At 67.6% G+C, this 55,206-nt stretch carries 59 protein-coding genes (2 of these 59 only partly in view); 30 read left to right on the forward strand and 29 right to left on the reverse strand.

Features of this window, described 5'->3' with window-relative positions; translation table 11 throughout:
- The 3 genes from OG394_RS20775 to OG394_RS20785 form a co-directional block, all read right to left on the reverse strand.
- Window positions 1–150: the 5' end (the start) of a hypothetical protein gene (locus OG394_RS20775; protein WP_328988664.1), read on the reverse strand. 435 nt of this gene lie to the left of the window's left edge; only the first 150 of its 585 coding nucleotides appear in the window; it begins with the start codon at window positions 148–150; the stop codon falls past the left edge of the window.
- Window positions 151–240: 90 nt separating this feature from the next.
- The gene (locus tag OG394_RS20780; RefSeq protein ID WP_328988665.1) at window positions 241–930 is read right to left on the reverse strand and encodes a hypothetical protein; all 690 of its coding nucleotides are present in this window, start codon (window positions 928–930) and stop codon (window positions 241–243) included.
- Window positions 927–1,280, reverse strand: coding sequence for a hypothetical protein (locus OG394_RS20785; protein ID WP_328988666.1), 354 nt, complete (start codon window positions 1,278–1,280; stop codon window positions 927–929). The genes OG394_RS20780 and OG394_RS20785 overlap by 4 nt, the downstream gene beginning before the upstream one ends.
- Before the next feature lie 170 nt (window positions 1,281–1,450).
- Here OG394_RS20785 and OG394_RS20790 point away from each other — a divergent pair, with 170 nt between their 5' ends.
- Genes OG394_RS20790 through OG394_RS20810 form a run of 4 tightly spaced genes read left to right on the forward strand, consistent with a single transcriptional unit; the run spans window position 1,451 to window position 5,734 of the window.
- Window positions 1,451–3,421 (forward strand): sensor histidine kinase, encoded by a 1,971-nt coding sequence (locus OG394_RS20790; protein WP_328988667.1) that lies wholly within the window; start codon window positions 1,451–1,453, stop codon window positions 3,419–3,421.
- A 5-nt stretch (window positions 3,422–3,426) separates the two neighbouring features.
- The gene (locus tag OG394_RS20795) at window positions 3,427–4,092 is read left to right on the forward strand and encodes a response regulator transcription factor (protein ID WP_328996851.1); all 666 of its coding nucleotides are present in this window, start codon (window positions 3,427–3,429) and stop codon (window positions 4,090–4,092) included.
- 47 nt (window positions 4,093–4,139) lie between these two features.
- Complete coding sequence (locus OG394_RS40110) at window positions 4,140–5,270, forward strand: molybdopterin-dependent oxidoreductase (RefSeq protein WP_442914217.1); 1,131 nt, start codon at window positions 4,140–4,142, stop codon at window positions 5,268–5,270.
- Entirely contained in the window at window positions 5,270–5,734 is a 465-nt protein-coding gene (locus OG394_RS20810) for a hypothetical protein (RefSeq protein ID WP_328988668.1), read from the forward strand. Before OG394_RS40110 ends, OG394_RS20810 begins: the two co-directional genes overlap by 1 nt.
- On the opposite strand, the gene OG394_RS20815 is transcribed toward OG394_RS20810, so the two are convergent.
- A complete protein-coding gene (locus OG394_RS20815; protein ID WP_328988669.1) occupies window positions 5,715–6,539 on the reverse strand; it encodes a 3-keto-5-aminohexanoate cleavage protein in 825 nt (274 codons plus the stop codon). The two genes, OG394_RS20810 and OG394_RS20815, sit on opposite strands and share 20 nt — an antisense overlap.
- Before the next feature lie 105 nt (window positions 6,540–6,644).
- Here OG394_RS20815 and dtd point away from each other — a divergent pair, with 105 nt between their 5' ends.
- Entirely contained in the window at window positions 6,645–7,070 is a 426-nt protein-coding gene (gene dtd, locus OG394_RS20820; RefSeq protein ID WP_328988670.1) for a D-aminoacyl-tRNA deacylase, read from the forward strand.
- A gap of 131 nt (window positions 7,071–7,201) precedes the next feature.
- Here the strand turns inward: dtd and OG394_RS20825 are convergent, their stop codons facing one another.
- On the reverse strand, window positions 7,202–8,440 hold the full coding sequence (locus OG394_RS20825) for a choice-of-anchor P family protein (protein ID WP_328988671.1): 1,239 nt from the start codon (window positions 8,438–8,440) through the stop codon (window positions 7,202–7,204).
- A gap of 315 nt (window positions 8,441–8,755) precedes the next feature.
- On the opposite strand from OG394_RS20825, the gene OG394_RS20830 reads away from it, so the two are divergent.
- Window positions 8,756–9,505 (forward strand): LamG-like jellyroll fold domain-containing protein, encoded by a 750-nt coding sequence (locus OG394_RS20830; RefSeq protein WP_328988672.1) that lies wholly within the window; start codon window positions 8,756–8,758, stop codon window positions 9,503–9,505.
- A gap of 52 nt (window positions 9,506–9,557) precedes the next feature.
- Here the strand turns inward: OG394_RS20830 and OG394_RS20835 are convergent, their stop codons facing one another.
- The 5 genes from OG394_RS20835 to OG394_RS20855 all read right to left on the reverse strand — a co-directional run bounded on the left by OG394_RS20835 (window position 9,558) and on the right by OG394_RS20855 (window position 13,025).
- The gene (locus OG394_RS20835) at window positions 9,558–9,854 is read right to left on the reverse strand and encodes a DUF1416 domain-containing protein (RefSeq protein WP_328988673.1); all 297 of its coding nucleotides are present in this window, start codon (window positions 9,852–9,854) and stop codon (window positions 9,558–9,560) included.
- A gap of 1 nt (window position 9,855) precedes the next feature.
- Entirely contained in the window at window positions 9,856–10,704 is an 849-nt protein-coding gene (locus tag OG394_RS20840; RefSeq protein WP_328988674.1) for a sulfurtransferase, read from the reverse strand.
- A gap of 10 nt (window positions 10,705–10,714) precedes the next feature.
- Window positions 10,715–11,200 carry a DUF4395 domain-containing protein gene (locus OG394_RS20845; protein ID WP_328988675.1) on the reverse strand — a complete coding sequence of 162 codons (486 nt, stop codon included), beginning with the start codon at window positions 11,198–11,200 and terminating at the stop codon, window positions 10,715–10,717.
- 291 nt (window positions 11,201–11,491) lie between these two features.
- Window positions 11,492–12,028, reverse strand: a complete 537-nt coding sequence (locus tag OG394_RS20850) for a TlpA family protein disulfide reductase (RefSeq protein WP_328988676.1) — start codon at window positions 12,026–12,028, stop codon at window positions 11,492–11,494.
- A 94-nt stretch (window positions 12,029–12,122) separates the two neighbouring features.
- Window positions 12,123–13,025 (reverse strand): fructosamine kinase family protein, encoded by a 903-nt coding sequence (locus OG394_RS20855; protein ID WP_328988677.1) that lies wholly within the window; start codon window positions 13,023–13,025, stop codon window positions 12,123–12,125.
- A 981-nt stretch (window positions 13,026–14,006) separates the two neighbouring features.
- Here OG394_RS20855 and arfB point away from each other — a divergent pair.
- From arfB to OG394_RS20875, 4 genes are read left to right on the forward strand one after another with little or no spacing between them, the layout of a single operon-like run.
- Window positions 14,007–14,432 (forward strand): alternative ribosome rescue aminoacyl-tRNA hydrolase ArfB, encoded by a 426-nt coding sequence (gene arfB, locus OG394_RS20860; protein WP_328988678.1) that lies wholly within the window; start codon window positions 14,007–14,009, stop codon window positions 14,430–14,432.
- A 57-nt stretch (window positions 14,433–14,489) separates the two neighbouring features.
- A complete protein-coding gene (locus tag OG394_RS20865; RefSeq protein ID WP_328988679.1) occupies window positions 14,490–15,161 on the forward strand; it encodes a hypothetical protein in 672 nt (223 codons plus the stop codon).
- A complete protein-coding gene (locus tag OG394_RS20870) occupies window positions 15,158–15,718 on the forward strand; it encodes a hypothetical protein (protein ID WP_328988680.1) in 561 nt (186 codons plus the stop codon). Before OG394_RS20865 ends, OG394_RS20870 begins: the two co-directional genes overlap by 4 nt.
- On the forward strand, window positions 15,715–16,305 hold the full coding sequence (locus tag OG394_RS20875; RefSeq protein ID WP_328988681.1) for a hypothetical protein: 591 nt from the start codon (window positions 15,715–15,717) through the stop codon (window positions 16,303–16,305). Before OG394_RS20870 ends, OG394_RS20875 begins: the two co-directional genes overlap by 4 nt.
- Before the next feature lie 49 nt (window positions 16,306–16,354).
- Here OG394_RS20875 and OG394_RS20880 read toward each other — a convergent pair whose 3' ends face one another.
- The 3 genes from OG394_RS20880 to OG394_RS20890 all read right to left on the reverse strand — a co-directional run bounded on the left by OG394_RS20880 (window position 16,355) and on the right by OG394_RS20890 (window position 21,102).
- Window positions 16,355–19,306 (reverse strand): S8 family serine peptidase, encoded by a 2,952-nt coding sequence (locus OG394_RS20880; RefSeq protein WP_328988682.1) that lies wholly within the window; start codon window positions 19,304–19,306, stop codon window positions 16,355–16,357.
- A gap of 162 nt (window positions 19,307–19,468) precedes the next feature.
- Window positions 19,469–20,836 carry a hypothetical protein gene (locus OG394_RS20885; protein WP_328988683.1) on the reverse strand — a complete coding sequence of 456 codons (1,368 nt, stop codon included), beginning with the start codon at window positions 20,834–20,836 and terminating at the stop codon, window positions 19,469–19,471.
- A 26-nt stretch (window positions 20,837–20,862) separates the two neighbouring features.
- Window positions 20,863–21,102: a MoaD/ThiS family protein gene (locus OG394_RS20890; protein WP_328988684.1), complete on the reverse strand. Its 240-nt coding sequence runs from the start codon at window positions 21,100–21,102 to the stop codon at window positions 20,863–20,865.
- 163 nt (window positions 21,103–21,265) lie between these two features.
- Here OG394_RS20890 and OG394_RS20895 point away from each other — a divergent pair, with 163 nt between their 5' ends.
- Together OG394_RS20895 and OG394_RS20900 are read left to right on the forward strand one after the other, a co-directional pair.
- On the forward strand, window positions 21,266–21,979 hold the full coding sequence (locus OG394_RS20895; protein ID WP_328988685.1) for a response regulator transcription factor: 714 nt from the start codon (window positions 21,266–21,268) through the stop codon (window positions 21,977–21,979).
- Window positions 21,980–22,097: 118 nt separating this feature from the next.
- Window positions 22,098–22,388 (forward strand): hypothetical protein, encoded by a 291-nt coding sequence (locus OG394_RS20900; RefSeq protein WP_328988686.1) that lies wholly within the window; start codon window positions 22,098–22,100, stop codon window positions 22,386–22,388.
- Between the two features lie 27 nt (window positions 22,389–22,415).
- Here the strand turns inward: OG394_RS20900 and OG394_RS20905 are convergent, their stop codons facing one another.
- Window positions 22,416–23,681: an ATP-binding protein gene (locus tag OG394_RS20905; RefSeq protein WP_328988687.1), complete on the reverse strand. Its 1,266-nt coding sequence runs from the start codon at window positions 23,679–23,681 to the stop codon at window positions 22,416–22,418.
- Window positions 23,682–23,850: 169 nt separating this feature from the next.
- Window positions 23,851–25,635, reverse strand: coding sequence for a bifunctional metallophosphatase/5'-nucleotidase (locus tag OG394_RS20910; RefSeq protein ID WP_328988688.1), 1,785 nt, complete (start codon window positions 25,633–25,635; stop codon window positions 23,851–23,853).
- Between the two features lie 142 nt (window positions 25,636–25,777).
- On the opposite strand from OG394_RS20910, the gene mshD reads away from it, so the two are divergent.
- From mshD to OG394_RS20925, 3 genes are all read left to right on the forward strand, one after another.
- Window positions 25,778–26,653: a mycothiol synthase gene (gene mshD / locus OG394_RS20915; protein ID WP_328988689.1), complete on the forward strand. Its 876-nt coding sequence runs from the start codon at window positions 25,778–25,780 to the stop codon at window positions 26,651–26,653.
- A 527-nt stretch (window positions 26,654–27,180) separates the two neighbouring features.
- On the forward strand, window positions 27,181–28,263 hold the full coding sequence (locus tag OG394_RS20920) for a hypothetical protein (protein ID WP_328988690.1): 1,083 nt from the start codon (window positions 27,181–27,183) through the stop codon (window positions 28,261–28,263).
- Window positions 28,241–29,095 carry a GSU2403 family nucleotidyltransferase fold protein gene (locus OG394_RS20925; protein ID WP_328988691.1) on the forward strand — a complete coding sequence of 285 codons (855 nt, stop codon included), beginning with the start codon at window positions 28,241–28,243 and terminating at the stop codon, window positions 29,093–29,095. Before OG394_RS20920 ends, OG394_RS20925 begins: the two co-directional genes overlap by 23 nt.
- A gap of 75 nt (window positions 29,096–29,170) precedes the next feature.
- On the opposite strand, the gene OG394_RS20930 is transcribed toward OG394_RS20925, so the two are convergent.
- Window positions 29,171–30,250 carry an alpha/beta hydrolase gene (locus OG394_RS20930; protein WP_328988692.1) on the reverse strand — a complete coding sequence of 360 codons (1,080 nt, stop codon included), beginning with the start codon at window positions 30,248–30,250 and terminating at the stop codon, window positions 29,171–29,173.
- A 67-nt stretch (window positions 30,251–30,317) separates the two neighbouring features.
- Here OG394_RS20930 and OG394_RS20935 point away from each other — a divergent pair, with 67 nt between their 5' ends.
- Genes OG394_RS20935 through OG394_RS20945 form a run of 3 tightly spaced genes read left to right on the forward strand, consistent with a single transcriptional unit; the run spans window position 30,318 to window position 33,901 of the window.
- Window positions 30,318–32,477, forward strand: a complete 2,160-nt coding sequence (locus OG394_RS20935; protein ID WP_328988693.1) for an RNA degradosome polyphosphate kinase — start codon at window positions 30,318–30,320, stop codon at window positions 32,475–32,477.
- A 10-nt stretch (window positions 32,478–32,487) separates the two neighbouring features.
- A complete protein-coding gene (locus OG394_RS20940) occupies window positions 32,488–33,360 on the forward strand; it encodes an NUDIX hydrolase (protein ID WP_328988694.1) in 873 nt (290 codons plus the stop codon).
- A 37-nt stretch (window positions 33,361–33,397) separates the two neighbouring features.
- Window positions 33,398–33,901 carry a GNAT family N-acetyltransferase gene (locus OG394_RS20945; RefSeq protein ID WP_328988695.1) on the forward strand — a complete coding sequence of 168 codons (504 nt, stop codon included), beginning with the start codon at window positions 33,398–33,400 and terminating at the stop codon, window positions 33,899–33,901.
- Here OG394_RS20945 and OG394_RS20950 read toward each other — a convergent pair.
- The 3 genes from OG394_RS20950 to OG394_RS20960 form a co-directional block, all read right to left on the reverse strand.
- Window positions 33,855–34,799: a hypothetical protein gene (locus OG394_RS20950; RefSeq protein ID WP_328988696.1), complete on the reverse strand. Its 945-nt coding sequence runs from the start codon at window positions 34,797–34,799 to the stop codon at window positions 33,855–33,857. The genes OG394_RS20945 and OG394_RS20950 overlap by 47 nt on opposite strands.
- 80 nt (window positions 34,800–34,879) lie before the next feature.
- The gene (locus OG394_RS20955) at window positions 34,880–35,281 is read right to left on the reverse strand and encodes a hypothetical protein (protein WP_328988697.1); all 402 of its coding nucleotides are present in this window, start codon (window positions 35,279–35,281) and stop codon (window positions 34,880–34,882) included.
- Between the two features lie 71 nt (window positions 35,282–35,352).
- Window positions 35,353–36,129, reverse strand: a complete 777-nt coding sequence (locus tag OG394_RS20960) for a response regulator transcription factor (protein ID WP_328988698.1) — start codon at window positions 36,127–36,129, stop codon at window positions 35,353–35,355.
- Between the two features lie 211 nt (window positions 36,130–36,340).
- Here OG394_RS20960 and OG394_RS20965 point away from each other — a divergent pair, with 211 nt between their 5' ends.
- The 10 genes from OG394_RS20965 to OG394_RS21010 all read left to right on the forward strand — a co-directional run bounded on the left by OG394_RS20965 (window position 36,341) and on the right by OG394_RS21010 (window position 46,396).
- Window positions 36,341–36,814 carry a bifunctional nuclease family protein gene (locus OG394_RS20965; RefSeq protein ID WP_442914218.1) on the forward strand — a complete coding sequence of 158 codons (474 nt, stop codon included), beginning with the start codon at window positions 36,341–36,343 and terminating at the stop codon, window positions 36,812–36,814.
- Between the two features lie 111 nt (window positions 36,815–36,925).
- Window positions 36,926–38,254: a hypothetical protein gene (locus OG394_RS20970; RefSeq protein ID WP_328988699.1), complete on the forward strand. Its 1,329-nt coding sequence runs from the start codon at window positions 36,926–36,928 to the stop codon at window positions 38,252–38,254.
- A 1-nt stretch (window position 38,255) separates the two neighbouring features.
- Complete coding sequence (locus tag OG394_RS20975) at window positions 38,256–39,566, forward strand: hypothetical protein (protein ID WP_328988700.1); 1,311 nt, start codon at window positions 38,256–38,258, stop codon at window positions 39,564–39,566.
- 20 nt (window positions 39,567–39,586) lie between these two features.
- Window positions 39,587–40,891, forward strand: coding sequence for a hypothetical protein (locus tag OG394_RS20980; protein ID WP_328988701.1), 1,305 nt, complete (start codon window positions 39,587–39,589; stop codon window positions 40,889–40,891).
- A 184-nt stretch (window positions 40,892–41,075) separates the two neighbouring features.
- Window positions 41,076–41,495 carry a hypothetical protein gene (locus tag OG394_RS20985; RefSeq protein ID WP_328988702.1) on the forward strand — a complete coding sequence of 140 codons (420 nt, stop codon included), beginning with the start codon at window positions 41,076–41,078 and terminating at the stop codon, window positions 41,493–41,495.
- Between the two features lie 249 nt (window positions 41,496–41,744).
- Window positions 41,745–42,869 (forward strand): phosphate ABC transporter substrate-binding protein PstS, encoded by a 1,125-nt coding sequence (pstS, locus tag OG394_RS20990; protein WP_328988703.1) that lies wholly within the window; start codon window positions 41,745–41,747, stop codon window positions 42,867–42,869.
- A 120-nt stretch (window positions 42,870–42,989) separates the two neighbouring features.
- A complete protein-coding gene (pstC, locus tag OG394_RS20995) occupies window positions 42,990–44,030 on the forward strand; it encodes a phosphate ABC transporter permease subunit PstC (protein ID WP_328988704.1) in 1,041 nt (346 codons plus the stop codon).
- Window positions 44,027–44,947, forward strand: a complete 921-nt coding sequence (gene pstA, locus OG394_RS21000) for a phosphate ABC transporter permease PstA (protein WP_328988705.1) — start codon at window positions 44,027–44,029, stop codon at window positions 44,945–44,947. Before pstC ends, pstA begins: the two co-directional genes overlap by 4 nt.
- 17 nt (window positions 44,948–44,964) lie before the next feature.
- Window positions 44,965–45,741 (forward strand): phosphate ABC transporter ATP-binding protein PstB, encoded by a 777-nt coding sequence (gene pstB / locus OG394_RS21005; protein WP_328988706.1) that lies wholly within the window; start codon window positions 44,965–44,967, stop codon window positions 45,739–45,741.
- 91 nt (window positions 45,742–45,832) lie between these two features.
- Window positions 45,833–46,396, forward strand: a complete 564-nt coding sequence (locus OG394_RS21010; RefSeq protein ID WP_328988707.1) for a hypothetical protein — start codon at window positions 45,833–45,835, stop codon at window positions 46,394–46,396.
- A gap of 111 nt (window positions 46,397–46,507) precedes the next feature.
- Here OG394_RS21010 and OG394_RS21015 read toward each other — a convergent pair whose 3' ends face one another.
- Window positions 46,508–46,942, reverse strand: a complete 435-nt coding sequence (locus OG394_RS21015) for a DUF2752 domain-containing protein (RefSeq protein ID WP_328988708.1) — start codon at window positions 46,940–46,942, stop codon at window positions 46,508–46,510.
- A gap of 99 nt (window positions 46,943–47,041) precedes the next feature.
- On the opposite strand from OG394_RS21015, the gene OG394_RS21020 reads away from it, so the two are divergent.
- On the forward strand, window positions 47,042–47,851 hold the full coding sequence (locus tag OG394_RS21020; protein WP_328988709.1) for an RDD family protein: 810 nt from the start codon (window positions 47,042–47,044) through the stop codon (window positions 47,849–47,851).
- Window positions 47,852–47,882: 31 nt separating this feature from the next.
- Here OG394_RS21020 and OG394_RS21025 read toward each other — a convergent pair whose 3' ends face one another.
- The 4 genes from OG394_RS21025 to thiC form a co-directional block, all read right to left on the reverse strand.
- Window positions 47,883–48,626, reverse strand: a complete 744-nt coding sequence (locus OG394_RS21025) for a 2-phosphosulfolactate phosphatase (protein WP_328988711.1) — start codon at window positions 48,624–48,626, stop codon at window positions 47,883–47,885.
- Complete coding sequence (locus OG394_RS21030) at window positions 48,623–49,192, reverse strand: hypothetical protein (protein ID WP_328988712.1); 570 nt, start codon at window positions 49,190–49,192, stop codon at window positions 48,623–48,625. The genes OG394_RS21025 and OG394_RS21030 overlap by 4 nt, the downstream gene beginning before the upstream one ends.
- Entirely contained in the window at window positions 49,189–49,818 is a 630-nt protein-coding gene (locus OG394_RS21035) for a transposase (protein ID WP_328988713.1), read from the reverse strand. Before OG394_RS21035 ends, OG394_RS21030 begins: the two co-directional genes overlap by 4 nt.
- A 118-nt stretch (window positions 49,819–49,936) precedes the next feature.
- Window positions 49,937–51,568: a phosphomethylpyrimidine synthase ThiC gene (gene thiC, locus OG394_RS21040; RefSeq protein ID WP_328988714.1), complete on the reverse strand. Its 1,632-nt coding sequence runs from the start codon at window positions 51,566–51,568 to the stop codon at window positions 49,937–49,939.
- 211 nt (window positions 51,569–51,779) lie between these two features.
- Here thiC and OG394_RS21045 point away from each other — a divergent pair, with 211 nt between their 5' ends.
- The gene (locus tag OG394_RS21045) at window positions 51,780–52,526 is read left to right on the forward strand and encodes a lysophospholipid acyltransferase family protein (protein ID WP_328988715.1); all 747 of its coding nucleotides are present in this window, start codon (window positions 51,780–51,782) and stop codon (window positions 52,524–52,526) included.
- 9 nt (window positions 52,527–52,535) lie between these two features.
- On the opposite strand, the gene OG394_RS21050 is transcribed toward OG394_RS21045, so the two are convergent.
- The 5 genes from OG394_RS21050 to OG394_RS21070 all read right to left on the reverse strand — a co-directional run.
- Window positions 52,536–53,534, reverse strand: a complete 999-nt coding sequence (locus OG394_RS21050) for an inorganic phosphate transporter (RefSeq protein ID WP_328988716.1) — start codon at window positions 53,532–53,534, stop codon at window positions 52,536–52,538.
- Between the two features lie 3 nt (window positions 53,535–53,537).
- Entirely contained in the window at window positions 53,538–54,170 is a 633-nt protein-coding gene (locus OG394_RS21055; protein ID WP_328988717.1) for a DUF47 domain-containing protein, read from the reverse strand.
- 138 nt (window positions 54,171–54,308) lie between these two features.
- Complete coding sequence (locus OG394_RS21060; protein ID WP_328988718.1) at window positions 54,309–54,614, reverse strand: DUF202 domain-containing protein; 306 nt, start codon at window positions 54,612–54,614, stop codon at window positions 54,309–54,311.
- Window positions 54,611–54,961, reverse strand: coding sequence for a YidH family protein (locus tag OG394_RS21065; protein ID WP_328988719.1), 351 nt, complete (start codon window positions 54,959–54,961; stop codon window positions 54,611–54,613). The genes OG394_RS21060 and OG394_RS21065 overlap by 4 nt, the downstream gene beginning before the upstream one ends.
- Window positions 54,939–55,206: the 3' end of a glycoside hydrolase family 3 N-terminal domain-containing protein gene (locus OG394_RS21070; RefSeq protein WP_328988720.1), read on the reverse strand. It continues 767 nt past the right edge of the window; only the last 268 of its 1,035 coding nucleotides appear in the window; the start codon falls outside the window, past its right edge — the gene reads right to left on this strand; the stop codon is at window positions 54,939–54,941. Before OG394_RS21070 ends, OG394_RS21065 begins: the two co-directional genes overlap by 23 nt.

Genomic DNA, 55,206 nt, shown 5'->3' on the forward strand with positions numbered 1-55,206 from the left:
CCCCGTGGCCGCCGAAACCCGCTGCGCCAACGCGACGACCCCTGCCCGCCCCACCTCGACCGGCCCCCAGAGCCGGGTCCAATCGGGCACGTCGGCCAGATCCGCCATCGCACGCTCGTCATCGTCCAGCGACCGATCCTGCGTCTTCACCCGCGCTCCTCCACCCGTGGCAACCGATAGCGCCCACCCTAGGACGCCCGAGGCGCACCCCGGGCTCCCAAAGCCCTTCCCTGTGGATAACTAGCGGAGCGGAGGCAGATCCCAGTCGTCGTCGCGGAGCCGGAGAATCGCCCACCCCACCGCGGCGAATCCGACGGCCTGCAATCCCCAGCCGAACAGGTCGAGCGTGTGGCTCGCGACGATCACCGCGGCCAGGTGGATCGGCTGCGACACGATCGTGCAGACCGCCGCCCACCGACCGACCACCCGCGCCCGCCAGAGCGCGACACCAAGCAGCACGGTCCCGAGGACGTGCCCGAGTACGAAGACCACCCCGGCCACGTCGACCGTCGGATGAATCGTCTCGTACATGCGCGTGATCGCGCCGGCGTCGAGCCCCGCCTTGCCACCGGCCCAAACGTAGTAGTCCGACGACGCGAGCCACGGCAGTGCCAGATAGCCCGGCACAAGCAGCACCAGAGCCGCCGCTGTGAGCCGCGGAGCCCGCCGCCGGGTCAGCCGCCCGACGAAGTACACAGCCGGCACCAGCGTCAGGATCGCGACGAACCCCATCCACAGGACGAACGACATCCGGCCCGGCTGAGCCAACATGTCGCCCACGATCGTCGCGGGGGCGTCGGCCGTGTCGTACGGCAGGAAGTACCGCAGCAGCGCCACCGCCGCCGGCCCGATCGGTAGCAGCAATGCCGCGAACCACCGCGTGGCCCGTCGGGTATCAGCGCCGGCGACCTCAACCACCGTGTCAGTCATCGCGCACCCGCAAACTGCCGCGCCGGCACCAGCACAAGCGCCGTACCAACAACAGCCAACGCAATCGCCAGCCCCGCGACGACCATCGCGGCCGCGGGCACCCCACCGGCAAAGAACGCCGGTACGGCGGTCAGCGCGGACAGCAGCCGCAACACGATCAACGGCACCACCGCGCGCCGTACGCCACGCCATGCGAGCACCACCAGCACAAGGCTGATCAGCCCGATGGCCGACGCGATCAGCGCGATCGACATCGGCGGGTGCTCGCCGTCGGTCAGCAGCGGACTGGCCAGATCACCCAACGACAGCAGCCCGAAGACGACGAGCCCGGCCCGAAACTTACGAGACATCAGAACCTCCCCTGGACAAACGCCCCTCGATCGAAGGACCTGCCATCACCCTGCGGCGGATGCCCGCACGGCGCCCGGGGCGGCGTTCACCAGCTGCCGGGAGGTTGCCCGGGCTATCCAGGACTGCATTCCCGGGACGCCGGGACACCTCAAGGCGCACACTGATCCACATGACGGCCGGCAAGCGAGTGCTAGCGGGCGGCCTCGGGACTTTCGCCGTCCTCGAGGTCGCGGCAGCGGTCGTTCTGTGCCTGGTGGTCTCGTGGACCTGGCAGGACGCGCTCGAGAGCTTCGTCGTGACCAACGGTCTGATGGGCCTGACCTTCGCCGTCTGCGGCGCGGTGATCGCCTGGCACCGCCCGTCGAACCCGATCGGCTGGCTGTTCGTGGCCGACGGCATCGGCCACGCCACCACCGCCGCCGGCGCACCGCTGGTCCAGGCCCTGCACGACGGCGCCGCGCCGATGGTGGCGCAACGACTGGCACTGACGGTGTTCCAGTGGTCTTGGCCGTGGTCGATCGGGCTGTTCCTGCCGCTCGCGCTCCTCCTCTTCCCGGACGGACGCCTGCCCTCGCGCCGCTGGCGACCCGTTGCCATCGGCATCGTCGTGACCGCGCCCCTCTTCGTACTAGAGATGGGGACGAGCCCTGACAAGCCGTTCGAGGACGGTCCCCGCGGCTACTTCACCCTCTCGTCGTACGACGCCTGGCAGCCGCTGTGGACCGCGACCGAGATTCGCGGCCTGCTCGTCTTCCTGCTCGCGATCATCGCTCTCGTACTGCGCTACCGCCGGGCCTCGGAAACCGGCCGCCGCCAGCTGCTCTGGCTGCTCCTGGCGGCAGTGATCGTGCTTGCGTTCATGACGCCCTGGTCGCTGGTGGCCGGCACTCCGATCCTGGTGCTGCTGGCGATTCCGCTGGTGCCGATCGCGGTGGCAGTGGCGATCGTCCGGCATCAACTGCTGGACATTCGCCTGGTCGTATCCCGCGCGCTTGCCTGGGCGCTGCTCTCGATAGTTGCCGTCGGCTCCTATATTGCCCTGGTCGCCGTCCTGGACTCGTTCATCTCGTCCCAGCTCGGCCGATCCGCCGCCGTGACCGTGATCGTCGCCCTGCTGATCGCACCCGTCCTGCCTCGCCTGCAGCGACTGGTCGACCGAGCGATGTACGGCGACCGCCGCGATCCCGCCCGCGTCGCCTCCCGCGTTGGCGAGCAGCTCTCCACCAACCCGGCCGGCGGTATGCACGGTGTCGTCGCGGCCGTCCGTTCCGCCCTGAGACTGCCGTACGTCGCAGTCGAGGCGGACAGGTCGATCCTGGCCGAGGACGGGGTGGCCGGCACTGTGGTTCCAGTGGATCTCGAGTACGGCGGGACCGCCGTCGGCTCATTGCTGGTGGGACTCCGCCGAGGTGAATCCGAGTTGTCCACAGCCGATCGGAACGTGCTCTCCCTGGTCGCCGTACCGCTGGCGGTTGCCGTGCAAGCGACGCGCCTGTCCGCGGAGCTGCAGACGTCCCGGGAACGGCTCGTCGCCGCCCGCGAGGAAGAACGTCGTCGGCTCCGACGGGATCTCCACGACGGACTCGGTCCCACCTTGACCGGTATCGCGTTCACCGCGGACGCTGCCGCCAACCTGGTTTCCACTGACGCCGCACGGTCGACGGAGTTGCTGAGCATGTTGCGAACGGATGCCCGCACCGCGATTGCCGACGTACGACGCCTGGTCGACGATCTGCGGCCGCCCGCGCTGGACGAGCTCGGGTTGGCCGGCGCCTTGCGGCAGCGGGCGGATCAGCTGTCCTGGCGAGCGGATGGCGCTTCGGTCACGGTCGAGGTATCAGCCGAGGGGTTGCCCGCGTTACCGGCCGCGCTGGAGGTTGCGGCGTACCGGATCGCCACCGAGGCGCTGACCAACGTCGTACGGCATTCGCGCGCCACGAACGCCGTACTGGCACTGCGGTGTGGTGCCGAGCTGGAGATCGAGGTCACCGATGACGGGCCGCCGAACGGCGCGTGGAAACCGGGTGTCGGGCTGCAGGCCATGCGCGAGCGGGCGGCGGAGCTGGGCGGCCGGTTCGAGGCCGGGCCGTCGGAGCATGGCGGCCGGGTGCGGGCAACGCTGCCGCTGGTGAAGTCGTGAACGCCATGGGAGTGAACGACATCAGGGTGGTGCTTGCGGACGACCATCCGGTGGTCCGCGCCGGGCTGACGGCGTTGCTGTCGTCATTGCCCGGGATCGAGGTGGTCGGGGTCGCGACCACCGGTCGCGAGGCGGTGCGCGAGGTCGTCACCACGAAACCCGATGTGGCCGTGCTCGATCTGCAGATGCCCGATCTCGACGGGTTCGCGGCGACTCGCGAGATCGCCCGGGTGGCGCCCGAGGTGGCGGTGCTGGCGTTGACGATGTTCGAGGACGACGACTCCGTGTTCGCGGCGATGCGTGCGGGGGCGCGGGGCTACCTGGTCAAGGGTGCCGAGCAGGAGGAGATCGCTCGCGCGATCCGGGCGGTCGCGGCCGGTGAGGCAATCTTCGGCCCGGGCGTCGCGCGCCGGGTGCTCGGCTTTTTCGCCGCTCCGCCGGCACCCGCCGAACCGTTCCCCGAGCTGACGGCCCGCGAACGCGAGATCCTCGACCTGCTGGCCGCCGGGTTGCCGAACGCGGCGATCGGGCAGCAACTCGGCCTGGCCTCGAAAACCGTCGCGAACAACGTCTCCACGATCTTCACCAAACTCCAGGTCGCCGACCGGGCCCAGGCCATCATCCAGGCCCGCAACGCCGGCCTCGGCAATCCCGATGTTCGTGGGCGGTAAGCGGCAAGGGGGTCCGTTGCGGCGATCCGTGCGTTGTGATGGAAAGCATGAAGCTGCCGTCTCCTCCGAGCGAGGACTCGTTCTCGTCGCCACTGCATCACCCCCGGGTTGCGACCGTGCTGGGGCGCTGGCTCGGGATCGCCGTACTGGTGTGCTTTGTGACCGGCCTGCTGAGCCATTGGCAGCAGGAGACGCCCGCCTGGTTGACGATTCCCAGCCGACCCGCGTCGTTCTATCGCTTCACCCAAGGCCTACACGTCGCGTCCGGCCTGGTGTCCGTGCCGCTGTTGCTCGCCAAGCTTTGGACCGTCTATCCGAAGCTGTTCGCGAAACCGCCTAGTTTCAAGGCCTTCGGGGAGATCCTCGAACGCCTGTCAATCCTCGTACTCGTCTCCGCCGTCGCGCTCGAGGTCTTCATAGGCTTTCTCAACACGCTGCAGTGGTACCCGTGGCCGTTCCCCTTCCGCCAGACGCATTACGCCTTGGCCTGGGTGATCGTCGGCGCGTTACTGGTCCACGTCGCGGTGAAGCTGCCGCTGATCGTCACCCACTGGCGTCGACCGACTCCCTTGCCCGAAGCAACGACCGGGATCAGCCGGCGTACGTTGTTCCGGACGGTCGCGGGCGCTGGCGCCTTGGTAGGCCTCACCGCCGTCGGCCAGTCGGTACCAGCGCTCGGCCCGGTCGCCGTACTCGCTCCTCGTCGTCCGGGCATCGGCCCACAAGGGCTGCCGGTCAACCGGACGGCAAAGGACGCCGGCGTGATCGCCCAGGCCCTGTCGCCGGATTGGCGTTTGACCGTTGCCGGGCCGCGCGAGCTGACGTACTCGCTCGACCAGTTGAGGGCGCTGATCCAGCACGGCTCGGACTTGCCGATTGCCTGCGTGGAGGGCTGGAGCCAGGGCGCCAGCTGGGAGGGCGTCCGGGTTCGGGACCTGCTGCGGTTGTGCGGCGCCGACGTGGGGGCCCGCGTCCGGGTGGTGTCGCTCGAACGCGGAGGCTTCTACGGAACCAGCGAACTCCCGCCACAGTTCGCCGCCGATCCCCTGACGCTTCTCGCCTTGCGGGTCAACGGCGAGATCCTCGACCTGGATCACGGCTTCCCGGCCCGGATCATCGCGCCGAACCGGCCGGGCGTACTGCAGACGAAGTGGGTCCACCGCCTGGAGGTGCTGTGATGGGCCGTACGACCGTCCGGGGTATCACCCGGTGGAGCATGTTGCCTACCGATGCCGCCAGGCTCGCGTTGGTCGGACTGGGATTGGCCGCCGGGCTGTACGGCGCTTGGTTGCTGCTGCACCACCTCGAACCGCCGGCGCTGATCCGCCTGCCGCTCTGGCTCGGCGGTGCTGTATTCGTCGACGACTTCGTCATCGCACCAGTCGTCATCGTGGTGGGCTGGTTGCTCACCCGCCGACTGGGCGGATCGGACGCGCTCGCTTACGTCCGTACCGCGTTGCTCTATATCGGCCTGACCAGTCTGATCGCCCTGCCGCTCTTGCTCCGGCAGGGCATGGGCGCGAACCCGACAGTGCTCGCGCGGAACTACCTCCGCGACTGGTTATTGCTAGAGGCAACCATCGTGCTGGTCACCCTCGCCGTGTTCGCCGTACGGCGACGCGCTAGACGGCCTTCGGATTAAGGAGAGTACGAGCCTCGTCGGGGGCCATCGGCGGGCGTTGGGCCAGAGTGGCGAGCGTTGCGGCGCGCTCGACCAGGTCGGCGTTGTGGGTCACGGGCTTGCCCTTGGCCAGGGTGAGGGTGTCCTCCATGCCGACGCGCAGGTGACCGCCCATCGACAGCGCCGCGAGCGCCACCGGCAGGGTTGTCCGGCCGACGCCCGTTGCCGACCACGACGTCACCGCCGAGGGCAGACCGTTGACCGCGGCAACCAATGCCTGCGGAGTGCCGGGCATCCCGCCGGGCACGCCCATCACCAGGTCGCAGTGCACCTTGCCGCCGTACGGCAGACCGAACTTGTCCAGCAGCCGGTGCAACGCGGCCACGTGCCCGAGATCGAACAGCTCGAACTCCGGCACGATCTCGCGCTCCTGGGTCAGCCGGTAGAGCTCGGTCACGAACGGCCAGGGGTTCATGAAGACGTCATCGCCGAAGTTGACCGTGCCCATCGTCAGCGAGCAGGAGTCGGGAGCGGCGTCGAGCACCCGGAGGCGGTGCTCGAACGGGTCCGTGACGGCACCACCGGTCGAGAGCTGCACGATCAGCGCGCTGTTCTCCCGGACGGCCGCGACGGTCTCGGTCAGCCGGCCCAGGTCCAGCGTCGGCCGGTGCTCGGCGTCCCGGATGTGGATGTGGATCATCGCCGCGCCGGCCGCCTCGCAGCGCTTGGCGGTTTCCACCAGCTCGTCGAGCGTCGTCGGCAGCGCCGGGCAGTCGGCCTTGGCCGTCTCGGCACCAGTGGGAGCCACGGTGATCATCGTCGTCATAGGACGAATCGTGCCAGATGTGCCGCTCGAACGGGAGAATCCCCCGTCAAACCGCCCGATCACCGGACGATCTGGCCCGCTCGGGCGTTCGGGCAGACTGGGGGCATGAGAGCCGTCGTACAGCGTGTCAGCCAGGCATCCGTCACCGTCGAGGGCGAGGTGGTCGGTGCGATCGATCGGCCGGGGCTGCTCGTCCTGGTGGGCGTGACCCACGACGACACCGCCGAAATCGCGACCGCCCTCGCCGCGAAGATCTGGACCCTGCGCATCCTCAAAGGCGAGCGCTCTTGCGCCGACGAGCAGGCCCCGATCCTCGCGATCAGCCAGTTCACCTTGTACGCCGATACGCGCAAGGGTCGTCGGCCATCCTGGTCCGCCGCCGCGGCAGGGCCCGTCTCGGAACCTCTGTACGACGCGTTCTGCGACGCGCTCAAGACCCTCGGCGCCGAGGTGGCTCGCGGCCGCTTCGGCGCCCACATGGACGTGGCCCTCGTCAACGACGGCCCGGTCACCCTGATCCTCGACAGCTGAAACCGCTGGCAACGAGAAACCGGACTCTCCGAACCTGGATCACGGGGATCCTGGTCCGGAGAGTCCGGTGGTGTTTCGGTACTGCTACCTACTACCCAGCTGAACCGGTGAGGTTCGAGTCAGTTGGGCTATCAGCCGACGACAGCGGCCTCGGAGTAGGCGATCTTCACAGTGGTGTTCAGCGCCTTGACCCGAACCACGAGGGCCGTGACGGAGATGCTGCTGCCGCGCTTCTCGACCTTGTTGAAGGTCAGCGAGGCGATGTCCAGCACGTTGACCGTCTTGTTGACGCCCTGCGGAACCGGGATGACCTTGTCACCGACGCGGATCGACAGAACCTTCGACCCGGCCCACAGCTGCGTGTGGGTACCCGTGGTCTTGGAGGCCTTGGCCCAGGAGGTCACGGCCTCGACGACGATCTTGTGATCGCCACTGCCGATCGTGACTCGACCCGTCTTGGCGTTCATCTCGGCCGTCGCGCTGTCAGCCGTGGTGGTGCCGCGCTTGGTGGTGGTGACCGCGCCGGCGTAAGCCAGACCCGGGACCTTCACCTCGGCGACGCCCTGCGTGTGCGACTTGCCGCCGGTCGTGATGCAGAGGGTCTGCAGCGACGTCGGGCTGGACTTCACCAGGTCGCCAACCTTGACCTCGGTGCCGTAAGCCTTACCGCGCAGCACACCACTGACCGGGCCACCGACCTCGGCCTTGGTGAGCAGAACGGCGACCGTCGCGCCCTTCGGCAGGAACTTGTTCTTGATCGTCGAATGGATCAGAACGGCCGCCGAGTTCGCGGTCGCGCTGGACGACGTCGTCGACAGCTTCTGGTAGTTCAGCACGATGAAGCCGAGGCCCGGAACCGAAACCTTGGTGTTCGGGTCGGCCTTGATCAGGTTCGGCACGGTGACGCTGCCGATCTTGATCGCGAGGATCTTGGTGCCGGCGCTGGCCTCGAACTTGCCGTTCTTGTTGACGGCCGAAGACCAGTTCTCGACGCCCTTCAGCGTGAGCAGGTTGCCCAGCTTGACATCGACAGCGGTCGCCTTGGTGATGGAGCCATTGCCCCGCTTGTCGTTCACCGTGTTCGTCTGGGTCTTCACGGTGCGCGCGATCGCCTGACGGTTGACGTTGGCCGTGGCCAGGTCGTTCGTCTCGTGGATGCCGACCTTGGTGGTGCAGGCGTGCTGAGACGAAACCTGCGGGCCACTGTCAGCCAGACCGGTGAAGACGTAGGTGCCGTGCGCGAAGCCGCTGTAACCGAACTTCTGCGCGGCGGTGGCAGAACCCGACGTCAAGGCAATCGTCGAAGCTACGCCAACGGCGGCAACTGCGCCGGCGACGACCAGCTTCTTGTATCCGATGCGGGGTCGCATTGACCCCTCCTCCCTGAGTAATGACTCGACCCGCGTTCGGGCCAGGACAGAAGGGACAACTCGCCCGGTTGCCGTAGGTAACGAGACCGATGCAGACCGAGACCTAACCGTGACAATTGACCTCATCCTGTGAGAAACCAGGTCTTGCGCGTAACCTTCCCGCCTGCATCCCCCGGCGAGTCGCCTTGCCAGCAAGCCTTTTGAGCCATCGCTCTGCCGGTTCCTGCAACCTCGAAGCAAGCCGATGTGACTGACGAAGAAGCTTGTTACCGTCCGCCGGAGAACTCGAGAGAGCTCCGAGCAGAGGGGGAAGTTATGAAACGAGCGCTTCAAACCGTGGCGGTCACGGCAGCCCTGACCATCGCGGCAACGGCACCGGCCGAGGCGGTCATGTCACAGAGGATCAGCTGGAAATTCAACACCGTCGCTTCACCTGTCACCACGGTGATCGACGACAGCGGCAAGTCCCACCTCGGCACGGTGACGGCCTCCAACGGCGGCCAGATCACCACTGTCGCTCCGGGACGAGATGGTGCCGGACAGGCCGTGCAGTTCCCGGCGCTCTGCACCGGGACCGGCTGCCCGAAGGCGATGATCAGTACGCCGGACGAGGCCTCGCTCAACCCGGGTGCGCTGGATTTCGCGTACGGCGCTTGGGTGAACGTGGTTCCGGTCGAGTTGACCGCGGACCACGGCTCCAACCTCTTGCAGAAGGGGCTCTACAACACCGCGCAGTGGAAGCTCCAGCTGGACAAGACCTCCGGGACGCCGAGCTGCGTGATCCGGGAGGCCGGTGGCGCGGACCCCAAACTGGTCACTTCAAGTGTCAGCATTTCGGACGGCCAATGGCACAAGGTCACCTGTCAGCGGATCGCCGGGCAGTTCCAGATCCTGGTCGACTCGATCGACCGGACGGCGGTGCCGGTGACCGTGGCCGCGTCGTACGTGGTGAATCCGGTCGGCCAGCCGTTGACGGTGGGCGCGAAGAGTATCGGCACCGATAACGACCAGTTCCACGGACGGCTCGACGACGTCTACTTCAACGTCGAAAAGCCTGTCCTATAAGGCGACGAAGGGCCCGGACCATAACGGTCCGGGCCCTTCGAAACGAACTGTGTCAGACGGAGACGGAGACCTCGGCCACCTCGCCGTACTGGGCCACTACCTGGCGGTCGACCGGCTCGGCCTTGGGCGCCAGCGTGCGCAGCGTCCAGGTGCCGGGGGCCGCGAAGAAGCGGAAGTGCCCGGTCGCCGAGGTCGGGACCTCGGCGGTGAACTCACCGGTGCCGTCGAGCAGGCGCACGTACGCACCGCTGACGGGCTCGTCGCCGCGCAGGACCTGGCCCTGGATCACGGCTTCCTTGTCAACGTCTACACCCTTGAGGGACAGGCCGCCCTTGGTCGCTCCGCACATGTCAGGCCTGCCCGGGCTCGTCGCCGAGGGCTACCGGTACGCCGACCAGCGAGCCCCATTCGGTCCAGGAACCGTCGTAGTTCTTGACGTTCTCCTGGCCCAGGATCTCGTGCAGCACGAACCAGGTGTGCGCCGAGCGCTCACCGATCCGGCAGTACGCGATCGTGTCCTTGCCGAAGTCCACGCCCGCGTCGGCGTACAGCGTCTTCAGCTCGTCGTCGGCGCGGAAGGTGCCGTCGTCGTTGGCCGCCTTGCTCCACGGGATGCTGACCGCGGTCGGGATGTGACCCGCACGCTGGGCCTGCTCCTGAGGCAGGTGGGCCGGGGCGAGCAGCCGGCCGGCGTACTCGTCGGGGCTGCGGACGTCGACCAGGTTCTTCACGTTGATCGCGTCGAGGACCTCGTCGCGGAAGGCGCGGATGTTGAGGTCCGGCTCCTTCGCCTTGTACTGGGTGGCCTCGCGCTTGACCGTCTCGTCGGTCAGCTCGCGGCTGTCCAGCTCCCAGCGCTTGCGACCGCCGTCGAGCAGACGCACGTCACCGTGGCCGTACAGCTTGAAGTACCAGTAGGCGTAGGCCGCGAACCAGTTGTTGTTGCCGCCGTACAGCACGACGATGTCGTCGTTGCCCACGCCACGCTCGGAGAGCAGTGCCTCGAACTGGTCCTGGTTCACGAAGTCGCGGCGAACCGGGTCCTGGAGGTCGTCCTTCCAGTCCAGTTTGATGGCGCCGGCGATGTGGCCGCCGTCGTACGCCGAGACGTCCTCGTCGACCTCGATCAGGACGACGTTCTCGTCGGACTTGTGCTCCTCGACCCAGTCGGCCGAGACGAGCGCTGATTCCCTGCTCATGTACTACTCCTCAGGTGGTGGTTGCGTGGGTGGAATGCGGCGCGCGGATCCGTTGGATCAGCAGGTATGCCTCGCAGCCGAGGCACAGCCCAACCGCTGCGTTGACGAACGCGGCGACGAGGGCGAAACCGGTAGCGACGACGCCGAGTACGACGGCGCCGCTGAAATAACCCGCCAGCCCGATGACGGCGAAGACCAGACCGACGAGCTGGGCGAACCGCGGCGGTACCGCGGACTCCAGCTCCTTCGGCGGACCCAGCCGGGGCCGGACGAGACGCTTGAAGATCAGGCCGTACGGCGACGCCTGTACGCCGAACGCGACCGCGATCGCGAACACCCCGGCCTGCACCGCGAGCGGCCAGGGGTTGTTCAGGATCAGGGTCAGCGCCAGCACCAGGGTCGTCACGGCCGCGGCGAACCGCAGTCCGCGTGGATCGACCTGTGCCTCTCGGCGCTGATCGACCTGTGCCTGCTGGTCAGTCGACTGACTGGACATGGCGACTCCCGACGGGAGAGGGGTTTTCGAGCTGTTCCGCCACCGTGAACGGGCGGGAGGCGACGTACTGGGAACCGTGCTCAGCGACCGGTTCCGGAGCGCTCGGGACGCCGCCTGGTCAGGGCATACGACACAGGGACGAGCGCATGCGGCAGTTGTCCACTGCCCTGCGCTTCGTCAACCAAGTCGTGTAAGCCACGAGACCGAGAGTACGGAAGCACCTTGGTGCCCGCGACCCTTGGTCCCATTCTGTGAGACAACTGATCACGATGTGGACTCGCGGGTAGTCGGCTAGCTGGTTTGGCGGTCGACGGCGGTGGCCAGAGCGGCGATGACGTCGGGTTTGCGCGGCTGGCCGCTGGCGCGGGTAACGATCGCGCCGGCCCGGTCGAGGACCAGCGTCGTCGGCGTACGCATGATGTCGAGGCGGCGGACCAGGTCCAGGTGGGACTCGGCGTCGAGCTCGACGTGGCGCACGCCATCGACCATCTCGGCGACCTCGGTCAGGGTCCGGCGGGTGGCGCGGCAAGGGGCGCAGAAAGCCGAGGAGAACTGGAGCAGCGTGGCCCTCTCGCCTAGTTGGCCGTCGATATCCGCCTCGGTCAGACGGTCGACGGATTGCTCTTGGGGCACGCTTGGTTCCTGCTCGGTCTGGTGGTTTTGCCCGTTCTGATGGTTCTGCGCGTTCTGATGGTTCTGCTCGCGGCGGTGGACGTCTCGCCGGATCGCGCGGCTGCCCCGGAAACGCCCGTCGTACCGGGCTTTGAGCAGGCTCAGCAGGCCGCCGAGGACGACCGCCACGATGAGCACGCTGATACCGAGGGTCACGATTACTGAGCGTACGCCGCCATGAAAACGCCGTCCCCGTCGTGATCACCCAGTGGACGTGCGTCTCGTGGCCGAGATCACAGGGTTTCGCCGATCAGCGATAGGCGTCGATGGCTTCGGCGACTTTGGCCAGGAATGGGCGGCCGAAGGCGGAATCGCCGTCGACCGTGACGACGGCCAGGTAGCCGTAGAGGCGCCAGAGTTCCCGTCGTTCCGCGAAACCTGGGTCGATCGGCCGGATCTCCTTGTATGCCTCGAACGCCGCGGCCGGGACGGGCTCGAAGTAGTCGAGCAGGGCGAGGTCGATCTCGGGATGGCCGAAGTACGGCGCTGTGTCGATGAGGACGGCGCCGGTTGGCGTGGTGAGCCAGTTGTTCTGCTGGGCATCGCCGTGGAGGAGCGAGGGCGTTGGCTCCGGGCCGCAGAGGGTCGGCAGGCGGTGGATCAGGGCTTCGATTTTCTTTGCCAGGTCCGGCGGGAGATGGCCGCTGTCGACGGCCGAGCGCAGTCGGGGTGTGAGTCGTCGTTCGGCGTAGAAGTCGGGCCAGGTGTTGGTGGTGACTGGGCGATTGTCTTGCGGGAGTGGGCCGAAGAAGCCGTCGAAGGTGTTGCCGAAATGCTCAGCTTGTACGTCGTGCAGCGTGGCGAGGGTCGTCCCAATCGAACGCCAGTGGTCGTCCGTACGGGCTTCCTGGGCCGCCTCGGCCTCGAGCAGGAGCAACGTCCCGGAGTCGGTTTGGGCGATGCCGGTTGCGACTGGGGTCGGGACGCGGACCGAGGGTCGCAGGAGCGAGAGGCCTTGCAGTTCGGCGGTGAAGTGGTCGTGGTCGCCGAGTTTTGCGAAGACTGTCAGGGCGGTGCCGGAGAACAGGCCGCAGGGGTGTGAGGCCAGGTCGTCGAGGTTGGTGAAACCCGTTGCGTGCCAGGGGAAACCGAGGTGGGTCGAGGCGGTGCGTTCGACCTCGCGGATCACGGCCGGGTGCTGCAGCGGATGCATTGGCAGGACTCTAGTTGTGTTGGTGGGCACCCGTCCCCTGAGTTCTTCCGAATTGTCAGGCCGGTTCGGGCCGCGTCAAGGGTTTCATCGGCTGACGCCCACGCATGCGCGCCCTTGACCCGGCCCGAACCGGCCAAGGACAGCCGGCTATTCAGGGGACGGGTGCAGTCTGACCGGGTGGGGGTCTGCCGGGCGCTGGCGCGTCGAGTTGGCGCGTCGGGTTGGCGCGTCGGGTTGGCGCGTCGGGTTGGCGCGTCGGGTTGGCGCGTCGGGTTGGCGCGTCGGGTTGGGCGGACGTGCACGACCACACGACGACCAGTTTTCTGCAGAAACGGGCCCTTTCGGTGCCTCGTGTGGACGTGCACGTCCGCCGCGGATCGCTACACAGCCACAAGTCCGGTTTCCGCCGGGCTGAAGCGCTTCACTCGCGGGTTGTGGCTGCGTAGCGGTCCGCCTGCCCAGCTTTGTGAGCTCGCCGGACGTTTCCGGGGCCGGAAAACGTCCAGCTGGCTCACAAAGACGACGACTGGCCCCAAACCGACGACCCGAGCCACATCGACAGCCGTGCGCGCATCTTCCTGAGCGGACTGGACGTTTTCACGGCCGAAAAACGTCCAGTCCACTCAGGAAGCCGCATTCCGAACGCGAAACGCCCGCTCGGGAAACCCCTCGGGCAGTGGCGCGGCGACGAGAACGCCCCGCCGATCCTCACCCGCCTGCGCCAACCGAACGCGAAACGCCCACGACCAACCAGGACCAGCCCTCCATGCACGGCACCACTCGACGCAACCGGTCACACCTCACCCGGCCCCCTGATAGCCAGCCGCCCTTGGCCGGTTCGGGCCGCGTCAAGGGCGCGTCAGCGTCGCCGCCAGGCGATGAAACCCTTGACGCGGCCCGAACCGGCCTGACAATTCGCAAGACTCAGGGGGCCGGGTGCAACCGAAAAACCCCTCGCCAAACCTTGATTGAATGGACCCCATGGATGACGGCCTGGCGGTGCGCGGCGGGATCGTCGTACCCGAAGCCGAGTTGAACTGGCGGTTCTCGCGTTCGAGTGGTCCCGGCGGCCAATCCGTGAACACCACCGACAGCCGGGTCGAGCTCAGTTTCGACGTCGCGAACACGACCGCACTGACCCCCATGCTGAAGGACCGCGCGCTCGAGCGGCTCGAGTCGCGCCTGGTCGGCGGGGTGATCACCATCGCCGCCTCCGAGCAGCGTTCGCAATGGCGCAACCGCGAGGCCGCGCGGACCAGGCTGGCGGCACTACTCCGCGAGGCGATCGCCGCGCCGCCCAGGAAACGGCGGCCGACCAAGCCGAGCAAGGGCGCGATCCGCCGCCGGGTCGAGGCCAAACAACGCCGCAGCGAGACCAAACGCCTCCGCGGCCGCCCGACCGACTAACCCCACCGATTACCGCAGACCGTTGGAGAGGACCGATGGCTGGTTAGGCTTCGGTCCGTGGCAGACGAGAAGACCCCCTCCCCGACCGGCAGCGCGCCGTCGCCCGAGGAGCCGGTGGTCGAGGAGCGGCTGCCGGAGTCACTCCACGAAGTCCGGGTCAAGGGCCGCTCGTTGCGAACCTGGGTGCTCGGTGCCGGGGCGCTCGCGCTGGCCGTTTCCGCCGCCTTCGGTGGGTTGAAGAATGCGCCCGAGGAGATCCCGCAGGTCGAGCCGGGTACGGCGATCGCGGCCGGGCGGTTCGAGGTGACGATCGACCGGGCTGTCGCGGTCAAGGACCTCAAGCCCGTCTTCTCCCCCGATGAAGGCGGTTTCCTGCTCGTGGTGGTCGCGAAGGTCAAGCTCACCGACGACCTCGGCGATCCGCCCGCCCTCAGCCTGCTGCAGCTCGTCGACGTACCGGGCCTTCCCGCCGACGCGCGCCCGCTGGGCACCGCGAACATGCGCGACAGCACGATGAACCCCATCCTGCAGCCGAATCAGCCGGAAAACGTGGTCTACGCCTGGAAGTTGCCCAAGGCCACTGAAGTCCCGGCCGAGGTGCACGTCAAGGTCGAGAAAACCACGTACGAGAAGGAATCCAAGCTGACCCACTACGAGGTCTGGCGTCAGGACGGCATCGCCGGCGAGACCGTCGTGAAGGTGAAGAACAACCTGAAGGCGGCCCGATGAACCGCCGCCGCGTCATCGATATCGCGCTCACCGGCGTCGTCCTGGTCGCGATCGTCGGCCTCTACCGGCTGACCCCGACCAAGGCCGATTTCCAGCAGCCGGTCCAGGTCAACGGCACGGCCGGCAAGGTCGTACAGACGCCCCGGTTCGAGATCACGGTCGAGGCCGTGCGCGTCGGCAAGAAGCTGAAGGTTCCGCGCACCAGGCCGGATCGGGAGACCTCCACCTCCTGGGTCGTCGTGGACGCGATCGTGACCGCGCGGCAGGACCCGATGCACCTCGGCTCGGTCTTCATCCGCAACACCGACGGCGTCCAGTACCGCGCCACCAATCGCAACGCCATCTCGCGGGTCGATCTGACCGGGTTCGAGTTCCAGCCGGGGATCCCGGTGCGCGGCTCGTTCGCGATCGAGATGCCGGCCGACCAGCTGGCCGGGGCGCGGCTCGAGGTGATCGAGAACGGCGTGTTCACCGCTTTGGAGCCGCAGGCAACGATCCCGCTGCCGGCCGCCGAAGGTGAACAACCCGTGGTCGAGCTCAAGGAGGCGACGGCGTGAGGTACGGCTGGCTGAAGAAGAACGCCGTCGCGCTGGCCTCCATGGTGCTGGTCATCCCGGCGACCGGCTGGTGGGTGACCCGATCCGACTACAAATCCTGGTACGACGCGGAGCCGCGTGACGCGGTCACCGTCGTGGCGGGCGGCACGTCGTACGCCGATGCCACCTGGTATGCGGCGAGCGTCGAGGTCGACCCGGCCCCGAAACGTGCGGGCGCGGACGAGCCGACTCCGGCCGGTACGACGCGAGTGCGGGTCTACCTGCGCCTCCAGGTGGACGATGTCGCGAAGCTCAAGAGCCTCGAGGGATGCCTGATCCACCTGCGCGCGCCCGACGGCCGGATCTGGGACGAGGACCGCCTCGCCGATGCGTACTCCGACCGGCCATCGGGCTGCGCCGGCGGGTCCGACGACCAGTTGCAGACGTGGCGACCGAAGGGTGCCGCCGAGTACTACCTCGAACCGCGTGCGGGCAAACCGTTCGAGACGTCCGCGGTGTTCGTCGTACCGAGTGAGGTCGCGAAGAGCGCCGAGCCGATCGTGACCTGGGCGACGAGACTTCCGCAGTACTTGGCATTCCCGAGGTAGCGCCGGTTGTGGGGATGGCCGGAAGACCATCCCCACGAACCCATGGCGGCTACGGATTCACTGTGACCAGCGTGCCGCCAACCTCGGTGGTGCCGTCGGAGTAGCTGACCCGGCCGAGGTACTTCACCGCCGGGGTGAGGCCGGTCCACGACACCGTGATGTCCGCCGTCCCGCCGACCGTGGCGGTCGCGGTGCTTGACGTCGCCGTCATGTTGCCTACGGCGGCGTCCGGCACGAGCCAGCGGAACAGGGTGTAGACCGCGTCCGCGCCGTCGGTGGCGAAGCCGTGCGCGTATAGGCGGTAGGTGCCCGCGCCGGGCTTGGCGACGTCGATGAGTTCGGCGCTAGTGGCGGTGAAGCTGGCCCCGACGAGGGTCAGCACACCACCGGCGCCGACCCGGTACAAGTACAGGTCGATGTCGTCGTTGCCGTCGGTGAACTCGTCGAACAGCTGCACCCGCAGCAGCGGCGTGCCGCTGGGCACCGCGAACTCGTGCACCTGGATGCCCTGGTTGGCGTCCGGCGCGCCCGCGTCGAAGTTGTCCGTCGGGTCGTCGACGACCGTCCTCGTTTCGGTCGTCGCTGCCACGAGACCCTGCGGCGCAACCTGGAAGCTGCCCGCGTAGCCAAGCTTGACGGAGTACTGGAGCGATCCGGCCGCCCCGGTACCCGCCACGGAGGCCGGCGCGGCGATGCTTACCGGACGAACGACCAGCGGGCTTCGCACACTGTGGCCGGCACCGTCCGACCAAGTCAGCGAACCGAAGCTGTACTCGTCGAAGACCGCAGTGGGGTTCGTCGTGAACGAGACCTGGTACGAGGCTGTGGCGCCGGCGCCGAGGGTCAGCGCGCTCGGAGTGACCACGACGTCAACCCCTGGCGGCGCGGCGACGGAGACCGTGTAGGTCCCGGCCGGGCCGACGTTGCGCACCGTGCGCGTCGCCGTCCGGACGCCCGCGAGCGAGCGGACCGTGATCGTCGGAGCGTTGAAGTCGGTCGGAGCGATGACCGGAGCCGGGGTGGTGCCGAAGCAGAGCGTGCACAGCCCCTGGCTCCGCAGGAATGCCCGGTAGTCGTCGAACCCGGCCGGATAGACGAGACCGGGATCCGCCGCGCTGTTGGGCACGATATGGCCCGCACCGAAGTCGAACGGGTCGGCCGGCGTACTGCCGTCCTCCTTCATGACGTCCTGCCGGGCGCTCGTCATGAGCGCCGACTGCATCATGTCGGGCGTCCAGTTGGGATGGAGGTCCCGCAGCAGGGCGCCGATGCCGGCGGTGTGCGGGCTGGACATCGACGTACCGGCGATCGCCTGGAACAGCTGGCCCGGCGAGCCGACGAACGCGGTCGGGCTGTTGCCGGCCAGGATCTGGACGCCGGGCGCGGTGACGTCCGGCTTCAGCAGGTCACCCGTGCTCCGCGCGCTGTCGACCAGCGGGCCGCGGGACGAGAACGCCGCCATGGTGTTGCCCCCGCCGAAGACCTTCGCGCCACCCGACAGCGCTGCCGTCGGAGCACTGGTCGCCGCGTACGCCTTGATCGCGAGGCCGTCCGAGTTGCGGATGTGGACGGCCGGCACATAGTGGTTGTCACTCAGCAGCGCGTCGCTCTCGGCCGCCGTGTAAAGGATCATCCCGACGCCACCGGCGTTCTTGACCCCCAGGCTCCGCGCGGCCCGGGAGAAGCTGCCCTTGCACAGCACGATCTTGCCCGTCACGGCCGCCGGCGAAAGGCCGGTCAGGCAGCCCTCGCTGCCAGCCGTGGCACCGTCGACCAGCGGCGTCGCCGCGAGCCCCGGCGTGACCGACGCACCTTGGTAGGCCGCGCCGTTGCCGAGCGTCGCCGTGCTGACGAACGAGCGGTTTTGGGTGCTCGCGCCGACCGTCGTCAGCCACGGACCACCGTGGTCGACCGTACTGGCACCAGGTCCCGAGTTGCCGGCCGAGGCGGCGACGAAAACGCCGGCCTGCCGGGCGAACAGGAAGGCGACGTCATCAGCGTCGAGGAAGTCCGGGTCGCTGTCGCCGATCGAGTAGTTGATCACGTCGACACCGTCGCCGACCGCCGCGTCGATCGCGCCGACGAGGTCGCTGACCGCGCAGCCGCCCGGCCAGCATGCCTTGTAGGCCGCGACCCGGGCGCGGGGCGCCATGCCGCTCACCGTGCCGAAGCTGCGTCCGAAGATCGACGCGTTGACGTTCGCGTTGCCGCCGGCGGTCGACGTGGTGTGCGTGCCGTGACCGTCGTGGTCACGCGCCGACATGTAGTCGTCCTTCAGCCCGCCGCCGAAGTGGCCGAAGCCCCTGTGGAAGTAGCGGGCGCCGATCAGCTTGTTGGTGCACTGCTGCTGGCTCCACAGCTGGCCGGACTGGCACGTCCCGTTCCAGCCGGCGGGTACGGGGCCGAAGCCGGCGGCGGCGAAGCTCGGGTGCTCCGGCCAGATGCCGGTGTCCACCACACCGATGATCACGCCTTCCCCAGCACTGGCCTGCCCGCCGAGCTGGCTCCAAAGACCGCCGCCGGCGTTCAGCCCGAGAAAGGTCGGCGTGTTGTCGGTCCTGACCTGCGACAGCGTGTCCCGCTGGATCGAGACGACGCCGGACGTCGTGCGCAGCTTCGCCAGCTGTGCCTTGGTGAGCCTCGCCGCGAAGCCGTTCAGTGAGTACTCGTAGTCGTATTCCCGCACCGCGCCGACGCTGTTCGCCACCTGGGCGTGCCGGGAGCGCAGGTAGTTGACGTACCGCTGGACCTTCGCGTCCTTCTTGTTGAACCGCTTACCGGCCGCCGGCTTCGTCGCCGGGAAGCCGGCGATCCCGCCTTCGTACGCGCCCGCGGGCGCCTCACCGAGTAGCACCAGGTAGACGTCGCTGGCGCCCGCCTTGCCGGCGCCGGCGGCCGGTGCGCCCGGACTCTCTTCCCCCTGTGCCCCGGCGGCGCCCATGGTGGCCGCGATCAGGCACGAAACCAAGACGACAATCCATCCCGCCACGAGTCGCTTCATCGCTCTCCCCTTCGCATCCGGCCGCACAGCGCGGCGGAGTCTGGCGAGGTCGCGACAGTGCCCCCCAGCGTCGTCGCGGTGGCCCCCCTTGCTCCCACCATGCACCCGGTCGGGCGGTCGCGCCAGATGGCAAATGGGTGCACGCGTGGGGCGGGAATTGGGCTACGAGCCTTCCGAAGTACCCGGCACTCCCGAGGTTGCGGCGCTCAGGTCGGTGACACCCTTGTCGACCGGCAGCGGCTTCTGCGGCTCGAGATAACCGGCCAGACCGCCGATCATCCGGTCGTACGCCGCCGCGAGCAGGCAGATCTGCAGCATCAGCCGCAGGGCGTCTACCACCAGCGCGAGCGGTTCGTCGATGACCCGCCAGACCGCCAGCGACTGCGGTCCGATCACGTAGTCGCGCATGCCGATCCAGAAGGCGCCGGCGCACCAGTTGACGACGGCCCAGGCGAGGAAGTACCCGAGCATGGGCCGGATACCGGAGCGCGCGACCAGCCGGAACGCGTCCGCGACGGGCGTCCAGCGGTCCTTCCAGTCGGCGACCATGGTGTTACCCGCCACCCGCACGATCCGCGGCGTCTGCTGCCAGCGATTGGTGACCCGGTCGAACCGCCAGCGGACCGGCAGCGTGCGCTCGGGTTTGTGCAGCACGCGGCCGTAGATGACCGCGGTGATGGTGATCCACATCAGCGGCAGCACCGCCGCGGTCCACAGATCGCCGATCCCGGCCGCTACGAAGCCGGTCGCGGTGTCCCAGACCTCGCGCACGCGCTCGGCGCCGAGCACGTGGTCGAGGGCCCAGTCGTACGAATCCTTGATCCAGACGAAGACCTGCCGGCCCTCCAGCCAGTCCTTGGGCGCTGGGATGAACGCAGTGGCCTGATACGCGACCACAAACAGCCAGAGCGCTTCGAGATAGGCCACGAACAACCGCTGGGCCGGGCCTGCCTTACTCCGCTTCCCGCGCCTCTTGAACAGCAACCGCAGCAGGTACGCCGTTACGCCCAGCCCGATGAACAGCCAGGTCGATAGCGTATGCAGGCCTTCCGGGCGCTCGGCGACCGTGCCACCGCCAAAGATGGTCACGGCATCGGCGTTGATCCGGTGCACCAGGCGTAGGTACTCGTAGTCGAGCGCTTCCTGCTCGAGGAACTTGTACGCCGCGTAGAACGCCAGGAACGGCAGAAGCGCGTGCGCCAACGCGTCGAGCGGCCGGTTCTCCTCGCCCGCGACCTGCCCGTCCGGCGCGAGCTTGCCCTCTTCGACGGCCCGGCGGTGGTACGGCAACTCCCCACGCAAGACCAGGAACATCACGACGTACATCGCGAGTGTGATCAGGGCCAGCAGCGCCAGCAGGGCGATACCGCCCGCATCCACCTTGGCGCCGGCCCGGACCGCGACCCACTGGACCGCGAGGTGGGTCAGCTCTGCGATGAAGAAGACGGCGAGCAGGCGCGGCCACGCCTTCGCGAACAGCCCACCGGCCCGTCCAACGGTGGTGAGCAGTGTCCCCGAGTCCTGTGCCACGGGAGGAATCTACCCGTGGCAGGGGCCTATCCCCCGGCGAAGGGAGGCAGTACGTCGACCACGGAACCGTCTGCGAGCGCGACGTCGCCTTCGACCCGGTCGCCGTTCAGCAGGAACGAGCTGATGCCGAGCACTCTGGCCAGTTCCGGACGTCCGTCACCGAGTGTTGCGACCAACTCGGCCACTGAGGCCGCCTGAGCGCTCTCAACCGGCTCGCCGGCCGCCGCTCGCGCCGCCGCGAAATACCGCACCGTGACCGTCGCCACTGGGACACCTGCCTCATATGTCGGGACTTGGAGTATCCTTTCAGAACCTTTACCTGCTGTTTCAACCAGTGTGTCTCGGGCCCAGGGCAATGACGCCCCGGGCTCGACGTGCATCAGGACCGGGTCCACCCCACGGATCCGACGACCAGCACAAGGAGACAGCGTGAGCACGTTGCTTCTGCTGACGAACGCGCTGCAGGCCTCGACCGAGGTGCTGCCCTCGCTCGCCCTGCTGCCCCACCAGATCCGCATCCTGCCCTCCGAGGTGGCCGCGCTGGTGGACGCCCCGGACGCCGACGCGGTGCTGCTGGACGCCCGCCGCGATCTCGTCAACGTCCGGTCGGTGTCCCGCCTGATCCGCACCACCGGGATCGACGTACCGCTGATCCTGGTCGTCACCGAAGGCGGTCTGACCGCGGTGAACGCGGACTGGGGCGCGGACGACGTACTGCTCGACACGGCCGGCCCGGCCGAGATCGAGGCCCGCCTGCGGCTGGTCATCGGCCGGCTCGCGGCAGCCCGCGACGAGGACCCCGACACCAGCCTGATCCGCAGCGGCGACGTGGTCATCGACGAGGCGTCGTACACGGCCAAACTGAACGGCCGGGCGCTCGACCTGACGTACAAGGAGTTCGAGCTGTTCAAGTTCCTCGCGCAGCACCCGGGCCGGGTGTTCACGCGTGAGCAGCTGCTCCAGGAGGTTTGGGGGTACGACTACTTCGGCGGCACCCGGACGGTCGACGTGCACGTCCGGCGGCTGCGCGCCAAGCTCGGCCCGGAGCACGAATCCCTGATCGGAACCGTGCGCAACGTCGGCTACCGCTTCGTCATCCCGCCGGCCAAACAGGACCGCGAGACCGCCGATTCGAACGCCTGATCGGACCCTTTCAAACCTTCGCGGGCTGTGATTATTTCGCTGGTGTGCGTTCGCGCGGCTGGTGCTACCGTGCGTATTCGGTCACTGTCTGATGGTGGCCGCGTACGGAAGGTGTCCGATGGCTCACGCAGCCCATGCCCGTAGTACCCCTCGCAGTACCCCGCGCTCGGGACCGGTGCTGACCGCGACCTGGCTCGGTCTGACCTTCGGCCTGCTGCTCGGCGCGGTCGCGGTCGGCCAGACCCACATCGGTGTCCGCGCGGGCGCCGCCACCCTGCTGGTGATGCTCGCCCCGCTCACCATCGCCGTCTACGTCCAGGCCATCCGCCACGGCTTCGGCTCCAAAGCCGCCGCCACCCTCACCGCCCTGGCCTTCGTCACCACCTTCCTCCGCGTCGCCCTCCTCTAGCCCGCTGACTCTGCCCGCTGACGTGAGTCAGGGCGCGAGCTCCCAGATCGCGCTGATCGGCATGGCCCTCATGCGGGGACCAAACGCCTGCGTCCGTTCGCCGGTGTACAGCACCACGCCGGCGAGCAGATCATCACCGAGCCGCTCCGCCAGGTGAGTCAGTCCGCGAAAGTCTTCGGCGCGGACCGTCGACGAGGCCTTCACCTCCACACCAACCACCTGGCCACGGCGGTTCTCCAGAACGGCGTCCACCTCCACCTTGTCGCGGGTGCGGTAATGCGACAGCTCGGCCCGTTCATCGGACCAGGTCAGCTGACGTGCCAGCTCCATCAGTACGAACCCCTCGAGCAGCGGACCGAAGACGCTTCCCGGGCGCTTGAATTGCACGACATCGGCGTCAAGCAGGTTGGCCGCGATACCCGAATCGACCATGGCCACCTTCGGCGTACCGGTCGCCCGGCTACTGAGGTTGCGCGACCAGGCCGGTACCCGCTTGATCAGGAACACTTCTTCCAGCAAATGCAGATAGCGGCCGACCGTTCGATGGTCCAGGTGAACCTCGTTTCCCAACGCGTTGGGAACCAGCAAGTGACCCGAGCGAGCCGCGAGAAGCCGGATCAGGGCTCGCATCTCACCGATCCGCTCGATCTCCGAGAGCTGGCTGACGTCCCGTGCGATCAGATCGTCGACGTAGGAATCGAAGAACCGGCCTCGCCGCCTCGGCTGGGTTCTTGCCACCGCCTCCGGATAACCGCCTCGTACGACCCGATCGGCGTAGTCCGCCCGATTCAGGCTGGAGTGATGTTCCAGCTCAGCTCCATGCGCGAAGATCGCGTCCACAAAACGGTCCGGCGTTCCATCGATCTCACCTTGAGAAAAGGGCCAGAGCTCGATCGTCTCCATCCGGCCGGGCAAGGCGTCCGGAAGCGTGCGCAGACCGAGGACGCGCGCTGAGCCGGTCAGCAGGAATTGACCGGGCCGCGGGTCGGCATCAACTTTCTCCTTGATCGCCAGCAAGAGGTCTGGCGCCCGCTGGATTTCATCAATCACCATCGGCGAACCGAGCGCGACAAAACCCGTTGGATCCTCCTGGGCGGCCTGCCTGCTGGTCTCGTTGTCCAACGTCTGCCAGCTTGCCTCGCGAGCGGCTCCCGCGATTCGGACCAGTGTGCTCTTACCGCCCTGGCGGGCTCCATTGACCAGGACCACACGTGTATCGGCGAGCGCTTCGTCAATCAATCGCTGAGCATGGCGTGGCACCACCCGGCCGAGCGGCAGTTCAGCGTGACTCATGCCTCGATTGTGCCATCTTTTGACCGCGGTGTGCCCAATCTGCCGCAAGGTCTGTGCCCAATCTGCCGCAACTGGTGTGCCCAATCTGCCGCAGGGCCAATGGCCAATTTGCCGCGCATGCCAGCGGCCCGGCCTCTCGCGTGGAGGGGCCGGGCCGTTGGTGGGTGGGTTAGGGAGCGACGGTGATGCGGTCGGTGGGGCCCGGGGTGTAGGGGTCGTGGGCGGTCAGGTAGTTCGCGAAGGCGTCGATGTCGAGGCCGCCGAAGAACTTGTTGGTCGCCGTGGCGAAGGCCGGGAAGCCGTCACCGCCGTCGGAGAGGAAGTTGTTCGTGACGATGCGGTACGTCGTACCGTCGACGAGCGGCTGACCGGCGATCTTCACCGAGTCGGCCACGACCTCCTTCGTGCCCGGAGTGGCGCCCGCCTTCCAGCTGTAGGTGATACCCGACACCTGCAAGACCTTGTTCGCCACCTGGTTGAGCCCGGTGAACTGCTGGGTCAGCAACGCGCGAATCTGCGTACCGGTCATGTCCATCGAGACCAGGTAGTTGTTGAACGGCTGCACCGTGAAGGCCGCGCCAAACGTCACAGCCCCATTCGTGGCGACCAGGTCCGACCGGATACCGCCCGGGTTCATGAACGCGACCACCGGGGTCTGGCCGCCCGTCACGGTCGACGGATCGGCCAGCTGCGCGTCGGCGATCAGGTTGCCCAGCGGCGACTCACCCGAGTCGTCGGGCGTACGGCTCACCAGCGGCGTGGTGATGTGGCCGATCACCTTGGACTCGATCGGCGCGACCAGGGCCTTGTACTTGTTGATCAGGTCGGTCACCTTCGGCGCCTTCGGCACGTCCTGGGTGACGATCAGGTTGTTCGCGATCGTGTTCGCCCGGTCGACGTCACCGGTCAAGTTGTCGATGCTCACCCGCATGTCGGTGACCAGCCGGCCGAACGAGAACGCGCTCGTCACGAGTCGCGGCGCACCGGCCGGGTCGGCGATCGAGCAGTTGTAACCCTGGTGGGTGTGACCGGTGATGACGGCGTCGATCTCGGCGTCGAGGTTCTTCGCGATGTCGACGATCGGGCCGGAGATGCCCGGGCAGCTGTTGTACGCCTTCGGGTCGGCGGGGATGCCGCCCTCGTGCAGCAGTACGACGATCGCCTCGACGCCCTTCTCCTTGAGCTTCGGCACCAGCGCGTTCGCGGTCTCGACCTCGTCGGTGAACTTGAGGCCCTCGATACCGGACTTCGTGACGATGTTCGGCGTGTTCTCCAGCGTCATGCCGATGAAGCCGATCTTGCGGCCGTCCTTCAGCTTCTTGATCGTGTACGGCGCGAAGAGGGTCTTGTCGTTCTTCTCGAAGAAGACGTTCGCGGACAGGAAGTCGAAGTCCGCGCCCTCGAACTCCTGCTCCGGGTCCGGGCAGGAGTTCTGGTTGTTGGCGCCGTCGCCGTCGGGCAGGCAGCCGCCCTTCTGCATCCGGAGCAGCTCGCGCCAGCCCTCGTCGAACTCGTGGTTGCCGACCGAGGTGGCCTCCAGGCCGATCAGGTTCATCGCCTCGATGGTCGGCTCGTCGTGGAACGCGGCCGACAGCAGCGGGGAGGCGCCGATCAGGTCACCGGCGGCGACCGTGATGCTCTCCTGGCCGTTGGCCCGGGCCGCCTGGCGCAGCTGCTGCAGGTGGGTCGCGAGGTACTCCGCGCCACCGGCCGGCGTGCCGTTCACGTGGCCCGACGAACTGGTCGGGGCGTTCGGCACCAGGTTGCCGTGGAAGTCGTTGATCGACAGCAGGTGCACCTGCGTGTGCGTCGGTTTCGGCTTGTGCGAATCCGGCGCAGCCTGGGTCACGGTTCCCCCCGTGGCCATGCCGAGCGTCACGGCTGCCGAAGCCGCCACCAGGGCCAAAGCCCTGCGGCCGCGCAGCGACGTCTTGTCTCGTCCTCTGAAGGCCATCTCTAAACTCCGTTGTCTGAGCGGTGTTCACACTCGTCTTTTGAGCGGCGAACAGGCGCAAATTACCCGACGGTTCTGGCCACACCAAGGCCTGAACGGGTCTGAAGGGAAAACTCGCACACAACCCCCTACGGTGGTGGGCGTGACCGTCGAAACCGTTACCGCACCGTTGCCCAAGGCCACCATCGCCGCCATCACCGAACTCGCACGCGCCGCTGCGGACAGCGACGGCGTACAGCCTTTGAACGAGGCCACCCGGCTCAACCTGGCCGCCGGTGGCGAGGGTGGCGTTCACCTGCTGCGGTACGACGATGAGGCCCTCGCGGGTTACGCCCATCTCGACCCGGACGGTTCTGCCGAGGTGGTGGTGGCCTTATCCGCAAGGCGAAAGGGCTTCGGCACCGAGCTCGTGCGGGCCCTCCTCGACGCGGCCGGTCCACGATTGCGGATCTGGGCGCACGGCCGGCTCCCCGGTGCCGACGAACTGGCCGCGCGACTCGGCCTCATCGTGACGCGCGAGCTGTTCTTCCTCGCGCGGGATGCCGAAACGGCCGGCCCACTGCCCGAGTTCGCCATGCCTCCGGCGTACGACTTGCGCACGTTCCTACCGGGTCAGGACGACAAGGCCTGGCTGGCCGTGAACGCCCGCGCCTTCGCAGACCACCCGGAACAGGGCTCGTGGACCCAGGCCGACCTGGACGAACGCCTCGGCCAGGAGTGGTTCGACCCGGCCGGGTTCTTCCTCGCGATCGACCGCGCCTCGGGCGAACTGGCCGGATACCACTGGACCAAGGTCGAAGACGGCGTCGGCGAGGTCTACGTAGTCGGCGTCGACCCCGCCCACCAGGGCACCGGCCTAGGCAAAGCCCTCACCCTCGCCGGCCTCCACCACCTCCAAGCCCGCGGCCTCCCCCGAATCGTCCTCTACGTAGACGGCACCAACACCCCCGCCCGAGCCCTCTACACCTCCCTAACCTTCACCACCGCCACCCTCGACATCCAATACACCCCCGCCTAACCCACCCCCGCACACGCCCGCCGTGGCAGGTGGGCCCGGCGGGTGATGGGGGTCACAGAATGTGCATGGGAAGTCGCGTCATGAACACGGGGCGGGGTCGTCTCATCTGTAGCCAGGAGCTGCACGGCCTCTACCCCCCAGTCGGGTGGCTCCTGGCCCTCCCCCAAAGGTCGCGTCCGGCCGGCGCCGCACCCGCCGCCGGACGCGATCGGTATGCCCGGACCTGCCCTGCAATGCCCCAGCATTCACCGCCACCAAAGACATAAACTCAATGTCGTCAGGGGCTGTAGCTCCTGGAAGTGGGCCTGGCAGCTCTCCGGACGGTGAGTCGGCCGGGCTTCGCGTTTCCCCTGCCAATCCCGACCGCCTCGATGGCCAGAGCCGAGGTCCACCGCCATTCCTCGCCGCCAGCCAGTAGGCCCACACGACGGATGAGTGGGGCTGAATTAGGCAATGATTCGGGAAATTAGCTGATTCCGTTGCCAACGGAGGTATGGTATAACCCGAATGCGGAGGAGGTGACCACCGTGAGCAAGGACGATCCACCCCAGACCGACCGAGAGCTGTACGAACGAGGCCTCGCCCTCCTCAAAGAGCGATTGCCCGAGCTATGGCGAGTACAAGAGCTGCATTCGGAGACCGACGGGCCGGACGGCCTGCTCGTGATCACCACCGACGACGGCGAGGCCACCAATGCCGTAGTCGAGGTGAAGCGCTCGGTCGGGCGCAGGGACCTGGCCGCTGTCTGGGAGCACCTTCGGTCGTTTGCCGACCAATACCCGGACAGCACCCCCATCCTCTTCAGCCGCTACCTGGCACCGCCCGTACGCGACCGACTCACCGACGCCGGGGTGTCGTTCGTCGACGCCACCGGCAATATCCGGCTCCAGGTCAAACGGCCCGGTCTGTTCCTTTTCCTGTCCGACCGTGGCGCCGACAGCGACCCCTGGCGCGGCCCTGGCCGGCCGCGAGGCGATTTGAGAGGACCTGTCGCCGCCAAATTGGTGCGAGCGCTGCTCGACTTCGACCGCAGTTGGCGGATCACCGAGCTCGTCAACGAAGCGCGCACCTCGACCGGGTCGGCGTACCGCGTAGTCGAGTTCCTCGAGGAGGAGGAACTCATTCAACGGACCGGTCCACGCATACAGGTGCCGGATTGGGAACGGCTACTCCGCCGCTGGAGCCAGGATTACATCTTCGTCCGAGACAACCGGACAACCCGTTGGCTGGCGCCACGCGGACTCGAGTCCCTCCAACGCCGAATCGCCGCCACAGGTGATCTGACCTACGCGGCGACCGGAACTATCGCGGCTGCAGAGTGGGCTCACTATGCACCCACCAGGGCCGCAATGATCTACACCACCAATCCCTCGGCGGCCGCCGAGGCGTGGGACCTCCGGCCGGCCGACGTCGGCGCGAACGTCGTCCTCGCCGAGCCCGCCGACGACTTTGCTTTCGCACGCACCGTGGTGGCCACCAGCTGGGGCGGCCAGCTCGCGGCACCCAGTCAGGTCGCGGTGGACCTGCTGACTGGTCCTGGGCGGAATCCGTCCGAGGGCGAAGAACTGATCGGATGGATGGAACAGAATGAACGCACCTGGCGCAAGTAGCCCGGATCTCCTCGTCCCGGCCCGCGGCGCCCTACTCGACGCCTTGGTCGCCCTGGAGCAACACCGCGACGCGGTGATCGTGATCGGAGCACAAGCCGTCTACCTCCGGACCTCGGAGATCCGGGCACAGGTCGCACTTGCGGAAGCAACAAAGGACAGCGATCTCGCAGTCGATCCACGAGAACTCGCCGAGGAGCCGCTACTCGAGCAGGCGATGACCCGGGCCGGGTTCATCCCCAACCCCGATCCACGCAAGAAGCAGCCGGGCGCATGGGTCAACAAGGCCGGGTTCGAGGTCGACCTGATGGTGCCGGAGGCACTCGCCGGAGGCGGCGGTAAACAAGCCCGCGGTGCGCGGATTCCGCCCCACAGCAAGGGCGCCGCACGCAGGGCCCGCGGACTTGAGGCTGCCCTGGTCGACTACTCCCCCATGGAGGTCGCTGCCCTCGACCCAGCTGACAATCGCCGCTACACCGTCAAGGTTGCGGGACCAGCCGCTCTGCTGATCGCCAAGCTTCACAAGATCGCCGAACGTGTCGATGACCCGAATTCCGATCGTCTCCAGGATAAGGATGCTCACGACGTCTACCGTCTGCTGACCGCCTATGAGACAGACGGCCTTGCCGCGCGCATTAAGCAATTGCTGGCTGAGGAGATCTGCGAGTCAGAGACCAGGGACGCACTAGACCACCTTGAGACGCTGTTTTCTGCAGGGCCCGATGCGACGGGATCGACGATGGCCGGGCGAGCCGAGGAGGGAATCGGCGAACCACTGACGGTTGCTGCCAGTACGGCAACACTGGCGGCGGACCTGTTGCGGGCACACCGGTAGACCCCGGCCGACCAGCGAGGGCAGTTGGATTCACTGCCCCGGCATGCCCCGCAATGCCCCAGCGCCAAGGTTCCGTTACGTGGGTGGGCGGAGGTGGGATTGGATGGCGGTGGTTATGCGGCGGCGGGCGTGGAGGGTTTCGTCGGCTAGGACGAGGATGTTGGCGAAGCCGTGGACCATGGAGCGTTCGCAGTGGTGTTCGACCTGGACGCCGGCCGCGGTGAGCTTTTCGGCGTACTCGTTGCCCTCGTCGCGGAGCGGGTCGAAGCCGGCGGTCACGATGTACGCGGGGCAGAGACCGGTGAAGTCGTCGGCCAGCAAGGGCGAGACGATCGGGTCGGCGCGGATGGCCGGGTCGGGCGTGTAGTGCTCGCGGTACCAGGTGATGTCGTCGTCGGTGAGGAAGAAGCCCTCGGCGAAGAGGTCCCGGCTCGGGCGGCGGCCGACGAGGTCCACCGCCGGGTAGATCAGCACCTGCAGCGCGGGCGGTACCAGTCCGCGGCGGACGCATTGCTGGGCGACGACGGCCGCGAGGTTGCCCCCGGCGCTGTCACCACCGACACCGACGTACGACGGATGGGCGCCGAGGTCCTCGGCGTGTTCGACGGCCCAGCCGAAGGCGGCGATTGCGTCCTCGGCGGCGACCGGCGCCTCGGCTTCCGGGGCGAGGCGGTAGTCCACCGACAGCACTCGCACGCCCGCCTCCTCGGCCGCGTCGCGGCAGAAGGCGTCGTGGCTGTCCAGGTCACCGACGACCCAGCCACCACCGTGGAAGAAGACGAGCAGGCCGCCGTTCGACATCGGGGCCGAGCGTGGCACGTACAGCCGAGCGCCGAGCTGGCCGTCCGCACCACGCACGGTGAGGTCGGTCACGCGGTGCAGTTCACGCTGCGGGCCGGCGACGAGCTTTGCCGAGGTCAGCAGGTTGGCCCGGGCCGTCGCGACCGAGACCCGGTCCTTGGATTTGCCTGGCAGCAGCCCCTCGAGGCGCAAAAGCAGCTGGAGATCGGGGTCGAGCACGTTGCCGTCGATCTGGATCGGCGCCCCGGCCAGGCGGTGCCGCAACGAGGCGGGCAGCGCGGTGACGGGCCGCAGGGCGCTGCCTTGCACGGTATCGAGCGCAGTCCGCAGCAGGGTGTCGACTCGTCTGTTCACAAGGAGTGACGATAGCTTGGATCGGCGGCCCGCCGCGCTGGCAACCTCCTGTTCATCCCGAGGTGACATGCTTGGACACGTGGCAGAGGACTTGCTGGCTTCGCACAACCGTGAGTACGACGTCGAACCTCCGTATGACATCGCGGAGGCCGGCGACCTGCCCGCGGACCGGTTCTCCGACCGCGAACTGAGCTGGCTCGCGTTCAACCAGCGCGTGCTGGAGCTCGCGGAGAACGAGCTGGTCCCGTTGCTGGAGCGCGCCAAGTTCCTGGCCATCTTCGCCAGCAACCTGGACGAGTTCTTCATGGTCCGGGTGGCCGGTCTGAAGCGGCGTATCGCGGCGGGTGTCGCCGTGCCGGCCGCGAGCGGGCTGCTGCCGCGGGAGGTGCTGGACCGCAGCCTGAGCCGTAGCCGGGAGCTGATGGACCGGCAGGCCGAGAGCTGGCGCAAGGTGGTGCTGCCCGCGCTGGTCGAAGAAGGTATCGACATCCTGCGTTGGGACGAGCTGAACCTGTCCGAGCGCGACGACATGAGCCGGTTCTTCGCCGAGCGGATCTTCCCGGTGCTGACGCCGCTGGCGGTCGACCCCTCGCACCCCTTCCCGTACATCTCGGGCCTCTCGCTGAACCTCGCGGTCGTGGTGCGCAACCCGACCACCGGCGGCGAGCACTTCGCCCGGGTGAAGGTGCCGCCGCTGCTGCCACGCTTCGTGAAGGTCGCCGAAGGCCGGTACGTTCCGCTCGAGGACGTGATGGCCGAGCACCTGGGCCAGCTCTTCCCGGGTATGGAGGTGACGCAGCACCACACCTTCCGCGTCACCCGGAACGAGGACCTCGAGGTCGAAGAGGACGACGCGGAGAACCTCCTCGCCGCGTTGGAGAAGGAGCTGCTGCGGCGGAAGTTCGGCCCGCCGGTCCGGCTGGAGGTCGAGGAGTCGATCGATCCGCAGGTGCGGGCGCTGCTGCTGTCCGAGCTGGGCGTGACCGAGGCCGAGGTGTTCGAGCTGCCCGGCCCGCTGGATCTGCGCGGGCTGTTCGCGATCGCGAGCCTGGATCGGGCCGAGCTGAAGTACCCCGGTTTCGTGCCGTCGACGCACCCCCATCTGGCCGAGGTTGAGACGGCGAATCCGGCCGACATGTTCCACGCGCTCAACCAGCGGGATGTGCTGGTCCACCATCCGTACGACTCGTTCTCGACGTCCGTGCAGCGGTTCATCGAGCAGGCAGCGGCCGACCCGCAGGTGCTCGCGATCAAGCAGACGCTGTACCGGACATCGGGTGATTCCCCGATCGTCGACGCCCTGATCGACGCCGCCGAGGCCGGTAAGCAGGTGCTGGTGCTGGTCGAGATCCAGGCCCGCTTCGACGAACAGGCCAACATCAAGTGGGCCCGCCAGTTGGAGCACGCCGGCTGCCATGTCGTGTACGGCGTGATCGGGCTGAAGACGCATTGCAAGTTGTCGATGGTGGTCCGCGACGAGCCGGACGGTCTGCGTCGCTACGCGCATCTCGGCACCGGCAACTACCACCCGAAGACCGCCCGGCTGTACGAGGACCTCGGCCTGCTGACGTCCGACCCGGTGGTCACCGAGGACGTCGCGCACCTGTTCAACCACTTGTCCGGGTTCTCCCTGCGCAGCGGTTACCGGCGGCTGCTCGTCGCGCCTCAGGGCGTTCGGACGGGCCTGCTCGAGCGGATCGAGCGCGAGGTGCAGCATCACCTGGCCGGGCGGCCCGCGCGAGTGCGGCTCAAGGTGAACTCGCTGGTCGACGAGGCCCTGTCGGACGCGTTGTACCGCGCGTCCCAAGCCGGCGTACCGGTTGATCTCTGGATCCGCGGCATCTGCACCATCCGGCCGGGTATTCCCGGGCTGTCGGACAACATCCGCGTTCGCAGCGTGCTCGGGCGGTTCCTGGAGCACAGCCGGATCTTCTGGTTCGAGAACGGCGGTGAGCCCGTGGTCGCGATCGGCTCGGCCGACCTGATGCACCGCAACCTGGATCGCCGGGTCGAGACGCTGGTCTGGCTGAAGGAGCCGGACCACCTGACCGAGCTGGGCGACCTGTTCGACCTCGGGTTCGACGAGGGCACCAGCTCCTGGTGGCTGCAGGCCGACGACACGTGGGTCGCCCACCAGACCGACGACGACGGCAAGCCGCTGCGCGATCTCCAGGAACGGCTGATCGCCACCCGCGGCCGGCGCCGCCAGACCGAGCCGATCAGCTAGGTCCCGGACGATGAACGAGGCGGCGACGGTGATCGCTGCGGGTGGCGTCGTCTGGCGTGAGGTCGACGGCCAGCGCGAGGTGCTGCTCGTCCATCGCCCGCGGTACGACGACTGGTCCCTGCCGAAGGGGAAACTCGACGGCGGCGAGCACGTCCTGGTCGCGGCCCGGCGCGAGATCCAGGAAGAGACCGGACAACTCGTCACGCTCGGGCCATCGCTGGGGATCCAGCGGTACGACGTACGCAAGAACGGGTCTACCGCGCCCAAACTGGTGCATTACTGGTCCGCAAGCCCCTGCGGTAAGCCGCAGCCCTTCGTCCCGAACGACGAGATCGACGAGTTGGAGTGGCTGCCGGTCCCGAAGGCCCGTAAGCGGTTGAGCTATCCCCGGGACATGGAGATCCTCGACGCCCTCGCGGACGCCCTACCCGTCGAGTCCTCGGTGGTGGTGATCCGGCACACCAGTGCGGTCAAACGCAAGGAATGGGACGGCAAGGACCAGGACCGGCCTCTCACGGCCGAAGGCGCCCAAGCCGCGCAAGACCTCATCGGCGTACTGGGCGCACTCGGGGTGAACAGGATCATCACCAGCGACGCGGAGAGGTGCCGAGCCACGATCGCGCCGTACGCCGCTGAGGCCGATCTGACCATTCACGAGCATCCGGAGATCTCCGAGCGCGGATACGGGAAGGACCCGGACGCGTTGACCGATCTGCGCGGGTGGAAGCCGGGCAAGGTGACGGTCATCTGCTCGCATCGCCCAGTGCTGCCCGCGTTGAGCCGTGCGCTCGACCTCCGCGTCGGCAAGTTCTCCCCTGGCGCTTTCGTGACCGCCCACCGCACCCCGGCCGGCCAGTTCCACGAACGCTTCCGCAGCCCCTGACGCCGGGCGTGCACCAAACAACGTGCACGATGCTGTTATGGACGCCCTGATGCCGCCCGTGCTCACGCCCGTGATTCGCCCGGCCGAACCGGCCGATACCGAGACCCTGCACCGCTTCATCGTCGAACTCGCCGACACCGAGGACTTCCCTGGCGAGGTGACGTCTCAGCCGGAGGATGTCGCGAACGCGCTGTTCGGCCCGAACCCACTGGCCGAGGCAGTGGTCGCCACGGTCGATGGCGAGCCCGCCGGATTCGCCTTGTACTACTCGACGTACAGCACGATCGTCGGCCGCGGCGGTATCCACCTCGAGGACCTGTACGTCGCACCCGGTCATCGCGGCGCCGGGCTCGGCCGGATGCTGCTGGCCCATCTCGCGCAGGTGGCCGTCAACCGCGGCTGCGCCCGGCTCGAGTGGTGGGTACTGCGGACCAACGAGCCGGCGCTGCGGTTCTACCGGCGGCTGGACGCGCGCGGGCTGGACGAGATCGAGATCATGCGCCTGGACGGGGTTGCATTGGCTGATCTGGCCGCTTCTTAAGAACTGCTGCCGCGTCGCGGGCGATCTGGTCGACGGCGGGGTTGAGGGCGGCGAACTCGGCCGCGTGCCGTTCGACGATCGCCTGCTGGATCTCGGGCTGCCGCTTGTCGATTTCGGCGAACAATCCGGTCCGAACGCCGCAGCGCACAAAGGCCACCGCGAATTTTACCTCGGCCGCCGTTGGAATATATTTGCGCGCCGGCACTGGCGGCTCTATCTGCACACCTGCGGAAAGACCTACCGGACGCCGAAAGGGCGGCGCCACAGGATTCTCGTGCGTACCAGTTTGAATTCCGAATTGGCTGAGATCGCCGCGTGCCGAGAATTGCTCGCCAGACTTCACCCGATAACCCTGAGCAGCGAAACACGCGGTCAACTCACCACTTTTACCGTTGATGATCTCGGTGGTCCGCGCGCTGCGCTCCTGGACGAGCTTGTTGCCGAGGTCGGCGTACAGACTGCGAACCCGGCCGACCTCGTCGGGCGCGCCGAACATCGCCCGGGCGGACCGCTCGCAACCCCGCGCGGCCTGGGTGAACGCCGGGTCCTTGCGGACGACGTTGGCGGGTTGCGCCAGCAGGGGCGCGCCGAAACCGTACTTGCGTGCGTCGGCCTCCGTCCGCGGACTGAGCGGTGCCGCCGCCAGCGCGGGTAGCACCGGCGCAGGACCGAGGCTGACCTCCCGCTCCTGCGGGTACCCGGCGGCCGCCAGGCAATCGAGGAAGAAGGTCAGGTCGGCCTTCTCGATCGTGGCCAGCGCATCGCGCCGGAAGTGGTCGAAGGGCTGCTCGGCACCGGCCGGCAAGGGCGGCAGCTCGGCAACGGCGGCCGGGCCTGGTGCCGTACCGCATCCGGTGGTGAGCACGGCCAGCAGACCGAGAGCGGCCAACTTACGCATCGAAACTCCCTTACCTGGTTAGCCTTTCGGACCTGAGCATGGGTGGAGCGAGCTGGGGACTCGCTCCACCCACACGGCTATCAGCAGTTGGCGCGAACGTGCTTCGCGTTCTCGTCGTTCAGGTCGCCGGCGAAGTTCGACCAGCTCGTCGACCGGGCCGGGAACTGCCAGCTGTCGTTCGTCCAGTCCCCGGACTCGGTGACGCACACGTTGCTCACGCTGTCGCGGTTCTTGATCGAGCTGGCGTTGTGGTAGAACGGCACGCCGCTGGACATGTTGCCCTCGTTCGCGTGATTGGACGAGCTCCCGTAGAAGTGCCGCTGGCCACCGGCGCCGTCGTGGTGCTCCGCGAAGCAGATCTCGTAATAGTTGCACTCCAGCTTCTCGTCGCCACGGTCGACGGCGTTCGCGGCGGCGGTCCCGGCCAGCGCCAGACCGGCCACCATCGACAGGCCACCGATCATCTTCACAACCTTGCTCATCGCTGTTCTCCTCACGGTGTGGAATTACCCTTGTCGCAGCAGCGGCGACAAGGACAATTCAACCGGTGGAGTCACGCGCCGTCCCGTGTCGAATGGACAAGCACACCCTGTCCATTCGACCCCTGTCCGAATGAGCATTCGCCGAATAGCAGACCTGCCCGAACGGCCAGGTTGACAGCATGCGCGCGATTCTTGGCCTGGAATTTCGTGAGCAGATTCGAGACGTGGTATTTCACCACGCGTTCACTACGCCGGAGCCGGGTGGCGATCTCGCGATCGGTGAACCCGTCCGCCACCAGCAGCAGTACGGCCTGCTCGCTCGCCGTCACCTGGCCGCAGATCGCCCGGCGCAGCGACGGATGCGGCAACTGCTGGACGTTCTCGGTGGCGCCCTCGCGCAGCACGGCCGCACCGAGGGACGGACTCACCCAACCGCCATCCGCACGGCCGGAGCAAACGGCCCGGATGCCGGTGGCGATGTCGTCCGCGGTCGAGACGATCGCGTCCACCTCCGCCTGGGCGTACGCGCGCAGGTCCTCGACGGCCGGCATCTCGCCGGTCACCAGCGCCACGATCGGCACCTTCGGGATCCGCGCCTCGGACCGGCTCCGGGTCAAGGCCACCAGACCCTGCCGGAGCACGGTGTCGACCAGCAGCACGTCCGGGCGGATCGCCAGCGAGCCGAGCGCGCCCTCATCCGGCACCGTGGCGACGACCTGGATCCCCGGCTCGCGGGCGATCAAGGTCGCCACCCCGGCCCGGACCACCGGGTTCGGCGCGACGATCACCACCCGCACCGGCCGACCGCCCGGCTCTCCCAGCGCGAACATTCCCCGGGCGACCTTCATCCGCGACTCCCCAGCCGTCACCGCCGGTCACCGAGAATGACCGGCTGATTCTGAACGGTCATCATCCTGAGGCGGCCGTGCGATCGGGACAATGGTTTTCGGTCAGGGGAGAAAGCCTCCTGACGGCCCGGCCGATCCGCACCAGGTAGGGTCGGCAGGAGCGTTGTCTGGCGACTCAGCGGACGCCAGCTCACGGAGAGGCCCGGCTCGGATGACCACGTTGCGAGACCTCACCCTGATCGGGATCCGGATGGAATCACCCGGCCACGCGCCGGTGATGATGCTCCGGGAGACCGACGGGTACCGGTACCTGCCGATCTCCATCGGCTCGGTGGAGGCCACCGCGATCGCCTACGAGGAACAAGGCCTGCGCCCGTCCCGTCCGCTCACCCACGACCTGATGCGCGACATCCTGGTCGCCCTGGAGACCACCGTGCTCGCGGTCGAGATCGTCGAACTGCGCGACTCCGTCTTCTACGCCGAGCTGGTGCTGGCCAACGGCGCCCGCGTCTCCGCCCGCCCCAGCGACTCGGTCGCACTCGCCATCCGCCTCGGCACCCCACTGCGCTGCCGCGAGGAGGTGCTGGCCGAGGCCGGCGTCGCCACCCCCGAGGCCGAGCAGGCCGAACTCGAGCGCTTCCGCCAATTCCTCGACGGCATCGCCCCCGAAGACTTCACCAGCTGAACTTTGCAGGAACCTGCAATCAATAACGCTTCCCGGCCACCCAGCCGATGAGCTAAGTTCAGCCGACGTCGGCGGGGGATCGATCAGCCGGCCTGGGGAACGGGAATCTCGATGAACGTAAAGGGCAGCGTCATGCCCAAGTCCGGCGTAGCCCTGCTCGCCGTCGGACTCATCGCCGGCCACTTCGTCACCGGCAGCACCGACGAGGCCACCGCGGCCGCCCCCGTGAACGTGGGCCTCGCCTGGGCCGACGGCGGTGTCCGGGTCACCTGGCCGACCGATTCCGCGCCGAACCTGCTGCGCGCCACCGATGCGCAGGGCACGGCCTTCGAGCAACTCGTCCCAGCCGCCTCGGCCGACTCGATCGTGCTGCCGGTCAGCCGTTTCCCGGTCTTCCGCGAGCTCACGATCACCGTCTACACGCGCGCCTCGGACACGGCGACCACCCCGGACGCGGCCGTCGGCCAATCCCCGGCCTTCGACACCGATCGCCGCATCACGGCCACCGTGACGAAGCGGCAGCCGAACGGCAATGGCACCTTCAGCCTCGGCTGGACCGTCGGCACCGCCCCCGACTACACCCCGAACGACCCGCTGGACGTATCCCCCGTCGCCACGGCAACGCCGTACGTCAGTGATCGCGTCGGCTGCGGCTGGACCGCCCTCGCAAGTGTCCACGGCAGCACCGGCACGGCGACCATCCCCGCGCGCGTGCGTCCGTACCGGGTGTTCCTGCGGTCCCCGAACGAGTGGGGCACGGTTGATACCAACGCCTTCGAGGTGGCCGATTACGTCGTCAGCAGCAGAGTGCCGGCGGCGAGCACCTATGGCACCCGCATCTTCGTCACCGGCCGAGTCCAGCTGAACCGGCCGAGCCGTTGCGTGGCAGGGAAGACGCAGGCCGTCTATCGCGATGACGCGATCGGGTGGGTCCAGGTGCAGGCACGGAACACCAGTACGTCGGCGTGGTCGACGGTCAGTTCCTGGCGGACGGATCCCGATGGCACGTTCGAGGGCTATGCGTCCACGCCGGGCACACGGCAGTACCGGGTGCTGATGCCGTCGGCCGCGAAGGCTCCGCAGTACGGCTTCGGCGACGTGGCCGCGTTCGTCGCCGGCTCGAGCGCTTCCACGTCGATCGCCCGCTATGCCTTGCGGACGGCGCGGATCGACTACCCGCAAGCGACATACGGCCGCAAGGTGTCGGCGCTGCTGACCGTTGCCCCCGGCACCAATGTCCGCGCCACCCTGCAACGCTGGAACGGCAGCACCTGGGCGAACGTGAAGTGGGTCTACACGAAGAACGGCGTCGGCTCGTACTCGTTCACCGCGGCTCCACGTGGCGTCCATGCCTTCCGGTACGTCGTACCAGGCGCCTACTACGCGGGCCGCTACATCACGGGTATCACCACTCCCACCTTCCGGATGACGGTGCGCTGACATGAAAACGCCATTCCTGATCGCGATCTCGCTCACCGCCGGCCTGCTCACCTCGGTACCGTCCGCCGCCTCCGAGATTCCGCCCGCGCCGACCGGCGTACGCATCAGCTGGGCCGACAGCACCCACGAACGCATCCGCGTTACCTGGACCGACACCGGCACCGGCAATCGGATCCACGTCAAGACGCTCAGCGGGAGTACCAGCAACGACGCGGTGATCGATGTCGTGGACGCCTCGGCTCCGAATCAGCTGGTGTTCAGCAAATACCGGCTGCCCGTCAACCGTGAGGCCGTCGAGCTCCAGGTGACCTCCGGTTCCTCCGCTGGTACGAGCGCGCCCGCACGGTCCGTCCGCTTCGACACCACCTACGCTCCGGCGACCCGGATCACGTACGCCATCCCGCAGTCCGACGGCAAGGTCCGGCTCAGCTGGACCCGCGCCGCGATGCCGATCGACCGCAACCCGGGCGATCCGCTCGATGTCGCCTTCGATCCCGATCTGCTGACGCCCACAGTCCTTGGTGACAAGGCGTATCCCGTTCCGTCTGGAACCCGGTCCTTCGTCCTGCCCGCGCGACCGGCCGGCTATCGGGTCGCCGTGGCGAGCCGGAACGAGTGGGGTGAATCTCCCAGCGCGGACCTGAACCACGTCGAGGTCGGCCGGATGCAGCCGCAGATGTTCAAGATCCCGAGCTACTCCAACTACGGCTTCAAGCATGAGTTCGAGTTGCTTCCCAGGGTCCTCCTTTGCCCGGCCACGCAGAGCTGCGAGGGCAGCCAGCCGCAGTGGCGGACCGGATCCGCCTCGGTGGCGTTGCAATTGCAGGCCAGGAACAACGCGAGCGCCCCGTGGCAGATCGTCGAGCGGAGTAACTCCGGCTTGAGCCAGATCTTCACCACGGCGATCGGGACGCGCCAGTATCGCGTCGTCGTGCCAACCTGGGCCCCGAAGTACCCGGTCCAGGTCACGCCCTGGATGGCCACCGGGCCGTACACGGTCGCCACCGGCTTCATGGTCTACCCGGCACCCTTCAACGACGGCAACCATGTAAGTCTCGGCCGGCGGGCTACCTCGCTGCTGAAGGTCGAGCCCGCGGTGAACCTCAAGGTCGCCCTGCAGAAGTGGACCGGCAAGACCTGGGCCCACGTGCAGTACGTCCAGCTCAGCAAGGGCGCCGGCTCCGCCACGGTCACCGCGACCAAACGCGGCGAAACCCTCTACCGCTACGTCATCCCGAACACCACCTGGGCCGGCCGCCCCATCACCGGCCGCATCGCCCTCGCCAGGCTGACCGTCCCGAGCTACCCATGATCGCAGTGCAGGAGTCGTTCATGCGCAGACGAATCGCCCTGATCGCCGCGGGCGTCACTGTCGGCCTGGTCACCGGCGTCTTGACCGCTACGACGGCATCCGCCGCTCCGCCCGCGCCGACCAACGTGAAGGTGGAGTGGGCCGACTCGACGCACAAGATGGTGCGGGTCAGTTGGACCGATTTGGGTGAGGCCAACGAGATCGAGGCGATCGTGTTGTCCGGGCAGCCGCACGATATTCGGGTGCGGGAGTACACCGCGGCCGGGGCGCCGAACGAGGTGCTGCTCGAGCCGCGCTGGTTCAACTGGAACCACCCGGAGCTGGAGCTCCAGGTTCTCTCGACCAAAGGGTCTGACCGGAGCGCACCCGGCAGGTCCGTTCGATTCGACACGTCGCGTCCGCCGCAGACCGTGATCCAACGGGCGGTGCCGCGCACGGATGGCCTGGTGCAGCTGACGTGGACGCAGAGCGCGGTGGCGAAAGACCTGAACCCGGGTGATCCGCTCGACCTGCCGTTCGATGCCGAGGTGGTGTCGGCGGGGATCAACCCGCAGTACCCGGACCCGAAGACCTTCGCCATCCCGCGCGGCGCCCGGAGCTTCCTGTTGCCGAAGGTGGCTCGGCCGTACGACGTGGCGATCCTCGGGCGCAACGAATGGGGCAACCAGTACCCCATCCGGGCTGTCCAGGTGTACGACATGGGCGTTCAGCTCAAGGTCCAGGCCTCAGCACCGTTCAATCGGCCCGTCGACATCCGCGCCACCGCCGGACTTGTCTGCGGACCTGGCTGTTTCAGGAACCCCGATCTGCTCGACCGACCCGCGGAGGTGCCGTGGCAGCTACAAGGGCGTGCCAACGCGAACGCGCCCTGGTCCGTGGTCACTTCTGGCAAGGACCTGCGCACGATCCAGCCTTTCGTGGGGTCGATCGGCACCAGGCAGTTCCGCATCGTCGTACCGACCTGGTCTCCGGTCTATCCGGTCCAGGTGTCGGGGTGGATGGCGACCGCACCGAGGACCTCGGTGACGACGTACAACCTGCAGAACGCCAACCTGACCACGACCCTGGTCAAACCTGGCGCTCCGGTGGGGGTCAAGCTGAGCGTGGCGCCGTACGTCAACGGCAGGGCGCTGTTGCAGCGATGGACGGGTACGACGTGGGCCGGGATCACGTGGGTGCCGTTCACCAACGGCAAGGGTTCAAAGAGCTTCACCGCGCCGACTCGTGGTTACTACGCCTACCGGATGGTGGTTCCGGGCATCACCTATCAGGGTCGTTCGATCGCCACAACGGTCTCGTGGAAGTCGTATTTGTCGGTTCGCTAGGAATTTTGCAGGTAGCTGCAATAGGCAGTGCTTAACGGCCGTCATCCCGTGGGTGTCAATTGTCGTTTCGATGCCAATACCGGCAAACGCCCGGAAGGGAAAGCGGGCCGGTTCATGTGGCGTTCATTTCGCGCCGTCGTACTGACGTCGACCACCGAGAGCCGGTGGCTGGGACGGAGGAACGATGAAGAAGAGACTCCTTGCGGTGTTGGCGATGGCGGTCGCGCTCGTGGTCGCGACCGCATTGCCGGCGGCCGCGCGGAATGTGAATGACACGCATTCCTACAGCAACTGCACTTTCAACTACCAGCTCAAAGATCATGGGCTCGGTAAAGAAATCGGTTATGCCGCGCTGATCTGGGTCCAGATCTTTCCCAGCCGGTCCACCAAGACCACGCCTGGCTGCAGCCTGAAGCTGCGCATCCTTTACAAGCAGCCGCAGACCGAGGATTGGGCCGTGAAGAACCTCCTCTTCACCCGGAGGGTCGACGAGGTGGTCAGCTTCACCAACGACCGCTCCTCGGTCGGGGTGATGCGGGTCATCGCGACCGTTTGCAAGAACGGGTCCTGCGGCACGTCGAAGGTCACCACGGCACAACAGTGAGGTAACGGGTCCGGCGCTGACTTGACCGCGGGGCGCCGGACCCGCTTGCCTGATGACCGCGAACGTCCAGGAGCACCGCCGGACTACCGGCTGTGTTCATCTGCTGGCTGCCTGACATCAAGTCAGTGGTCGCCATCGCGACCAGCATCGTTTACTCGCTGTTCACCAAGGTCCGGGTACTCGGCCATCTGATCTCCCTAGCCTCTGTGGGGAAAAGGCATCACATCCCCGCAGAAGGGCAACACACTCGTGTCCGTCAACCGTGTGCTCCGCGCCGGCGTTGTCGCCGTGGCCACTCTTGGTGTCCTGGCGCTCAGCGCCTGTGGCAGCGACCCCGAGCCGACCGGCTCCTCGACCCCCTCGTCGTCAACCGGCGCCGATGGCGACTGCCCGTCGGGCACTCTGAACGCCGAGGGATCCTCGGCGCAGAAGAACGCGATCGAAGAAGTCATCGCGAAGTACAACGAGAAGTGCGCCGACGTCACGGTGAACTACAACCCGACCGGTTCCGGTGCGGGTATCAAGCAGTTCAACGCGAGCCAGGTCGACTTCGCCGGTTCCGACTCCGCGCTGAAGACGGAGCCGAAGGACGGCGTGATCGAGGCTGACGCCGCCGCCAAGCGTTGCGCGAACAACCCGGCCCTGAACCTGCCGATGGTGATCGGCCCGGTCGCACTGGCCTACAACGTGGCCGGCCTGGACAAGCTGATCCTGGACGGCCCGACGGCCGCCAAGATCTTCCAGGGCACGGTCAAGACCTGGAACGCGCCGGAGATCGCCAAGCTGAACCCGGGCGCCAAGCTGCCGGCCGCGCCGATCTCGGTCTTCTTCCGTTCGGACGAGTCCGGCACCACGGAGAACTTCGCCAAGTACCTGAAGGCCTCCGGTGACGGCGCCTGGAAGGGTGAGCCGGCCAAGAAGTGGACCGGCACCGGCGCCGGCAAGGAGAAGTCGGCCGGTGTGGCCGAGGCGACCAAGTCGACCCCGAACTCGCTGACCTACGTCGAGTGGTCCTACGCCGTCGACAACAAGCTCGGCGTTGCGCAGGTCGACACCGGCGCCGGCCCGATCGAGCTGACCCCCGAGTCCGCCGCCAAGGCCCTGGCCGAGGCGAAGGTCAAGGGCAAGGGCAGCGACCTGGCGCTGTCGGTCGACTACGGCACCAAGGCGGCCGGGGCCTACCCGATCATCCTGGTGACGTACGAGATCGCCTGCAGCAAGGGCCTTCCGGCCGAGAAGACCGCGCTGGTGAAGGGCTTCCTGAGCTACTTCGCGAGCACCGAGGGCCAGGCCAGCCTGGGCGAGCTGAACTACGCGCCGCTGCCCGAGGAGATGCGCACCAAGGTCGAAGCCGCCATCAAGGCCATCAGCTGAGACCTGCCGTGATCGTCGCCCTGGCCCCGCTCGCTTCGGTGAGCGGCGGTCAGGGCGCAGTCGCGCCAGAGGTCGAAGCTTCCGCCCCCTTGTCGCCAGCCGCCGGGAGTCGGCTACCTCATGAGTGATCCAACCAGCCCGCCCAGCTCCGAACCGCGGGACGCGGGCAGTACCAAGCTCGATCTCGGGCCCGTCGGCCATCTCGGCGACCGGCTCTTCGCAGGGCTGGCCCGCGGTTCCGGCGGCCTGGTGGTCGCCATCGTCGCGTTCGTCGGTATCTTCCTGCTCGCCCTGGCGATTCCCGCGCTGGCGGACAACGAGGGCAACTTCCTCTTCTCCCGCACCTGGCTGCCGGGCGGGGAGCACCCCGAGTTCGGCATCGCCGCGCTGTTCTATACGACGCTGGTCAGCTCGATCATCGCGATGGCGGTCGCTGTCCCGATCGCGGTGGGCGTCGCGCTATACATCACGTACTACGCCCCAGCCCGGCTGGCCCGCCCGGTCGCGTACGTCGTCGACCTGCTGGCCGCCGTACCGTCGATCATCTATGGCCTCTGGGGCATCCTCTTCTTCGCGCCCGTGATCCAGCCGGTGTCCGGCGCGATCTCGGACGCGCTCGGCTGGATCCCCGTGTTCAACGAGGCTCCCGGCGCCGACCGCGGCACGGTGTTCACCGCCGGCCTGGTGCTGGCGATCATGATCCTGCCGGTGATCACCGCGATCAGCCGCGAGATCTTCGCCCAGACCCCGGTCACCCATCGCGAAGGCGCCCTAGCCCTCGGCTCCACCAAGTGGGAGATGATCCGGATGGCCGTGCTGCCGTACGGGCGCTCCGGCGTGGTCAGCGCCGCGATGCTCGGTCTCGGCCGGGCCCTCGGTGAGACGGTCGCGGTGATGATCATCCTGTCCCAGCCGAACCCGATCGCGCCGTGGACCTCGTCGATCTTCGCCGGCGGCGAGACCTTCGCCTCCAAGATCGCCTCCAGCGCCGCCGAACTCGACACCCCGGCCAAGACCGGTGCGTTCATCGCGGCCGGCCTGGTGCTGTTCGTCGTCACCTTCATCGTCAACTCCACCGCCCGCCTGATCGTCGCGCGCAGCGGACCGGGCAACCGCCGCCCCCGCCGGACCAAGGCCTCGAAGCAGGGAGCCGCCGCGTGACCACTCTCGCCGCGAACAAACCGGCGTACGACGGAACGACGCTCGACCTGACCGGCAAATCCGGCAGCCGGGCCGTGCGCAACATGCTCGCCACCATCCTGATCAGCCTGTGCTTCCTGATCGCGGTGATCCCGCTGGCGTGGATCCTTTGGACCGTTGTCAGCAAGGGCTATCACCTCGTCCTGGACGCGAACTGGTGGTCCCAGTCGCAGCGTGGCATCACCTCGCGTCGCGCGGGTGGCGGCGCGTATCACGCGATCATGGGCAGCGTCATCATGGCGCTGACGTGCGCCGCGATCGCCGTACCGCTGGGGGTTCTCGGTGCGATCTACCTGATCGAGTACGGCAAGGGCAGCAAGGCCGCTCGCGCCGTTAGCTTCATGGTCGACATCCTCACCGGTGTGCCCTCGATCGTCGCGGCCCTGTTCGTGTACGCCGTCTGGATCACCATGCTCGGGCAGAACCGAATCGGTTTCGCGGTCTCGCTATCCCTTGTGCTGTTGATGATGCCGGTCGTGCTGCGTTCCACCGAGGAAATGCTCAAGCTCGTACCGGATGAGTTGCGCGAAGCGGCGTACGCGCTGGGCGTGCCGAAGTGGAAGACGATCCTCAAGGTCGTCGTACCGACCGCCTTCGGTGGCATCGTCACCGGCGTCATGCTCGGCCTGGCCCGGGTGATCGGCGAGACCGCGCCACTGCTGATCCTGGTCGGCTATTCCAAGGTCATCAACCTGAACCCGTTCGAGGGCTTCATGGGCGCACTGCCGACGATGATCAACAACGACCGCGGCGATATGGCTCTGCCGTCGGCCGCGGACCGGGTCTGGTCGACGGCACTGACGCTCATTCTGCTGGTCCTGGCCCTTAACCTGATCGCGCGGCTGATCGCGCGGTTCAGCACCATCAAGTCGAAGTAGTGAGGATCTGAGTCGATATGGCAAAGCGCATCGAGGTCAGCGGCCTCAACGTCTACTACGGCGATTTCAAGGCCGTCGAGGACGTGTCGATGACGATCGAGCCCCGTTCCGTGACGGCGTTCATCGGCCCGTCCGGCTGTGGCAAGTCCACCTATCTGCGCACGCTGAACCGGATGCACGAGGTGCTGCCGGGCGCGCGCGTCGAGGGCAAGGTGCTGCTGGATGAGCAGGACCTGTACGCGCCGGGCGTCGACCCGGTGGCGGTCCGCCGGGTGGTGGGCATGGTGTTCCAGCGGCCGAACCCGTTCCCGACCATGTCGATCTTCGACAACGTCGCGTCCGGTCTGAAGCTGAACGGCGTGAAGGACAAGAAGAAGCTCACCGAGGTGGTCGAGACCTCCCTCAAGGGCGCCAACCTGTGGAACGAGGTCAAGGACCGGCTGGACAAGCCCGGCGCGGGTCTGTCCGGCGGCCAGCAGCAGCGCCTGTGCATCGCCCGGGCGATCGCGGTCGAGCCGCAGGTGATCCTGATGGACGAGCCGTGTTCCGCGCTGGACCCGATCAGCACACTGGCGATCGAGGACCTGATCGAGAAGCTGAAGGACCGGTTCACCGTCGTCATCGTGACGCACAACATGCAGCAGGCGGCCCGGGTCTCCGACCAGACGGCGTTCTTCAACCTGGCCGCGACCGGAAAGCCCGGCCGGCTGGTCGAAATGGGCCCGACCAAGCAGATCTTCTCGAACCCGAACGAGAAGGCCACCGAGGACTACATCACCGGCCGCTTCGGCTGATCCGAACCGCGCGGGCGTGGGGGTGCGTGACCAGTGGGCCCTTCAGTCGATAACCTGCGGTGATTCCTAACAGGCTTATGAAGGGACTGCGGTGAGCACTCCGACGCCACCTGGCGATGACCCGAACACCCCGGACGAACCCGGTTACACCCCGGGTCAGCCGGGCCAGCCGGGTCAACCCGGTCAGCCGGGTCAGTACGGACAGCCGCCTCAGCCAGGCGGACCGTACGGCGGCCAGCCCGGTCAACCCGGCCAGTACGGCGGCCCCGGCGGCCCTGGGCAGTACCCGGGCCAGCCTGGCCAGCCCGGCCAGTACCCCGGTCAGCCGGGTCAGTACCCCGGACAGCCGGGTCAGTACCCGGGTCAGCCCGGGCAGTACCCCGGCGGACCGGGCGGCGGTGGCTACGGCTACGGCACGCCGGGTCAGCAGCCGCCCAGCAACACCCCGATGATCCTGTCGATCATCGGCATCGTGTTCTGGTTCTGCTGCCAGCCGGTCTCGATCGTGCTCGGCCTGATCGCCCAGAAGCAGTACCGCGAGCAGGGGCAGCCCGACACGCTGGCGAAGGTCGCCTGGATCGGCGGCATCGTGTTCCTGGTGATCGCCGTGATCCTGCAGCTCACCGGTGCACTCGCCGGACTCACCAGCAGCTGATCTCACAGTAGAAACGACGGTAGGCCCCGGGTGTTCCGGGGCCTACCGTCTTGTTTAGAAGAACTTTTCGCTGCTGGGAACCGGTTGGCGATCGGCGGAGTCGGAGGGCTGTCAGAAATTACGCAGTACGCCGAACAGGACCATGCCCGCGATACCGACTTTCAGCAGCACGTCCATCGTCCGCCGGCTTGGGCGCAGTCTCGGCAACCGCACCAGCCGGGCCCGTTCCAGCAGCCAGGCCAGCAATTGGTAGCCGACGGCAACACCGATCACCGGGCTGAGCAACAGCACCACCGGGTTGAAGTGCCAGGCCGCGTCCAGATCGCCACGCAACAAGGCCGCGGCCATCCGGGTCGATCCGCAGAGCGGGCAGTCGAGACCGGTGGTCACATGCAACAAACACGGGATACCAAGGCGGCCACCGGAAAGCTGGTAGACCGCGGCGAGGGCGAGACCACCCACACCCACCCACGCGACACCGATCACGCGGCGGTCCAGCGGTTCGACCGGGCCCTGCGGGTGCATCTCGATCCTGGCGGCTGTCATCGACACCTCCCTACGGTAACCCGCCCGGGTCCGTTGCAACTTTGAGCTTCGTACTGACTAGTCTGCTGTTCACTCCTCAACCATTAAGAAGGGAACGTCGTGAGCACTCCGACGCCGCCAGGCCCCTACGGTCCGCCTGGTCAGAACCAGCCGGGCCAACCGGGCCAGCCGGGTCAACCCGGTCAGCCGGGCCCGTACGGTCAGCCGGGCCAGTACGGCCAGCCAGGGCAGTACGGCCAGCCGGCTCAGCAGGGCGGTCCGTACGGCCAGCCCGGCTACGGCCAGGTCCCCGGCCAGCAAGGCCAGCCCGGACAGCCAGGCCAACACGGTCAGCAAGGCCCGTACGGCGGTCAGCCGGGGCAGCCCGGTCAACCCGGCCAGCCCGGTTACGGCCAGTACGGCGGCGGTCAGCCGGCAGATCCGTACGGCTACGGCTACGGCGGCCCTGCCGGTATGGGCAACCTGGCCGAGTGGCTGCCGCGAGTCGGCGCCTCCCTGATCGACAGCGTCGTCACCGGCCTGCCGCTGCTGATCGGCTACATCGTCTTCTTCGTCAGCCTCGCGAGTGCCACGACTGACGGCACCCTCGACGAGGCGGACACCGGCGCCCCGATCGTCGCTCTGATCTTCCTCATCCTGGGCATCCTGGGCACGATCGGTCTGACCCTGTGGACCCGCGTGTTCCAGCAGGGCAGCACCGGCCAGAGCATCGGCAAGAAGGTGCTGAAGATCAAGCTGGTCGACGCCAACACCGGCCAGACGATCGGCGCGGGCAAGGCATTCCTGCGCGAGATCTGCCACGCAGCCGACTCCGCGATCTGCGTCCTCGGCTACCTGTGGCCGCTGTGGGACGTCAAGAAGCAGACCTGGGCCGACAAGATCTGCGACACCCTCGTAGTCGAAGCCTGAGTTCAGTTGTCAGCAAGGCCCTGCCGGTTCGTCACGGCAGGGCCTTCGCCATGTCAACGAACCGCCCGTCACGCAGCACCGGCACCACCTGCGCCACGTCGTACTCCCCGGCGATCTCAACGTCCTGCTGGTAGCCCAGGGCAACCAACTCGCGTCCACCGGCACAGCCCAGCAGCCCCTCTCGTACATCTCCTAGCGCCTTGAACGCCCCAAGAGCCGCTCCCGCCTCCGGAGACAACTCCTGCGCGTCTAACGCCGCCAGGAAGGCTCCGGCGCCCCACAGATCCTCTACCCCCGGGCGCAACTCACCCCCGGGCCAACTCTCACCACCAGCTATGACCGTCACCACGCCTTCCTGCGCTCGCACCCACTTCGCGGCGGCCGACGCGTTCCGAAGCGATACGGCGACTACTGCGCACCCCAGCCCTGCGACGTACTGCGAGATGGTCGAACCATTAGGCGACGGCAGTACGACGCTGTCGATTCCCTGTGCGGCTTGAAGCGTCACGGGCGACAGGCTTATCTGCCCAGGCCTAGCGGCGGACCTACCAACTGCAAGTTCTGCCCGATGTTCAGCGGCGTATGCGACGGCAGACTCGTCACGCCAGCGATAAGGCAGTACGTCGATCCCACGTTCGACGGCAACAGTCGTCGCAGTCGTGAAGGACAAGACGTCAACCACGGCGACAACCGAAGAGCCGGGAGCGCACTCCTGGGCTCCGCGCAGCCCCCAGTCGAACCGGACGGCATACCCGTGCTGGGCGTAGACGCTCACGTCAGCAGCAGGGCGGCGCAACCGACGGCCCAGAGCACACTCGTGAAGGTGCCGATGATGAACCGCTCCGCGACCGCTCGTGCCGCACCCGGATCAGGCTTGTCGGGATCGATCTGGTCCGGATCGCTCAGCTCGGGATAGCGCGCCAATCCCTTGATGGCCAGCGTGATCGCGATGCCCTCGGGCCAGCCGGCCACCATCGACCCGAAGATCGCGCCTCGCTCGAGCGCACCAATCAGGGCGCCGCCACGGAGGATCTCCCCGGCCCGCTGGGTCGAGAGCGAGCGGGGATTGCCCCGGTCGACCAGTGCGAGCACGGACGTCGTCAACGGACCGCCACCGGCGACCGCGAGACCGCCCGCGACCAGGATCAAGGTCGCCCGGACCTGCTCATCCCAGCCGGAGGTATCCGTCGCGCGGAACAGCAGCAGAACACCGACAGCGGCCAACGCGACAACCATCACGGCGGTCAGCACGCCCTGCGCCTTGGAGCCGGATCGCGGCAACCAGGCGAACCCCGCCAGCACCAGGCTCACGCCGGTCACCACCAGCACCACAACGGTCATCGAGCCCTGCTCCCTCTGTCAGTTGATACGACCACGTCGGCGCCGCCGAGCAGTTCGGCCGCGAGCACGCGCCCGCGCACCTCTTCGGCTATCCCGGCCGCCTGCGATCGCTGCGTCACCGCCGACTGGCTGATGCCGAGCTTCGCGCCCACCTCGGTACGGGTCATGCCGTCCGCGAGCAGGTCGGACACCTCCCAGCCGCGCTGGCTCCGGCGGCGCAGCACCGAGGCGATCAACCAGAGCACGGTCTCGACCTGCTCCGCCTGATGCTCGTCGCTACCTTCGACATTCACGTGATACTGGCTCGACTTGGCGCGGGTGACGGCCTCCCGCGCATGCACGAACGCGGCCCCCTGCCCGGCCCGCGTACTCCGCGGCAACGGCTCCAGCACCGGCCCGGCACCAACTCCGATATTCCACCGGTCGGCCCGCAAAAGCTCCACCACGACGTCGATCGCGGCACCCGGATCCGAGAAGACGCCCTGCACCTCATCCCCCGCCGTACGCTCGAACCGCCGCATCAGCCCCACCCGCCGGGGTCTCGAGTTCAACCGGGTCAGCAATTCCGGCACCAGGTCGGCCGTCCGCCGGCTGTCCCGCTGATCCACCGTCAGCACGAATACCATTTTGCGGCCTCCCTTCAGCCGGTCGAATTAAGCCTACAACCTTACTCCGATCCATTAAAGGGTTCAGCCTTAAGTCAAGCCAAAGCCGGGCCTACCGCAGCAGGCCCGGCTCCAAGTATTACTGGACCACAGGCAGGTATACCTGGGATTTGTTGGCTACGAACGTGTCCGACATTTCCTGGAACCCGGCCTCGATGGCTTCGGTGGAGGTCAGGCCGCGCTCCTCGGCGTACTTGCGAATGTCCGCGGTGATCCGCATCGAGCAGAACTTCGGCCCACACATCGAGCAGAAGTGCGCCGTCTTCGCCGCTTCAACGGGCAAAGTCTCGTCGTGGTAGGACCGAGCCGTGTCCGGGTCCAGCGAGAGGTTGAACTGGTCCTCCCAGCGAAACTCGAACCGCGCTCGCGACAGCGCGTCGTCCCAGGCCTGCGCGTTCGGATGGCCCTTGGCCAGGTCGGCGGCGTGGGCGGCGATCTTGTACGTGATCACGCCGGTCTTCACGTCATCGCGATCCGGCAGCCCGAGGTGCTCCTTCGGCGTGACGTAGCAGAGCATCGCCGTACCGAGCCAGCCGATCTGGGCCGCGCCGATCGCGCTGGTGATGTGGTCGTACGCCGGCGCGATATCCGTTGCCAACGGCCCCAACGTGTAGAACGGCGCCTCGCCGCAGAGCTCTTCCTCGAGCCGGACGTTCTCGGCGATCTTGTGCATCGGGACATGCCCGGGCCCCTCGATCATCACCTGTACGTCGTGCTGCCAGGCGATCTGCGTCAACTCGCCTAGCGTGCGCAATTCGGCGAACTGGGCCGCGTCATTGGCATCCGCGATACAGCCCGGCCGAAGCCCGTCACCGAGCGAGAACGTCACGTCGTACTCGCGCAGGATCTCGCAGAGCTCGGCGAAATGCGTGTACAGGAAGGATTCCTGGTGATGCGCGAGGCACCACGCGGCCATGATCGAGCCACCGCGCGAGACGATACCGGTGATGCGCTGGGCGGTCAGCGGCACGTACCGGAGCAGCACGCCCGCGTGCACGGTCATGTAGTCGACGCCTTGTTCGCACTGCTCGATCACCGTCTCGCGGTAGACCTCCCAGTTCAGCGCGGCCGGATCGCCGTTCACCTTCTCCAGCGCCTGGTAGAGCGGAACCGTGCCGATCGGGACCGGCGAGTTGCGCATGATCCACTCGCGCGTCTCGTGGATGTTCTTGCCGGTGGAGAGGTCCATCACCGTGTCGGCGCCCCAGCGGGTGGCCCAGACCAGCTTCTCCACCTCCTCGGCGATCGACGAGGTGACGGCGGAGTTGCCGATGTTGGCGTTGACCTTCACCAGGAACTTCTTGCCGATGATCATCGGCTCGGACTCGGGATGGTTGTGGTTCACCGGGATGATCGCCCGGCCCCGGGCCACCTCTGCCCGGACGAACTCGGGATCGAAGCCTTCCCGGGCCGCGACGTACCGCATCTCCTCGGTGATGGTGCCGGCCCGGGCGTGCGCGAGCTGGGTGAGCCGTGGCCGGCCCTCGACCCACTCGCGCCGCAAGGGCGGCAAACCCTTCTGTACGTCGATCTCGGCCGCCACGTCGGTGTACGGCCCCGAGGTGTCGTACACGTCGAAGTGTTCACCGTTGGTCAGGTTGACCCGCCTCGACGGCACCCGGAGTCCGTCGTACTCGGTGTAGATCTTGCTGGAACCCGAGATCGGCCCGGTGGTGACGGACGGCTGGACAGGCTGCTGAACTGATTTCACGATTCGTGCTCCCTACGCCGGAATTACCCGGACAGGTTCGGCGGTCGGCGGCGCCGGTTTGATCCAGCCGCCCTCTCAGCCCACTACGGTGCGAGCTCCCGCGTTATCAACTTGTCGTGGTCGACTGTATCCCGGACGGCCCGGCCATGCCGCGACGCGCGTCACGCGACCGGCAGGTGTGGCGCAGACGCGCGGCAGGTAGCGTCAGGTCATGCGCGACATCGTGTACCCACCGGTCGTCCTGGCGGCCAAGACGGCGTTCAAACTGATGAACGTGACGTTCCGGCTGACCGGGACCGAGCACATTCCCCGCTCGGGCGGTGCCGTCGTGGCGGTGAACCACATCAGCTACGCCGATTTCGCTTTCGGCGGGTTCGGCGCCCAGCCGAGCAAGCGGCTGATCCGGTTCATGGCCAAGGAGGCGATTTTCCGCAACCGCATCGCCGGTCCACTGATGCGCGGAATGCACCACATTCCGGTCGATCGCGGCGCGGGCTCGGCGTCCTACCGCGAGGCGCTGCGCTTCCTCGGCGAGGGCGAGCTGGTCGGCGTGTTTCCCGAAGCCACGATCAGCCGCTCGTTCGAGCTGAAGGAATTCAAGTCGGGCGCGGTCCGGATGGCCGCTGCCGCCGGCGTGCCGGTGATCCCGATGGTGCTCTGGGGCACCCACCGGATGATGACCAAGGACCACCCGCGCGACTTCTCCCGCGGCAAGACCGTCGCCATCACGGTCGGCGAGCCGATCACGGTCACCCGCAAGGACGACGCGACCGAGGCCACGGCCCAGCTCCGCAAGACGATGGCGGGTCTGCTCGACCAGACCATCCGGGCCTACCCGGCCGAGGAGCAGCCGCCGGGCTCTTGGTGGCTGCCCGCGTCGTACGGCGGTAGCGCCCCGACGCCGGAGCAGGCGGAGATCCTCGACCAGGAGGAGCTCCGCCGTCGTGCCAAGAAGTGACTACTCCTTCTACTCCAGGAACAAGTGCGCGATGAAGTAGGTGAGCGCGGCAACCGCACCGGCGGCCGGGATGGTCAGGACCCAGGCGGTGACGATGCCCCGGGCAACGCCCCAGCGCACGGCCGAGAGGCGCTTGGTGGCGCCCGCGCCCATGATCGACGTGGTGATGGTGTGCGTGGTGGAGACCGGCGCGTGCAACGCGATCGCCATCACGTACAGCACGGTGGCCGCGGTGGCCTCCGAGGCGAATCCGCGCGGCGGGTCGAGGTGGATGATGCGACGGCCGAGCGTGCGCATGATCCGCCAGCCGCCCGAGTAGGTGCCCAGCGAGATCGCGGTCGCGGCCGAGAGCACGACCCACAGCGGGATCGGGTCCTCGGATCTCACATGGCCGGCGGTCAGCAAGGCCAGGAAGATGACGCCCATGGTCTTCTGCGCGTCCTGCAGACCGTGCCCGAAGGCCATCGCGGCCGCCGAGACGCCCTGCGCGATCCGGAACCCGCGGGTGACCCGGCCCGGGTTCTTACGCCGGAAGAACCACAGGATCCCGGTCATCAGCAGGAAGGCGCCGACAAAACCGACCAGCGGCGACACCACCATCGGGATGACGACCTTGTCCAGGATGCCCTTCCACAGCACGGTGCTGGAGGAGGCGATACCCGCGCCGGTCAGACCGCCGATCAGCGCGTGGGACGACGAGGACGGCAGGCCGTAGTACCAGGTGATCAGGTTCCAGACGATGGCACCGATCAGCGCCGACAACACGATCACCAGGCCGTGCGTGCCGGAGGGGGCGGTGATGATGCCCTTGCCGACCGTGGCGGCGACCCCGGTACCGACGATGCCGCCGGCGAAGTTCGCCACGGCGGCCATGATCAGCGCGACCCGCGGTGTCAGCGCGCGGGTCGACACCGAGGTGGCGATCGCGTTGGCCGCGTCGTGGAAGCCGTTCGTGTAGTCGAACGCCAGGGCGATCGCGATGACCGCCACGACGAGTGCGAGCTCCACCCGTCAGCTCTCCTTGACGGCGATCTGCTCGACCGTGTTCGCGACGTGCTCGAACGCGTCGATAGCCGCCTCGAACAGGTCGACCACGGATTTGACCTTCATCACGGTCAGCGCGTCGAACTCGCCACTGAACAGCTTCGCGATGATCCGGCGGTGCACCGCGTCACCGGTGTTCTCCAGCCGGTTGATCTCGATCCAGTACTCCGCGAGGTCCTTCATCGTGCGCAGCCGCGGCATCGTCTCCGCGGTCAGCGACGCGGCCCGCTGCAGCACCTCGATCTGCTCGGCGACCTCGGCCGGCAGACTCTCGAGACCGAAGAGGTGGATCGAGTCGACCGCCTCTTCCATGTAGTCCATGACATCGTCGAGGTCCGAGGCGAGGCGGTAGATGTCCTCGCGGTCGAACGGGGTGACGAAGGTCGAGTTCACCCGCTTGATGATCGCGTGGGTGGTCTCATCCGCCGCATGTTCGGCGGCCTTCATCTGTTTGGCGATCTCGCCGCTGGCGTCAAGGCCGGAGCCTGCGCTGGTGTTCAGCAACTCGGCGAGGATCCGGGAGCCATCAACGAGATGGTTCGCGGATTCGGCGAAGAGATCGTAGAACGTCGGGTCGTTCGGACGCAGACGTAACGGCACTTCAAACTCCGGGTGAACGAGGGACAAGCCGTGAACATGCTAGGGGCAACGGACCGCTGACGATGCATCTGCCCGGACAAATTACCCCGAGCTGATGAATTCCCCGCCTGAGACCGGTCCAAGCGTGACAACGTCGTCTCAGCGTGTTACTACCGCGTAGAGGTCGAAAAGGCCCACGGTGAGCACAATTCCGGCCGCCAGGCGGAGCACGCGTTCCGAACCGAGGTTCGGAATCTGCCTCCCGTGGCTCAGGCTCCGGTAGACCGCGCTGACCGCCGCCCAGCAGCACAGGGCGAGGATCGCCACCACGATTCCGAGCCCCAGGCGCACCGACGACGTGCCGATGCCGGAGGCAATCAGCAGTACGGCGTTCGCCACGAGGCCGAGGGCTGTTCGCCGCCAGGCGAGCAGCGTCCGCTCGGGCTGCAGGCCCGGGTCTCTCATCTGAGGATGCTGAAGATCAGGCCGGCCAGACCGACCAGCCCGATCGTCACCGCGAACATCAGCGGCAACCGGCTGGCCGGGAGCGGCGCCCCGGACCGCATGGCGACCGTGTTCTTCCGCCAGCGCTGCCAGGCGCCGAGCGTGGCGACCATGCCGGTCAGGACCAGCACCACGCCGATCACCTTGGCCAGCGTCCGCTCGCCGTCCACGTCGAGGAACTGGACCGCCGACAGGCCGCCCGCGTAACAGGCCAGCGCCGTCCGCAGGTAGGCCAGATACGTCCGCTCGTTGGCCAGCGTGAAGCGGTAGTCGGGCTCGTTCAGGTCATCCACAGTCGACCAACTCACGGCGTTCCTTCAGCGCGAGGACCCGCTGAACGCTCTCGGTCAGCCGCTTGGCGAACGCCGGATCGTCCCCCGCCTTCGCGACCAACGCGTCCACCATCGGCCGGACCAAACCCGCGTCGGCCGTGATCACGATGTCGCCGCCCGCCGCGACGAACCGGGTGGCGCGCTGCCCGACAGGCACCGCTTTCACCTCGGCGGCAACGCCCAGATCGTCCGAGATCACCACTCCGCCGTACCCGAGATCG

This window comes from Kribbella sp. NBC_01245 (genome assembly GCF_036226525.1).
Taxonomy (GTDB): Bacteria; Actinomycetota; Actinomycetes; order Propionibacteriales; family Kribbellaceae; genus Kribbella.

Excerpts from the sequence above, each read along its gene's own strand:
- OG394_RS20780 (WP_328988665.1), bottom strand. The coding sequence starts at position 930 with ATGACTGACACGGTGGTTGAGGTCGCCGGCGCTGATACCCGACGGGCC.
- OG394_RS20785 (WP_328988666.1), bottom strand. The coding sequence starts at position 1,280 with ATGTCTCGTAAGTTTCGGGCCGGGCTCGTCGTCTTCGGGCTGCTGTCG.
- OG394_RS20790 (WP_328988667.1), top strand. The coding sequence starts at position 1,451 with ATGACGGCCGGCAAGCGAGTGCTAGCGGGCGGCCTCGGGACTTTCGCC.
- OG394_RS20795 (WP_328996851.1), top strand. The coding sequence starts at position 3,427 with ATGGGAGTGAACGACATCAGGGTGGTGCTTGCGGACGACCATCCGGTG.
- OG394_RS40110 (WP_442914217.1), top strand. The coding sequence starts at position 4,140 with ATGAAGCTGCCGTCTCCTCCGAGCGAGGACTCGTTCTCGTCGCCACTG.
- OG394_RS20810 (WP_328988668.1), top strand. The coding sequence starts at position 5,270 with ATGGGCCGTACGACCGTCCGGGGTATCACCCGGTGGAGCATGTTGCCT.
- OG394_RS20815 (WP_328988669.1), bottom strand. The coding sequence starts at position 6,539 with ATGACGACGATGATCACCGTGGCTCCCACTGGTGCCGAGACGGCCAAG.
- dtd (WP_328988670.1), top strand. The coding sequence starts at position 6,645 with ATGAGAGCCGTCGTACAGCGTGTCAGCCAGGCATCCGTCACCGTCGAG.
- OG394_RS20825 (WP_328988671.1), bottom strand. The coding sequence starts at position 8,440 with ATGCGACCCCGCATCGGATACAAGAAGCTGGTCGTCGCCGGCGCAGTT.
- OG394_RS20830 (WP_328988672.1), top strand. The coding sequence starts at position 8,756 with ATGAAACGAGCGCTTCAAACCGTGGCGGTCACGGCAGCCCTGACCATC.
- OG394_RS20835 (WP_328988673.1), bottom strand. The coding sequence starts at position 9,854 with ATGTGCGGAGCGACCAAGGGCGGCCTGTCCCTCAAGGGTGTAGACGTT.
- OG394_RS20840 (WP_328988674.1), bottom strand. The coding sequence starts at position 10,704 with ATGAGCAGGGAATCAGCGCTCGTCTCGGCCGACTGGGTCGAGGAGCAC.
- OG394_RS20845 (WP_328988675.1), bottom strand. The coding sequence starts at position 11,200 with ATGTCCAGTCAGTCGACTGACCAGCAGGCACAGGTCGATCAGCGCCGA.
- OG394_RS20855 (WP_328988677.1), bottom strand. The coding sequence starts at position 13,025 with ATGCATCCGCTGCAGCACCCGGCCGTGATCCGCGAGGTCGAACGCACC.
- arfB (WP_328988678.1), top strand. The coding sequence starts at position 14,007 with ATGGATGACGGCCTGGCGGTGCGCGGCGGGATCGTCGTACCCGAAGCC.
- OG394_RS20870 (WP_328988680.1), top strand. The coding sequence starts at position 15,158 with ATGAACCGCCGCCGCGTCATCGATATCGCGCTCACCGGCGTCGTCCTG.
- OG394_RS20880 (WP_328988682.1), bottom strand. The coding sequence starts at position 19,306 with ATGAAGCGACTCGTGGCGGGATGGATTGTCGTCTTGGTTTCGTGCCTG.
- OG394_RS20900 (WP_328988686.1), top strand. The coding sequence starts at position 22,098 with ATGGCTCACGCAGCCCATGCCCGTAGTACCCCTCGCAGTACCCCGCGC.
- OG394_RS20905 (WP_328988687.1), bottom strand. The coding sequence starts at position 23,681 with ATGAGTCACGCTGAACTGCCGCTCGGCCGGGTGGTGCCACGCCATGCT.
- OG394_RS20910 (WP_328988688.1), bottom strand. The coding sequence starts at position 25,635 with ATGGCCTTCAGAGGACGAGACAAGACGTCGCTGCGCGGCCGCAGGGCT.
- OG394_RS20925 (WP_328988691.1), top strand. The coding sequence starts at position 28,241 with ATGAACGCACCTGGCGCAAGTAGCCCGGATCTCCTCGTCCCGGCCCGC.
- OG394_RS20935 (WP_328988693.1), top strand. The coding sequence starts at position 30,318 with ATGCTTGGACACGTGGCAGAGGACTTGCTGGCTTCGCACAACCGTGAG.
- OG394_RS20940 (WP_328988694.1), top strand. The coding sequence starts at position 32,488 with ATGAACGAGGCGGCGACGGTGATCGCTGCGGGTGGCGTCGTCTGGCGT.
- OG394_RS20945 (WP_328988695.1), top strand. The coding sequence starts at position 33,398 with ATGGACGCCCTGATGCCGCCCGTGCTCACGCCCGTGATTCGCCCGGCC.
- OG394_RS20950 (WP_328988696.1), bottom strand. The coding sequence starts at position 34,799 with ATGCGTAAGTTGGCCGCTCTCGGTCTGCTGGCCGTGCTCACCACCGGA.
- OG394_RS20955 (WP_328988697.1), bottom strand. The coding sequence starts at position 35,281 with ATGAGCAAGGTTGTGAAGATGATCGGTGGCCTGTCGATGGTGGCCGGT.
- OG394_RS20960 (WP_328988698.1), bottom strand. The coding sequence starts at position 36,129 with ATGAAGGTCGCCCGGGGAATGTTCGCGCTGGGAGAGCCGGGCGGTCGG.
- OG394_RS20965 (WP_442914218.1), top strand. The coding sequence starts at position 36,341 with ATGACCACGTTGCGAGACCTCACCCTGATCGGGATCCGGATGGAATCA.
- OG394_RS20970 (WP_328988699.1), top strand. The coding sequence starts at position 36,926 with ATGAACGTAAAGGGCAGCGTCATGCCCAAGTCCGGCGTAGCCCTGCTC.
- OG394_RS20975 (WP_328988700.1), top strand. The coding sequence starts at position 38,256 with ATGAAAACGCCATTCCTGATCGCGATCTCGCTCACCGCCGGCCTGCTC.
- OG394_RS20980 (WP_328988701.1), top strand. The coding sequence starts at position 39,587 with ATGCGCAGACGAATCGCCCTGATCGCCGCGGGCGTCACTGTCGGCCTG.
- OG394_RS20985 (WP_328988702.1), top strand. The coding sequence starts at position 41,076 with ATGAAGAAGAGACTCCTTGCGGTGTTGGCGATGGCGGTCGCGCTCGTG.
- pstC (WP_328988704.1), top strand. The coding sequence starts at position 42,990 with ATGAGTGATCCAACCAGCCCGCCCAGCTCCGAACCGCGGGACGCGGGC.
- pstB (WP_328988706.1), top strand. The coding sequence starts at position 44,965 with ATGGCAAAGCGCATCGAGGTCAGCGGCCTCAACGTCTACTACGGCGAT.
- OG394_RS21015 (WP_328988708.1), bottom strand. The coding sequence starts at position 46,942 with ATGACAGCCGCCAGGATCGAGATGCACCCGCAGGGCCCGGTCGAACCG.
- OG394_RS21030 (WP_328988712.1), bottom strand. The coding sequence starts at position 49,192 with ATGACCGTTGTGGTGCTGGTGGTGACCGGCGTGAGCCTGGTGCTGGCG.
- OG394_RS21035 (WP_328988713.1), bottom strand. The coding sequence starts at position 49,818 with ATGGTATTCGTGCTGACGGTGGATCAGCGGGACAGCCGGCGGACGGCC.
- OG394_RS21045 (WP_328988715.1), top strand. The coding sequence starts at position 51,780 with ATGCGCGACATCGTGTACCCACCGGTCGTCCTGGCGGCCAAGACGGCG.
- OG394_RS21060 (WP_328988718.1), bottom strand. The coding sequence starts at position 54,614 with ATGAGAGACCCGGGCCTGCAGCCCGAGCGGACGCTGCTCGCCTGGCGG.